The organism is Curtobacterium sp. SP.BCp (genome assembly GCF_051903255.1).
Taxonomy (GTDB): Bacteria; Actinomycetota; Actinomycetes; order Actinomycetales; family Microbacteriaceae; genus Curtobacterium.
In genome coordinates, this window is sequence record NZ_CP194338.1 from 2319888 (window position 1) to 2377558 (window position 57671).

At 70.2% G+C, this 57671-nt stretch carries 46 protein-coding genes, 2 tRNA genes and 3 rRNA genes (2 of these 51 cut by a window edge); 13 read left to right on the forward strand and 38 right to left on the reverse strand.

Going from position 1 to position 57671, the window contains the following annotated elements; genetic code table 11:
• From ACRQ4C_RS11015 to otsA, 22 genes are all read right to left on the reverse strand, one after another.
• Window positions 1-466 carry the start of a glycosyltransferase family 2 protein gene (locus ACRQ4C_RS11015; protein WP_290131410.1) on the reverse strand. The gene continues 497 nt to the left of window position 1, outside the view, so 466 of the gene's 963 nt are visible here — the first part of the coding sequence; it begins with the start codon at window positions 464-466; its stop codon lies beyond the left edge, outside the window.
• Window positions 463-1368 carry a glycosyltransferase family 2 protein gene (locus ACRQ4C_RS11020; protein ID WP_439688675.1) on the reverse strand — a complete coding sequence of 302 codons (906 nt, stop codon included), beginning with the start codon at window positions 1366-1368 and terminating at the stop codon, window positions 463-465. The genes ACRQ4C_RS11015 and ACRQ4C_RS11020 overlap by 4 nt, the downstream gene beginning before the upstream one ends.
• Before the next feature lie 330 nt (window positions 1369-1698).
• The gene (locus ACRQ4C_RS11025) at window positions 1699-4461 is read right to left on the reverse strand and encodes an alpha/beta fold hydrolase (RefSeq protein WP_439688676.1); all 2763 of its coding nucleotides are present in this window, start codon (window positions 4459-4461) and stop codon (window positions 1699-1701) included.
• 914 nt (window positions 4462-5375) lie between these two features.
• Window positions 5376-5450: transfer RNA gene (locus ACRQ4C_RS11030), tRNA-Gln, on the reverse strand.
• A 45-nt stretch (window positions 5451-5495) separates the two neighbouring features.
• Window positions 5496-6479, reverse strand: coding sequence for an NAD(P)/FAD-dependent oxidoreductase (locus tag ACRQ4C_RS11035; protein ID WP_439688677.1), 984 nt, complete (start codon window positions 6477-6479; stop codon window positions 5496-5498).
• 5 nt (window positions 6480-6484) lie between these two features.
• Window positions 6485-7996 carry a glutamate--tRNA ligase gene (gltX, locus tag ACRQ4C_RS11040; RefSeq protein WP_439688678.1) on the reverse strand — a complete coding sequence of 504 codons (1512 nt, stop codon included), beginning with the start codon at window positions 7994-7996 and terminating at the stop codon, window positions 6485-6487.
• Between the two features lie 94 nt (window positions 7997-8090).
• A 5S ribosomal RNA gene (gene rrf, locus ACRQ4C_RS11045) occupies window positions 8091-8207 on the reverse strand.
• A gap of 138 nt (window positions 8208-8345) precedes the next feature.
• A 23S ribosomal RNA gene (locus ACRQ4C_RS11050) occupies window positions 8346-11472 on the reverse strand.
• Between the two features lie 450 nt (window positions 11473-11922).
• A 16S ribosomal RNA gene (locus ACRQ4C_RS11055) occupies window positions 11923-13444 on the reverse strand.
• The 16S, 23S and 5S rRNA genes sit together here, the layout of an rRNA operon.
• Before the next feature lie 520 nt (window positions 13445-13964).
• A complete protein-coding gene (locus ACRQ4C_RS11060) occupies window positions 13965-14735 on the reverse strand; it encodes a fumarylacetoacetate hydrolase family protein (RefSeq protein WP_439688679.1) in 771 nt (256 codons plus the stop codon).
• Window positions 14736-14765: 30 nt separating this feature from the next.
• A complete protein-coding gene (locus ACRQ4C_RS11065) occupies window positions 14766-15875 on the reverse strand; it encodes a branched-chain amino acid aminotransferase (protein ID WP_439688680.1) in 1110 nt (369 codons plus the stop codon).
• Window positions 15876-15888: 13 nt separating this feature from the next.
• Window positions 15889-16956 (reverse strand): 3-isopropylmalate dehydrogenase, encoded by a 1068-nt coding sequence (locus ACRQ4C_RS11070; protein WP_439688681.1) that lies wholly within the window; start codon window positions 16954-16956, stop codon window positions 15889-15891.
• Between the two features lie 13 nt (window positions 16957-16969).
• Window positions 16970-18559 carry a phosphoglycerate dehydrogenase gene (serA, locus tag ACRQ4C_RS11075; protein WP_290131402.1) on the reverse strand — a complete coding sequence of 530 codons (1590 nt, stop codon included), beginning with the start codon at window positions 18557-18559 and terminating at the stop codon, window positions 16970-16972.
• A 161-nt stretch (window positions 18560-18720) separates the two neighbouring features.
• Complete coding sequence (locus ACRQ4C_RS11080) at window positions 18721-19101, reverse strand: hypothetical protein (protein ID WP_290131401.1); 381 nt, start codon at window positions 19099-19101, stop codon at window positions 18721-18723.
• Entirely contained in the window at window positions 19098-19523 is a 426-nt protein-coding gene (locus ACRQ4C_RS11085; protein WP_439688682.1) for a hypothetical protein, read from the reverse strand. Before ACRQ4C_RS11085 ends, ACRQ4C_RS11080 begins: the two co-directional genes overlap by 4 nt.
• A gap of 81 nt (window positions 19524-19604) precedes the next feature.
• A complete protein-coding gene (locus ACRQ4C_RS11090; RefSeq protein ID WP_290131399.1) occupies window positions 19605-20795 on the reverse strand; it encodes a mannitol-1-phosphate 5-dehydrogenase in 1191 nt (396 codons plus the stop codon).
• A 231-nt stretch (window positions 20796-21026) separates the two neighbouring features.
• The gene (gene ilvC, locus ACRQ4C_RS11095) at window positions 21027-22052 is read right to left on the reverse strand and encodes a ketol-acid reductoisomerase (RefSeq protein WP_439688683.1); all 1026 of its coding nucleotides are present in this window, start codon (window positions 22050-22052) and stop codon (window positions 21027-21029) included.
• 46 nt (window positions 22053-22098) lie between these two features.
• On the reverse strand, window positions 22099-22599 hold the full coding sequence (gene ilvN / locus ACRQ4C_RS11100; protein WP_079236388.1) for an acetolactate synthase small subunit: 501 nt from the start codon (window positions 22597-22599) through the stop codon (window positions 22099-22101).
• Window positions 22596-24419, reverse strand: coding sequence for an acetolactate synthase large subunit (locus tag ACRQ4C_RS11105; protein ID WP_290131397.1), 1824 nt, complete (start codon window positions 24417-24419; stop codon window positions 22596-22598). Before ACRQ4C_RS11105 ends, ilvN begins: the two co-directional genes overlap by 4 nt.
• 46 nt (window positions 24420-24465) lie before the next feature.
• A complete protein-coding gene (gene ilvD / locus ACRQ4C_RS11110; RefSeq protein WP_058725538.1) occupies window positions 24466-26160 on the reverse strand; it encodes a dihydroxy-acid dehydratase in 1695 nt (564 codons plus the stop codon).
• A gap of 131 nt (window positions 26161-26291) precedes the next feature.
• On the reverse strand, window positions 26292-27080 hold the full coding sequence (otsB, locus tag ACRQ4C_RS11115) for a trehalose-phosphatase (protein ID WP_439688685.1): 789 nt from the start codon (window positions 27078-27080) through the stop codon (window positions 26292-26294).
• Window positions 27073-28665, reverse strand: coding sequence for an alpha,alpha-trehalose-phosphate synthase (UDP-forming) (gene otsA, locus ACRQ4C_RS11120; RefSeq protein ID WP_400413540.1), 1593 nt, complete (start codon window positions 28663-28665; stop codon window positions 27073-27075). The genes otsB and otsA overlap by 8 nt, the downstream gene beginning before the upstream one ends.
• A 198-nt stretch (window positions 28666-28863) precedes the next feature.
• Here otsA and ACRQ4C_RS11125 point away from each other — a divergent pair, with 198 nt between their 5' ends.
• Both ACRQ4C_RS11125 and ACRQ4C_RS11130 read left to right on the forward strand, forming a co-directional pair.
• Window positions 28864-31437 carry a hypothetical protein gene (locus tag ACRQ4C_RS11125; RefSeq protein ID WP_439688686.1) on the forward strand — a complete coding sequence of 858 codons (2574 nt, stop codon included), beginning with the start codon at window positions 28864-28866 and terminating at the stop codon, window positions 31435-31437.
• A 67-nt stretch (window positions 31438-31504) separates the two neighbouring features.
• Window positions 31505-32476 (forward strand): magnesium transporter CorA family protein, encoded by a 972-nt coding sequence (locus ACRQ4C_RS11130; protein WP_439688688.1) that lies wholly within the window; start codon window positions 31505-31507, stop codon window positions 32474-32476.
• A 13-nt stretch (window positions 32477-32489) separates the two neighbouring features.
• Here ACRQ4C_RS11130 and ACRQ4C_RS11135 read toward each other — a convergent pair whose 3' ends face one another.
• Window positions 32490-33641, reverse strand: a complete 1152-nt coding sequence (locus ACRQ4C_RS11135) for an SLC13 family permease (RefSeq protein WP_439688690.1) — start codon at window positions 33639-33641, stop codon at window positions 32490-32492.
• Between the two features lie 95 nt (window positions 33642-33736).
• On the opposite strand from ACRQ4C_RS11135, the gene ACRQ4C_RS11140 reads away from it, so the two are divergent.
• On the forward strand, window positions 33737-33928 hold the full coding sequence (locus ACRQ4C_RS11140; RefSeq protein ID WP_058725532.1) for a hypothetical protein: 192 nt from the start codon (window positions 33737-33739) through the stop codon (window positions 33926-33928).
• Window positions 33929-34022: 94 nt separating this feature from the next.
• Here the strand turns inward: ACRQ4C_RS11140 and ACRQ4C_RS11145 are convergent, their stop codons facing one another.
• Window positions 34023-35189 carry a mechanosensitive ion channel family protein gene (locus ACRQ4C_RS11145; protein WP_439688691.1) on the reverse strand — a complete coding sequence of 389 codons (1167 nt, stop codon included), beginning with the start codon at window positions 35187-35189 and terminating at the stop codon, window positions 34023-34025.
• 90 nt (window positions 35190-35279) lie between these two features.
• Between ACRQ4C_RS11145 and ACRQ4C_RS11150 the strand changes: the two genes are divergently transcribed.
• Together ACRQ4C_RS11150 and ACRQ4C_RS11155 are read left to right on the forward strand one after the other, a co-directional pair.
• A complete protein-coding gene (locus ACRQ4C_RS11150) occupies window positions 35280-36824 on the forward strand; it encodes an amino acid permease (protein ID WP_290131390.1) in 1545 nt (514 codons plus the stop codon).
• Between the two features lie 56 nt (window positions 36825-36880).
• Window positions 36881-37180 (forward strand): hypothetical protein, encoded by a 300-nt coding sequence (locus ACRQ4C_RS11155; RefSeq protein ID WP_290131389.1) that lies wholly within the window; start codon window positions 36881-36883, stop codon window positions 37178-37180.
• Window positions 37181-37189: 9 nt separating this feature from the next.
• On the opposite strand, the gene ACRQ4C_RS11160 is transcribed toward ACRQ4C_RS11155, so the two are convergent.
• From ACRQ4C_RS11160 to ACRQ4C_RS11180, 5 genes are all read right to left on the reverse strand, one after another.
• Window positions 37190-38023 (reverse strand): VOC family protein, encoded by an 834-nt coding sequence (locus tag ACRQ4C_RS11160; RefSeq protein ID WP_439688692.1) that lies wholly within the window; start codon window positions 38021-38023, stop codon window positions 37190-37192.
• Between the two features lie 162 nt (window positions 38024-38185).
• Complete coding sequence (locus tag ACRQ4C_RS11165; protein WP_290131387.1) at window positions 38186-38398, reverse strand: SCO4848 family membrane protein; 213 nt, start codon at window positions 38396-38398, stop codon at window positions 38186-38188.
• 142 nt (window positions 38399-38540) lie between these two features.
• Window positions 38541-39467, reverse strand: coding sequence for a hypothetical protein (locus tag ACRQ4C_RS11170; protein ID WP_400413515.1), 927 nt, complete (start codon window positions 39465-39467; stop codon window positions 38541-38543).
• A 28-nt stretch (window positions 39468-39495) separates the two neighbouring features.
• Entirely contained in the window at window positions 39496-39957 is a 462-nt protein-coding gene (locus ACRQ4C_RS11175) for an ImmA/IrrE family metallo-endopeptidase (protein WP_290131385.1), read from the reverse strand.
• Window positions 39954-40397 carry a hypothetical protein gene (locus ACRQ4C_RS11180; RefSeq protein WP_290131384.1) on the reverse strand — a complete coding sequence of 148 codons (444 nt, stop codon included), beginning with the start codon at window positions 40395-40397 and terminating at the stop codon, window positions 39954-39956. The genes ACRQ4C_RS11175 and ACRQ4C_RS11180 overlap by 4 nt, the downstream gene beginning before the upstream one ends.
• A 65-nt stretch (window positions 40398-40462) precedes the next feature.
• Here ACRQ4C_RS11180 and ACRQ4C_RS11185 point away from each other — a divergent pair, with 65 nt between their 5' ends.
• On the forward strand, window positions 40463-41113 hold the full coding sequence (locus tag ACRQ4C_RS11185; RefSeq protein WP_290131383.1) for an IMPACT family protein: 651 nt from the start codon (window positions 40463-40465) through the stop codon (window positions 41111-41113).
• A 96-nt stretch (window positions 41114-41209) separates the two neighbouring features.
• On the opposite strand, the gene ACRQ4C_RS11190 is transcribed toward ACRQ4C_RS11185, so the two are convergent.
• Window positions 41210-41285, reverse strand: a tRNA-Lys gene (locus tag ACRQ4C_RS11190).
• A gap of 100 nt (window positions 41286-41385) precedes the next feature.
• Here ACRQ4C_RS11190 and bcp point away from each other — a divergent pair.
• Window positions 41386-41856: a thioredoxin-dependent thiol peroxidase gene (bcp, locus tag ACRQ4C_RS11195; protein WP_439688695.1), complete on the forward strand. Its 471-nt coding sequence runs from the start codon at window positions 41386-41388 to the stop codon at window positions 41854-41856.
• Between the two features lie 98 nt (window positions 41857-41954).
• Here bcp and ACRQ4C_RS11200 read toward each other — a convergent pair whose 3' ends face one another.
• Window positions 41955-42386, reverse strand: coding sequence for a hypothetical protein (locus tag ACRQ4C_RS11200; RefSeq protein WP_400413504.1), 432 nt, complete (start codon window positions 42384-42386; stop codon window positions 41955-41957).
• Window positions 42387-42645: 259 nt separating this feature from the next.
• On the opposite strand from ACRQ4C_RS11200, the gene ACRQ4C_RS11205 reads away from it, so the two are divergent.
• Window positions 42646-42894, forward strand: a complete 249-nt coding sequence (locus ACRQ4C_RS11205; protein ID WP_022904217.1) for a WhiB family transcriptional regulator — start codon at window positions 42646-42648, stop codon at window positions 42892-42894.
• Window positions 42895-43074: 180 nt separating this feature from the next.
• Here the strand turns inward: ACRQ4C_RS11205 and ACRQ4C_RS11210 are convergent, their stop codons facing one another.
• Complete coding sequence (locus ACRQ4C_RS11210; protein WP_400413501.1) at window positions 43075-44580, reverse strand: sensor histidine kinase; 1506 nt, start codon at window positions 44578-44580, stop codon at window positions 43075-43077.
• 240 nt (window positions 44581-44820) lie between these two features.
• Here ACRQ4C_RS11210 and ACRQ4C_RS11215 point away from each other — a divergent pair, with 240 nt between their 5' ends.
• Window positions 44821-45165, forward strand: coding sequence for an Rv3235 family protein (locus ACRQ4C_RS11215; protein ID WP_439688696.1), 345 nt, complete (start codon window positions 44821-44823; stop codon window positions 45163-45165).
• A 185-nt stretch (window positions 45166-45350) separates the two neighbouring features.
• On the opposite strand, the gene secA is transcribed toward ACRQ4C_RS11215, so the two are convergent.
• The 6 genes from secA to mtrA form a co-directional block, all read right to left on the reverse strand.
• Window positions 45351-48128 (reverse strand): preprotein translocase subunit SecA, encoded by a 2778-nt coding sequence (secA, locus tag ACRQ4C_RS11220; protein WP_439688697.1) that lies wholly within the window; start codon window positions 48126-48128, stop codon window positions 45351-45353.
• A 154-nt stretch (window positions 48129-48282) separates the two neighbouring features.
• Window positions 48283-48984, reverse strand: coding sequence for a ribosome hibernation-promoting factor, HPF/YfiA family (hpf, locus tag ACRQ4C_RS11225; RefSeq protein ID WP_290131377.1), 702 nt, complete (start codon window positions 48982-48984; stop codon window positions 48283-48285).
• A 161-nt stretch (window positions 48985-49145) separates the two neighbouring features.
• Window positions 49146-49844, reverse strand: coding sequence for a ComF family protein (locus tag ACRQ4C_RS11230; protein ID WP_439688698.1), 699 nt, complete (start codon window positions 49842-49844; stop codon window positions 49146-49148).
• Window positions 49845-50007: 163 nt separating this feature from the next.
• A complete protein-coding gene (locus ACRQ4C_RS11235) occupies window positions 50008-51801 on the reverse strand; it encodes a GerMN domain-containing protein (protein ID WP_439688699.1) in 1794 nt (597 codons plus the stop codon).
• Complete coding sequence (mtrB, locus tag ACRQ4C_RS11240; RefSeq protein WP_290131374.1) at window positions 51798-53486, reverse strand: MtrAB system histidine kinase MtrB; 1689 nt, start codon at window positions 53484-53486, stop codon at window positions 51798-51800. The genes ACRQ4C_RS11235 and mtrB overlap by 4 nt, the downstream gene beginning before the upstream one ends.
• Window positions 53487-53491: 5 nt before the next feature.
• Window positions 53492-54166: an MtrAB system response regulator MtrA gene (gene mtrA / locus ACRQ4C_RS11245; RefSeq protein ID WP_290131373.1), complete on the reverse strand. Its 675-nt coding sequence runs from the start codon at window positions 54164-54166 to the stop codon at window positions 53492-53494.
• Between the two features lie 306 nt (window positions 54167-54472).
• Here mtrA and ACRQ4C_RS11250 point away from each other — a divergent pair, with 306 nt between their 5' ends.
• The 4 genes in view from ACRQ4C_RS11250 to ACRQ4C_RS11265 are tightly spaced (each overlapping or abutting the next) and all read left to right on the forward strand, a layout consistent with a single transcriptional unit that may run on beyond the window.
• A complete protein-coding gene (locus tag ACRQ4C_RS11250) occupies window positions 54473-55627 on the forward strand; it encodes a glycerophosphoryl diester phosphodiesterase membrane domain-containing protein (protein WP_439688701.1) in 1155 nt (384 codons plus the stop codon).
• Window positions 55624-56265 carry a DUF4129 domain-containing protein gene (locus tag ACRQ4C_RS11255; RefSeq protein ID WP_439688702.1) on the forward strand — a complete coding sequence of 214 codons (642 nt, stop codon included), beginning with the start codon at window positions 55624-55626 and terminating at the stop codon, window positions 56263-56265. Before ACRQ4C_RS11250 ends, ACRQ4C_RS11255 begins: the two co-directional genes overlap by 4 nt.
• Window positions 56262-57527, forward strand: coding sequence for a DUF4350 domain-containing protein (locus ACRQ4C_RS11260; protein ID WP_439688703.1), 1266 nt, complete (start codon window positions 56262-56264; stop codon window positions 57525-57527). Before ACRQ4C_RS11255 ends, ACRQ4C_RS11260 begins: the two co-directional genes overlap by 4 nt.
• A protein-coding gene (locus ACRQ4C_RS11265) for an AAA family ATPase (RefSeq protein ID WP_439688705.1) crosses the window boundary here: on the forward strand, window positions 57524-57671 show its 5' end (the start). It continues 851 nt past the right edge of the window; the window shows 148 of its 999 coding nt (coding positions 1-148); it begins with the start codon at window positions 57524-57526; its stop codon lies beyond the right edge, outside the window. The genes ACRQ4C_RS11260 and ACRQ4C_RS11265 overlap by 4 nt, the downstream gene beginning before the upstream one ends.

Genomic DNA, 57671 nt, shown 5'->3' on the forward strand with positions numbered 1-57671 from the left:
CGATCACGTTGCGGACGTCGCCCGCGGTCTCGGGGAGGCCGGTGTAGCTGCAGCCGACGATCCAGAGGAGCTCGTCGGAGTAGGGCCCGGAGCCGGTCGCGTCGGGCCAGGAGGGGGTCGCCCGTCCACCGACCCCGACGACCTCGGGGTCGTCGAGCGCCGCGAGCAGGTGGCCGAGCCAGTCGGCGTCCGCCGTGGCGTCGTCGTCGAGGAACGCGACGACGTCGGCGTCCGTCAGCGCGACGCCGGTGTTCCGGGCACCGGAGAGCCCGCGGTCCTCGGTGTTCTCGACGACGCTGAGCTCCGGCCAGCGGGCCTTGGCCCGTGCGTACAGTTCGGGCTCGTGGTCGATCACGACGACGACCTCGGGCTGCTCGGGCTGGCGCTTCGCCGACTCGACGCTGTCCAGCAGGTCGCCCCACCGCAGCTGCGTGTAGGCGCAGATGACGACGGCGACGCTGCTCACGCGAGGTCCCCGTCGAGCGCGCGGGCGTCCACCACCGCGGCGTCCGCGGTGCGGGCACGAGCGGTCGGCGCGGTGATCTCGCCCGTGGGGGCGTCGATCGGCGACACGGGCGCCGGCATCGTCAGCGCGGAGGCTGCGGCGAGGCGTGCGCGGCTCTTCGCCTGCGACGCCCGGCGACGCTCGTGCATGATCGACTTGAGGACGCGGATGCCGTCGGTCACGGCGTTGAGGTTGCTCGCACCGTGCACGCGGAGCTTCTCGTGGCTGCCGACCTCGGCGATGCGGAGCTCCGCCGCGGACCAGCGGCAGGTGAGGACCGTCTCGATCTCGAACCCGTCGCCCCACAGCATCGAGCCGTCGGCCGGCTTCGGGAGCGTCGACGACAGTAGCGCGATCGCGGGGAGCGTGTCGGCCCAGAATGCGTTGTAGCCGTAGCAGAGGTCGCTGTACCGGGTGCCGAGGATGGCGTTGCACACGATGTTGAGGCCGCGGTTGCCGAGGTTGCGGACGATCGTGATGTCGTCGCTGCCACCGCCGAGCGCGTAGCGCGTGCCCTTGGCGACGTCGGCGCCGTCCACGAGGGCCTGCACGAAGCGCGGGATCTCGTCCGGGTCGGCGGAGCAGTCGGCGTCGAACATGACGACGACGTCGCCGGTGACGGCCTCGAAGCCGCACGCGAGCGCGTTGCCCTTGCCCTTGCGGGTCTGGTGGACGACGCGGATGTCCGGCATGAGCCGCTGCGCGGTCGCGATGGTGTCGTCGACCGAGTTGCCGTCCACGAGGATGACCTCGTACACCGGGGGCAGCTTGGGCAGGATGATCTCGAGGTTGCGGGCTTCGTTCCGTGCCGGGATGACGACGGAGACCCGGGGGTCTGCGGGTCGGACGGTGTTGGCGGGCATTGGACGTGCTCCTGTCGGGTTCAGGTTGCCGTGTTCGGTGCTTCGGACGTGGCGCGGACGATCACGGTCCGCAGTCCGGCAGGGGCGCGGGTACGACGCCGCCGGGTGGTCCAGGGGGCGGGTCTTCCCCCTGTGCTCCAACCCTCGCGGCGGCGCGGTGACGGGTCAACGCCCTGCGGGTCCGCTTGCGGACCCCCGGGTGCGGATACGGAAACCCGCAACCGGTGTCAGCCGGCGGCGCAGGCAGCGACGACGGACGGCCTGGAGGCGCGTGCCGGGCTCGACACGGGCCTCCAGGCCGTCATCGGGTCGCCGCTGCGGGCCGCAGGGTCACCTGGCGGCGACGGGTGCCGCGTCGAACGCGGCGCGCAGCGCCGCAGCGAGCTCCGCGACGTGCGGTTCGCGGAGGAGCGACGTGTGCTCGCACGCCATCCGTACCGTCCCGGACGCGCCGACGAGGTAGCGGCTCCAGCCGTCGGCGTCCGGGTTGGCGTCCGCGAGCACGTAGGTGGAGCGGCCACCGAACGGAGTCGGGTGGTGCCGCCGGGTGACGATCTCGGCCTGGTCGAAGAAGGCGTCGAAGTCGTCCTGCCCGCCGAAGCGCAGCACGCCGGCGGTGTAGGCCCGGAACCGCTTCGCCGCGAGGGCGCCGAAGGGCACGCCGGCGGGCATGATGCGCCGCGCGACCCGGTCGACGCCGGAGCGGAACGCTCGGACCGTCGGGTTCCGCGATGGTCGGGGTTCCATCCGGCTGAACAGCAGTCGCGCCTGCTCGCTCTTGGTCCGCGGGAGGTACGTGTCGAGCAGTGCGAGGTGCTCGACGTGCTCGCCGTTCTCCTCGAGCAGACGCGCCACCTCGAGGGCGACGAGGCCGCCGAGCGAGTGCCCGACGAGCAGGTACGGTCCGCGGGGCTGCACGACGCGCATCAGCGCGAGGTAGCGCCGCGCGCTCCGTTCGATGCTCCAGTCGGGCACGCCGCGGCGTTCCAGGCCGTGCTGTTGGAAGGCGTACACGTCGTGGTCGTCGAGGTACCGGGACAGTGGCAGGAACGTCAGGGCGAGGGCGCCGCCGCCCGCGAAGCAGAACACCGGCAGCCGGCCGACCGTGCGGGCCGAGGACACCTTGACGACGTCCGGGTGGCTCGGGAGCGCGCTCGTGCCGCCGCGGACGCGTCGCGCGAACTGGCGCAGCGTCGGGTGTTCGAGCAGTTCCGAGGACCGCAGTGCGACACCGAGCCGCTCCTGCACGACGGCGAGCATCTCCTCCGCCGAGAGCGAGTCGCCGCCGAGCGCGGTGAAGTCCTCGTCGAGCGGCACGCCGGACAACCCGAGCACCTCGGACCAGATCTGCCCGACGACGAGCTCCCACTGGTCGTACGCGGCCTCGGTCATCTCGGCCTCGACGGACGGCGCACCGGGCAGCGCCGAGCGGTCGACCTTGCCGCGCTCGTTCCGCGGCAGTTCCGTCATCGGGACGATCGCCGCGGGCACCATGTACTCGGGCAGGCTTCCCCGGAGCACCTTCCGCAGCGCGGCGGGCGCCGGCGTGCGGTGGCCCGGTCGGGGCACCACGTAGGCGACGAGCCGGGTCGCCGCGGGCGGGGTGACGAGCGCCGTCACGACGACGTCCTGCACCTCGGGGACGGCGCGGAGTGCCGCCTCGACCTCGGACGGCTCGACGAGGTACCCGCGGACCTTCACGGCGTCGTCGGCCCGTCCGGCCAGGACGAGTCGACCGGACTCGTCGACCTTCGCGAGGTCGCCGTGCCGCCAGGTCGGGGTGCCGTCGGTGTCGACGCCGAGGTGCGCCGCGGTCTGCTCCGGCGCACCCCAGTACCCGGTCGTGACCCCGTCCGAGACGACGACGAGCTCACCGGTCTCGCCGGGGGCCGCCTCGGAGCCGTCCTCGCGCACGATGCGGATGGTCTTGCTCTCGATGGGCCACCCCGCGGGGACCACGCCGTCCGGGACCGCGTCGTCCGGGAGCACCGGACAGAACGCCACGCTCGCGAGTTCGCTCGCCCCGAACCCGTTCACGAGCACGGTGTGCGTGCCGAGGTGCGGCCGGGTCGCGGCGACGTCGGTGCCGGTGATCGGCTCGCCGACCGTGACCACCAGCCGGAGCCCCGTCAGTCCCGCTCGCGGTCCGCGGTCCGAGCCGGCGACGGCGCCCGTGATCGAACGCAGCAGGTGCGGGGTGCAGAGCACGGTCGTCGCACCGTGCGTCGCGAGGTCGTCGAGCGTGCCCTCCACGCCACGGTCCCGGGGCTCGAGCGCCACCACGGCGCACCCGTTCATCAGCGCGGCCAGGGCGTACATGAGTCCGGCGGTGAAGGACAGCGGCGCGGCGATCGCGAGCCGGTCCCCCGGGCCGAACCCGAGCGAGAGCGCGTCGGCCTCGGCGTCCCGCACCTGCTGACGGTGGGTGACGACGACGCCCTTCGGCAGGCCGGTCGAGCCGGAGGTGAAGACGATCACGAGCGGGTCGGAGCCTCCCGGCCGCTCGACACCGGCGTCGGGAGCGACCTCGACACCGGCGTCGGTGTCGGCGTCGGTGTCGGCTCTGTGGGCAGCGGCGCGCTCCTGCAACGCGTCGAGGTCGTGCACGAGCCCGGAGACCGCTCCGGCCCCGTCGAGCGCTGCGGCGGCCTGCGCTGCGTACGCCGGAGCGGCCACGACGTCCAGGACGTCGGCGAGCCGCACCACGTGCGCGAGCCTGGCCTCCGGGAGGTGGTCGTCGAGCACCACCACGGTCCGTCCGGCCGCCACGAGGGCGAGCACCGCCACGATCGTGTCCGCGGTCTGCCCGGCCATCACGCCGACCGGACGCGAGGCGCCACCGCGCTCCGCACCGACGCCGGCCCCGCCGTGGTCATCCGGACGCAGGGCTCGGCGCAGCTCGGCGCCGAGCCCACGGACCGCACGGTCGACCGCGGCGAACGTCAGGTCCCCCTCGGGCAGGATCAGCGCCGGGGCGTCGCCGTGGCTGGCCACGACGCGGTCCCACCGGTCGAGGATCGAGTGGTCGGCAGCGGCCGGGACCACGGGCACGTGGCCCCACGGCGCACTCCTGGTCGTCACGGTTGCGGGCACGAGGACTCCCCTGTCGTTCTCGGACGTCGCCGCGGACACGCGGCGACCCTGTGACGCTAGGGCCAGGACCGGGTACCGAGGACGGCTCGGCTCCCGCCGTGCGGTTCCCCGCAACCGCCTGGAGGCGCGCTGCGGCCCGGCGAGACCGCGTCACGACCGCGGGTGGTCGCTGTACGCCCACACAGGTCCGCAGATCGTGGACGCGCTCCGCCGCGGTGTGCGTGCGGCGGCCGGAGCCTCGTCACTGCTGCGCGGGCCGCCGTCGTGCTGTTCAGAGCGGATCCCCCGGGGGTCCACCGCCGCGACGGTCTGCGGTTCCCCGCAGGGGGCGCGGTCGTCGTCACCGTCGGCATCCTGCGCGCCGGGAGCCGGGGCGCTGTACCTGGCGGCTCGTGTATGTGGCGGCCCGCCGGTGCCCGCCGGGGCGCCCGGCCGCCGGTGCATCTGGCCGCCGGTGCATCTGGCCGCCAGCGCCCGCCGAAGCGCCAGTGCCCGCCAGGACGCCGTGCCGCCGGTGCCCGCCGCGCCCGCCAGGACGCCTGGCCGCCAGCGCCCGCCAGGACGCCTGGACGCCGGTGCCCGCCGGGCGCCTGGCCGCCAGTGCCCGCCAGGACGCCCGGCCGCCGGAAGCCGGAAGCCGGGAGGCCGTGCGTGGCGGCTTGTGACTGAGGCCCGGCGCCAGCCGCCAGTGGTCGCCGAGGCGACAGTGGCCGCCGCGGCGCCGGTGGCCGCTCCGGCGCGTGGGCGCGGTGGTCCCAGCTGTCGGTCCCCGCCAGGAGATTCGTCGCCGACTGGACGACCGGGCGTGTCGTCGGCTCCGACCGAACCACATCGCGCCACGCAGGGCCTGTCGTGTGAACCGCTCGCGGAACGCAACAGGCCCCCGACTTCCGTCGGGGGCCTGTTCACGATGGTGGCTGGGGTACCTGGACTCGAACCAAGAACGACGGTACCAGAAACCGCTGTGTTGCCAATTACACCATACCCCAAGAGGCCTCACGGCCCCGTGTCCCGGTCGCCCGGGGCACGATCAACTACTGTACAGCATCCCGGACGTCCGTGAGACCACCGACGAGGTCCCGGTGCACCGCCGAGGCCGTCCGGGCCCCGTGACCGGCCGCCACGATGAGCTGCTCCGGCCCCGGCGGCGTCACGTCGCCCACGGCGTAGATGCCCGGCACAGCCGTCCGTCCGACGCCGTCGACGACGAGGAGCCCGTCGGCGTCCCGCTCGACCTGGGCGTGCAGCCACCCGGTGTCGACGTGCCACGTCGGCCGCACGAAGCCACCCGTCCGCGGCTCGACGTGCCCGTCCACCAGCCGGACGCCGGTCATGCCGGTCCGATCACCCTCGAGGTCCGCAACCTCCCGCTCGTCGACCCGCACCCCTGCCGCCGCGAGCCGGTCTCGGCCGGCGTCGTCGAGCGTCGGGGCGCCGTTCGTGTACACGATGAGGTCGTCGGACCACGCCGCGAGGAACAGCGCCCGGTCGACCACGTCGGGCGTCTCGCACACGAACGCGAGCGGTTCGCCCGCCTTCTCGTACCCGTCGCATTCGACGCAGCTGTGCACGGAGGTGCCGTAGAACGCTCGGAGCATCGGCAGCGCGGGGAACTCCTCCCGGAGCCCCGTCGCGACCACGACCGCACGGGCGGAGGCGGTCACCTCGGTCCCCCGCCACGCCCCGTGCACACGCCACCGAGCACCGTCCGGGGCGACCTCGTCGACGACCGCCTGCACGACGGTCGCCTCCGGGTAGCCTTCCACCTCCGCACGCCCGAGCTTCCGGAGCTCGAGCGGCGACACCCCGTCGCGCGTGAGGAACCCGTGCGACTGCAGCGTGGCGGCGTTCCGCGGCCGGTTCGCGTCGACCAACAGCACGGTCCGCCGCGCTCGCACCAGGTTGAGTGCGGCGCTGAGGCCCGCCGGACCCGCGCCGATGACGGCGACGTCGACGATCAGCCCTGCGTCGTCCGCCGACGCGGTGTCCGCCGGAACGCCGGCATCGCTGCGCGCCACGATCGTCAGCGGGCTGCGAGCGCGCGGAGCCGGGTCAGCGTGGAGTCCTTGCCGAGGATCTCCATCGACTCGAACAGCGGCGGCGAGATCCGACGACCCGACACCGCGACCCGCAGGGGGCCGAACGCCAGCCGGGGCTTCAGCCCGAGCCCGTCGATGAGTGCCGCACGCAGCGCCGCCTCGATCGCGGTGGACTCCCACGACTCGAGCGACTCGAGCGCCTCGATGCTCGTCGTCAGCACCGTCCCGGCGTCGTCCTTCAGCGTCGCCGCGGCGTCGTCCTTCAGCGTCGCCGCGGCGTCGTCCTCGACCACGAGGTCCTCGTCGGCGGTGAACAGGAACCCCAGCATCGCCGGTGCTTCGCTCAGCACCTGCATGCGCTCCTGCACGAGCGGCGCCGCTGCGGTCAGCACCGCTGCCTGCTCGGCCGTGGGCGGCGACGCCACGAAGTCCGTCAGGTACGGCAGCAGGCGGTCCCGGAAGTCGTCCGGCGCGAGCAGGCGGATGTGGTCGCCGTTGATCGCCTCGGCCTTCTTCTGGTCGAAGCGGGCCGGGTTCGGGTTGACGTCGGCGACGTCGAACGTCGCGACCATCTCGTCGACCGAGAAGACGTCGCGGTCCGGACCGATCGACCACCCGAGCAGCGCGAGGTAGTTCACGAGGCCCTCGGGCACCATGCCGTTCGCACGGTGGTGGAACAGGTTCGACTCCGGGTCACGCTTCGAGAGCTTCTTGTTCCCCTCGCCCATCACGTACGGCAGGTGACCGAACACCGGGATGGACTCGGCCAGCCCGATCTCGTACAGCGCCTCGTACAGGGCGATCTGCCGCGGCGTCGACGACAGGAGGTCCTCACCGCGGAGCACGTGCGTGATCCCCATCAGGGCGTCGTCCACGGGGTTCGTGAAGGTGTAGAGCGGCTTGCCGTTCGGACGCACCACCACGAAGTCCGGGAACGTCCCCTGCTTGAACGTGATCTCCCCGCGCACGAGGTCGTCGAACGAAAGATCACGATCAGGCACCCGGAGACGGAGCGCCGGCTGCCGCCCCTCGTCCCGGAACGCCTGGCGCTGCTCGTCGGTGAGGCCACGCTCGTGGTTGTCGTAGCCCTGCTTCGGGTCACGACCGGCCGCCTTGTTCCGCGCTTCCATCTCTTCCGGCGTGACGAACGACTCGTAGATGTGCCCGGACGCCGTGAGCTTCGCGATGACGTCGTCGTAGACGTCCGAGCGCTGTGACTGCCGGTAGGGCCCGTGCGGACCGCCGACGTCGACGCCCTCGTCCCAGTCGAGCCGCAGCCAGCGCAGGGCCTCGAGGATCTGCTCGTAGGACTCCTCGCTGTCCCGCGCGGCGTCGGTGTCCTCGATGCGGAACACGAGCTTGCCGCCCGTGTGGCGTGCATACGCCCAGTTGAAGAGCGCCGTCCGGATCAGACCCACGTGGGGCGTCCCCGTCGGGCTGGGGCAGAAACGGACACGGACGTCGGAGCCGGTGGCTGTGGTGAACGGTGCAGTCATGACCACACCAGCCTACCGGCGGCGAAGGAGCCCGTGAACGCAGAAAACCCCTGACCACGTGGTGGTCAGGGGTTCCCTGGTGTTGCAACGTTGAGTCCGGCGGCGTCCTACTCTCCCACAAGGTCCCCCTTGCAGTACCATCGGCGCTGAGAGGCTTAGCTTCCGGGTTCGGAATGTGACCGGGCGTTTCCCTCTCGCTATGACCACCGGAACACTTTCGACCCAATCACTGGGAAATCTCGAAAGCTGTTCCGCGCATGCGCGGTGTTCAGTTTCGTGTTCCCGATCGTCTGTCGGGAACCACAAAGTGGACGCGAGCCCCACACCCGAAAGTGTGGGAAATAGTTGTGTTGTCAAGTCTTCGGCTTATTAGTACCGGTCAGCTCCACGGGTCGTTAGTCCCCGCTTCCACATCCGGCCTATCAACCCAGTAGTCTGCTGGGAGCCTCTCACACTCAAGGTGCATGGAAATCTCATCTCGAAGACGGCTTCCCGCTTAGATGCTTTCAGCGGTTATCCGGTCCGAACGTAGCTAATCAGCGGTGCCCTTGGCAGAACAACTGACACACCAGAGGTTCGTCCATCCCGGTCCTCTCGTACTAGGGATAGATCTTCTCAAATTTCCAACGCGCGCAGCGGATAGGGACCGAACTGTCTCACGACGTTCTAAACCCAGCTCGCGTACCGCTTTAATGGGCGAACAGCCCAACCCTTGGGACCTACTCCAGCCCCAGGATGCGACGAGCCGACATCGAGGTGCCAAACCATGCCGTCGATATGGACTCTTGGGCAAGATCAGCCTGTTATCCCCGAGGTACCTTTTATCCGTTGAGCGACAGCGCTTCCACAAGCCACTGCCGGATCACTAGTCCCGACTTTCGTCCCTGCTCGACCTGTCAGTCTCACAGTCAAGCTCCCTTGTGCACTTACACTCGCCACCTGATTGCCAACCAGGTTGAGGGAACCTTTGGGCGCCTCCGTTACTCTTTGGGAGGCAACCGCCCCAGTTAAACTACCCACCAGGCACTGTCCATGAACCCGATCAGGGTCCTACGTTAGACATCCAGAGTGACCAGAGTGGTATTTCAACAATGACTCCACGAACACTAGCGTGCCCGCTTCACAGTCTCCCACCTATCCTACACAAGCCACACCGAACACCAATACCAAGCTGTAGTAAAGGTCACGGGGTCTTTCCGTCCTGCTGCGCGTAACGAGCATCTTTACTCGTAGTGCAATTTCGCCGAGTTCGCGGTTGAGACAGCTGGGAAGTCGTTACGCCATTCGTGCAGGTCGGAACTTACCCGACAAGGAATTTCGCTACCTTAGGATGGTTATAGTTACCACCGCCGTTTACTGGGGCTTAAATTCAGAGCTTCGCCCAAAGGCTAACCCTTCCTCTTAACCTTCCAGCACCGGGCAGGCGTCAGTCCGTATACATCGTCTTGCGACTTCGCACGGACCTGTGTTTTTAGTAAACAGTCGCTTCCCACTGGTCTCTGCGGCCTTCACCGCTCACGGAGCAAGTCCGGTCACGGTTCCGGCCCCCCTTCTCCCGAAGTTACGGGGGCATTTTGCCGAGTTCCTTAACCACGATTCTCTCGATCTCCTTGGTATTCTCTACCTGACCACCTGAGTCGGTTTCGGGTACGGGCGGCTGCAACCTCGCGTCGATGCTTTTCTCGGCAGCATAGGATCACTGATTTCCCCGAACGGGTACGCGTCGGATCTCAGGCGTACAGACGACGGATTTGCCTATCGTCAGCCCTACATCCTTACACCAGGTTCACCTTACGGATACCATCGCCTGGCTCAGCTACCTTCCTGCGTCACACCTGTTCATACGCTAGCCGCACCAGCATGGGGTCGAGCGTTAGACCGGCCCGCATCACCCCGAAGGGATCCGCTGGTCCGGGTTAGGACTCTTAGCACCACTGGATTAGCTTGGGCGGTTGTTCGCCGGTACGGGAATATCAACCCGTTGTCCATCGACTACGCCTGTCGGCCTCGCCTTAGGTCCCGACTTACCCAGGGCGGATTAACCTGGCCCTGGAACCCTTGGTCTTTCGGAGGACGGGTTTCTCACCCGTCTTTCGCTACTCATGCCTGCATTCTCACTCGTGTAGCGTCCACGGCTGGATTACTCCGCCGCTTCACTCGCCACACGACGCTCTCCTACCACTCCGCACGACTGAACCACGAAGGCTTATCGAGTGTGCGAAATCTACAACTTCGGCGGTGTGCTTGAGCCCCGTTACATTGTCGGCGCGGAATCACTTGACCAGTGAGCTATTACGCACTCTTTCAAGGGTGGCTGCTTCTAAGCCAACCTCCTGGTTGTCTATGCAACTCCACATCCTTTCCCACTTAGCACACGCTTAGGGGCCTTAGTTGGTAGTCTGGGTTGTTTCCCTCTCGACGATGAAGCTTATCCCCCACCGTCTCACTGCTGCGCTCTCACTCACCGGCATTCGGAGTTTGGCTGACGTCAGTAACCTGTTGAGGCCCATCGGCCATCCAGTAGCTCTACCTCCGGCGAGAAACACGCAACGCTGCACCTAAATGCATTTCGGAGAGAACCAGCTATCACGAAGTTTGATTGGCCTTTCACCCCTATCCACAGCTCATCCCCTCCATTTTCAACTGAAGTGGGTTCGGTCCTCCACGACGTCTTACCGTCGCTTCAACCTGGCCATGGATAGATCACTTCGCTTCGGGTCTAGGACATGCGACTGAACCGCCCTATTCAGACTCGCTTTCGCTACGGCTACCCCACACGGGTTAACCTCGCCACATATCGCTAACTCGCAGGCTCATTCTTCAAAAGGCACGCCGTCACCCCTACAAGGAGGCTCCGACGGTTTGTAAGCAAACGGTTTCAGGTACTATTTCACTCCCCTCCCGGGGTACTTTTCACCTTTCCCTCACGGTACTTGTCCGCTATCGGTCATCTGGGAGTATTTAGGCTTATCAGGTGGTCCTGACAGATTCACACGGGATTTCTCGGGCCCCGTGCTACTTGGGATACACATCCGGCCATAACACCATTTCGTCTACGGGGCTGGCACCCACTACGGCCCGGCTTTCAAACCGGTTCGACTATGATGCGCTGTAACCGTCCCAGTCCGGCAGAACTGAGCGACGTGTCCCACAACCCCGACCATGCAACGCCCGCCGGCTATCACACATGATCGGTTTAGCCTCATCCGCTTTCGCTCGCCACTACTCACGGAATCACATGTTGTTTTCTCTTCCTGTGGGTACTGAGATGTTTCACTTCCCCACGTTCCCTCTACCCGCCCTATATATTCAGGCGGGAGTCACCAGGTCGACAAGTCGCCTGGCGGGGTTTCCCCATTCGGAAATCCTCGGCTCACAGCTCGATTATCAGCTCCCCGAGGCTTATCGCAGATTTCTACGTCCTTCTTCGGCTCCAGATGCCAAGGCATCCACCGTTTGCTCTTAGAAACTTGACCACAAAGATTAAAATTGCGATCGACTCGAACAACAACCAACACAAGCCGGTCATCGTCACGAGCGATCTAAGATGCTCGCGTCCACTGTGTAGTTCTCAACATACGATCGGCACCACACTCCCCCAACACTCTCGCGTCAGCTTCATGTGGCCCATCGAAGAACCAGCAACACCCACGACCCGAAGGCCCCGACTGTCACGGCTCAACCCCCGACCAAGCGGCCGGGAAGCCTGGTCCCTCAGGACCCAACAACGTGCACCAGCCACCCCGCCTGCCCACCAACCCGTTCCTGACCAGCCCCGAAGGACCAGCCGTACTGAGATCGGCAGACGCGCCGACGACTGCACTGTCAATGTTCCACCCATGAGCTACCGGCAACCACATTCGGGTTGCATCGGCGCCTGGATCCCTGCGAGCCACGAGGACTGCACGAGACCAGATGCTCCTTAGAAAGGAGGTGATCCAGCCGCACCTTCCGGTACGGCTACCTTGTTACGACTTAGTCCTAATCACCGATCCCACCTTCGACGGCTCCTTCCACAAGGGTTAGGCCACCGGCTTCGGGTGTTACCGACTTTCATGACTTGACGGGCGGTGTGTACAAGGCCCGGGAACGTATTCACCGCAGCGTTGCTGATCTGCGATTACTAGCGACTCCGACTTCATGAGGTCGAGTTGCAGACCTCAATCCGAACTGAGACCGGCTTTTTGGGATTCGCTCCACCTTACGGTATCGCAGCCCTTTGTACCGGCCATTGTAGCATGCGTGAAGCCCAAGACATAAGGGGCATGATGATTTGACGTCATCCCCACCTTCCTCCGAGTTGACCCCGGCAGTCTCCTATGAGTCCCCGCCATAACGCGCTGGCAACATAGAACGAGGGTTGCGCTCGTTGCGGGACTTAACCCAACATCTCACGACACGAGCTGACGACAACCATGCACCACCTGTACACCGACCACAAGGGGGCGACCATCTCTGGCCGTTTCCGGTGTATGTCAAGCCTTGGTAAGGTTCTTCGCGTTGCATCGAATTAATCCGCATGCTCCGCCGCTTGTGCGGGCCCCCGTCAATTCCTTTGAGTTTTAGCCTTGCGGCCGTACTCCCCAGGCGGGGCGCTTAATGCGTTAGCTACGACACAGAAACCGTGGAAAGGTCCCTACATCTAGCGCCCAACGTTTACGGCGTGGACTACCAGGGTATCTAATCCTGTTCGCTCCCCACGCTTTCGCTCCTCAGCGTCAGTTACGGCCCAGAGATCTGCCTTCGCCATCGGTGTTCCTCCTGATATCTGCGCATTCCACCGCTACACCAGGAATTCCAATCTCCCCTACCGCACTCTAGTCTGCCCGTACCCACTGCAAGCCCGAGGTTGAGCCTCGGGATTTCACAGCAGACGCGACAAACCGCCTACGAGCTCTTTACGCCCAATAATTCCGGACAACGCTTGCACCCTACGTATTACCGCGGCTGCTGGCACGTAGTTAGCCGGTGCTTTTTCTGCAGGTACCGTCACTTTCGCTTCTTCCCTACTAAAAGAGGTTTACAACCCGAAGGCCGTCATCCCTCACGCGGCGTTGCTGCATCAGGCTTTCGCCCATTGTGCAATATTCCCCACTGCTGCCTCCCGTAGGAGTCTGGGCCGTGTCTCAGTCCCAGTGTGGCCGGTCACCCTCTCAGGCCGGCTACCCGTCGTCGCCTTGGTGAGCCATTACCTCACCAACAAGCTGATAGGCCGCGAGTCCATCCCCAACCAAAAAATCTTTCCACCACCAGGCCATGCGACCAGTAGTCATATCCAGTATTAGACGTCGTTTCCAACGCTTATCCCAGAGTCAGGGGCAGGTTACTCACGTGTTACTCACCCGTTCGCCACTAATCCACCCAGCAAGCTGGGCTTCATCGTTCGACTTGCATGTGTTAAGCACGCCGCCAGCGTTCGTCCTGAGCCAGGATCAAACTCTCCGTAAAAAAATTACCAACCACACCCGAAAGCATGGCCGAGTTGATACTGACAAAAAGAACTGTCAACTGACAATTCTGTCTATCCAAAAGGAATTGTCTCCGAACCGAGCAAGCTCGGCCACGGGGTCAATAAATTGGCATTGACAATGTGCACGCTGTTGAGTTCTCAAGGACCAGACGCACTCCCCACTCCACCCCGAACACGAGGATTCGCCAGAGAGGCAGTTCCTTCCACACCGACGAGCTCACCTTGCGGTGTGGCTTCATCGGGATGGTGTTGCTGCGAGCGGGACCCCGTCCGGACTGCATCTCCAGGTCTTCGACCCGGTGACCGTCTCGGCCGTTCCGTTCTCCGCCTCAGCGGCAACGAGTGATTACTCTACACACGCCCCGGGAGCCCCGCCAACCGCGGCCCATCCCGGGCGTGTCGCACTGCCGTCCGCTCGGACCTGCTGCGGCCACATCGGCGCAGAGACGGCGAACGGCCCGCTCCCTGTGCAGGGAACGGGCCGTCGGGTGGAGCTGGTCAGTGCTTCGCGATGACCGGGTTCGTGAGGGAACCCAGACCGGAGATCGTCACCTCGACGACCTCGCCGTCGCGGATCTCCCCGACGCCGGCGGGCGTGCCGGTGAGGATGACGTCACCAGGGAGGAGCGTCCAGATCGACGAGACGAACTCGATGAGCGTCGGGATGTCGTGGATCATCTCGCTCGTCGAGGCCGCCTGGCGCAGCTCGCCGTCCACACGGGTCTCGAGGCGGATGTCCGACGGGTCGATCTCCGTCTCGATCGCGGGCCCGAGCGGGCAGAACGTGTCGAAGCCCTTCGCCCGGGTCCACTGCCCGTCCCGGGCCTGGAGGTCTCGGGCGGTCACGTCGTTCGCGATCGTGTAGCCGAGGATGACGCTGGCGAAGTCCTCACGACGGACGTTCTTCGCGAGCGAACCGATCACGATCGCGAGCTCGCCCTCGTGGTCGACGCGGCCGACACCGGCGGGCAGGCGGATCGGGTCGTCGGGGCCGATCACGGTCGTGTTCGGCTTGAGGAACACCACGGGGTCGTCCCCCGAGCGCTCGTCCATCTCCGACGCGTGCTCGGCGTAGTTGAGCCCGACGCCGATCACCTTCGACCGAGGGATCACCGGGGCGAGCAGCTTCGCCTCCTTCAGGGGCACCCGCTCCCCCGTGGTCTCGAACCCCTGGTACATCGGGTCCCCCGCGAGCACGACGAGGTCGCGCTCGTCGAGGATGCCGTAGCGGGGGTCCTCACCCTTGCTGCTGAACCGTGCGATCTTCACCGTTCGACCCTACCGACGCCCGCGCCGCGATCAGGACGCGTCGGTCAGCTTGGTCATCCACCCGTGGGGGTCGGGACGACGGCCGTACTGGATGTCGGTGAGTTCCTGGCGGAGCGACATCGTCAGTTCGCCGGCGCCCTCGGTCGGCGAACCGATCGTGAAGCCGTCGCCGCGGAGTTCGGCGATCGGGGTCACCACGGCGGCGGTCCCGCACGCGAAGGCCTCGGTGATCGAGCCGTCGGCCACCCCGTCGCGCCACTCGTCGAGGGTCACGCGGCGACGCTCGACGCGGAGCCCGCGGTCCTCGGCGAGCTGCAGGATCGAGTCTCGCGTGATGCCCTCGAGGATCGAGTCGGAGTCCGGCGTCACGAGGGTGCCGTCCGACCGCACGAGGACGACGTTCATGCCGCCGAGTTCCTCGAGGTACTTGCCCTCCTGCGAGTCGAGGAACATGACCTGCTGGCAGCCGTGCTCGTAGGCCTCCTGCTGGGGCAGCAGTGACGATGCGTAGTTGCCGCCGGTCTTCGCGGCGCCGGTCCCGCCCTTGCCTGCACGGGCGTAGGTGGTCGACAGCCAGATCGACACGGGCTTCGGCCCCGAGGTGAAGTAGGCGCCGGCCGGGCTCGCGATGCAGTGGTAGTCCACCGCTTGCGCGGCCCGCACGCCGAGGAACGACTCGGTCGCGATCATGAACGGCCGCAGGTACAGGCTCGTCTCCGGTGCTGACGGCACCCAGTCGACGTCGGTCTGCACGAGCTGCCGGATCGACTCGACGAACACGTCGACCGGGAGCTCCGGCAGCGCCAGACGCACGGCCGAGCTCTGGAACCGACGGGCGTTCGCGTCCGGCCGGAAGCTCCACACCGACCCGTCCGCGTGCCGGTAGGCCTTGAGCCCCTCGAAGATCTCCTGCGCGTAGTGCAGGACGCTCGCGCTCGGGTCGAGGGTGAGCGGACCGTACGGGTGGATCGACGCGTCGTGCCAGCCGTCCTCGAGCGTCCAGCTGACGGTGGCCATGTGGTCGGTGAAGTGCTTGCCGAAGCCCGGGTCCGCGAGGATCGCCTCACGCTCGGCGGCGGCGCGTCGCTCGGGCGACGGGGTGGTGGAGAACTCGAGCCCGAAGGCGGTGTCGGTCGACATGGGGTGACTCCTGTCAGGCGGTGGTGGTGCGTGCCGTGACCGCGGCGGCGACGGCGTCGCCGACCTCGGCGGTGCGACGCTGCGTGGTGCCCCGGTCCGCGAGGTCCGCCTCGACCGCCCGGGTGACCGCCGACGCGAGGTCGCTGCGACCGAGGTGGTCGAGCAGCAGGGCGACGGAGAGGATGGCGGCCGTGGGATCGGCCTTCTGCTGACCCGCGATGTCCGGCGCGGAACCGTGGACCGGCTCGAACATGCTGGGGAAGGTGCCGTCCGGGTTGATGTTGCCCGAGGCCGCCAGACCGATGCCGCCGCTGATCGCGCCGGCCAGGTCGGTGATGATGTCGCCGAAGAGGTTGTCGGTGACGATGACGTCGAACCTAGCAGGGTCCTGCACCATGTGGATGGTGACGGCGTCGACGTGCTGGTAGTCGACCGCGACGTCCGGGTACTCCGCGCCGACCGCCGCGACGGTGCGCTGCCAGAGCGCACCCGCGTTGACGAGCACGTTGCTCTTGTGCACGAGCGTGAGGTGCTTCCGCGGCCGCCGGTCGGCGAGGTCGAACGCGTACCGGACGACCCGCTCGACGCCGTGCGCGGTGTTCAGCGACACCTCGGTGGCGATCTCGTGGGGCGTCCCGACGCGGATCGCACCGCCGTTGCCCACGTACGGCCCCTCGGTCCCCTCGCGCACCACCACGAAGTCGACGTCCCCGGGCGACGACAACGGGGTCGCCACGGTCGGGTACACGACGGTGGGCCGGAGGTTCACGTAGTGGTCGAACGCGAAGCGGAGCTTCAGCAGCAGACCGCGCTCGATGATGCCGCCGGCGAGCCGCGGGTCGCGCGGGTCGCCGCCGACCGCACCGAGCAGGATCGCGTCGTGCGTCGCGATCGCCGCGAGGTCGTCGTCGGTGAGGATGTCGCCGGTCGCGAGGAACCGGTCGGCGCCGAGCGAGAACGCGGTCTCCTCGACCACGAGGTCGTCCGGCAGGACGGCGTGCAGGACCTTCAACGCCTCGTCGACGACCTCGGGTCCGATGCCGTCCCCGCGGACGACGGCGAGCTTCACGGTCTGCGTCATCTGCCGGACTCCCCTACAGCGTGATGTCGATCTCGCGGAGCGAGGTCGCGTCGATGGTGGAGCGGACGTGCTCGAGGATCTCGGCGGGGACCGGCGAGTCGACCGTCAGCACGCTGAGTGCCTGGCCGCCGGCTGCCTCGCGCGAGATCTGCATCGCGGCGATGTTGATGCCGGCTTCGCCGAACTCCTTGCCGTACACCGCGACGATGCCGGGACGGTCGACGTACTCCATGACGACGTGGTGCCGGTCGAGCGGCACCTCGACGTCGTGCCCGTTGATCTCGACGAGCTTCTCGACCTGCTTCGGGCCGGTGAGCGTGCCCGAGACGCTGATCGCCGGCCCGTCGGACTGGGCACCGCGGATCGTGAGCACGTTGCGGTACTCGGGGCTGTCGGCGTCGGTGATGAGCCGGACCGAGACGCCGCGCTGCTCCGCGATGAGCGGGGCGTTGACGTACGACACCTGGTCGCTGACCACGTCGGTGAACACGCCCTTGAGCGCCGCGAGCTTGAGCACGCTGACGTCGTACCCGGCGAGCTCGCCGTGGACCTCGACGTCGATGCTCGTCACCGGGGAGGTCGCGAGCGCGGTGAAGACCTGGCCGAGCTTCTCGACGAGCGGGATGCCCGGGCGGACGTACGGGTCGATGACGCCTCCGGCGACGTTGACCGCGTCCGGCACGAGCTCCCCGCCGAGCGCGAGACGGACCGACTTCGCGACCGAGACGCCCGCCTTCTCCTGGGCCTCGTCGGTCGAGGCGCCGAGGTGCGGCGTCACGACCACGTTCGGGAGCGACGTCAGTGCGTCGTCCTGCGGCGGCTCGGACACGAAGACGTCGAGACCGGCGCCCGCGATCGTGCCGGCGGTGAGGGCACGTCGCAGCGCGTCCTCGTCGATGAGCCCGCCGCGGGCGACGTTCACGACGAAGGCGGTCGGCTTCATGAGCGCGAACTGCTCGTCGGAGATCATGCCGAGGGTCTCGGGGGTCTTCGGCATGTGGATCGTGGTGAAGTCCGCGCGACGGAGCAGGTCCTCGAGGGAGACGAGCTCGACCCCGAGCTGCTGCGCGCGGGCGGTGGTCACGTACGGGTCGTACGCGATCACCGAGACGCCGAACGCCTGCAGGCGCTGCGTGATGAGCGCACCGATGCGGCCGAGGCCGATGATGCCCACCGTCTTCTCGTACAGCTCGACGCCCGTGTAGGCCGAGCGCTTCCAGGCGCCGCCCGCGAGTGACGCGTGCGCGGCCGGGATGTGCCGAGCGAGCGACAGGATGTGCCCGACGGTGAGCTCCGCGGCGGAGATGATGTTCGACGTCGGCGCGTTGACGACCATCACGCCGGCGGTCGTCGCCGCCTTGATGTCGACGTTGTCGAGACCGACACCCGCGCGGGCGACGACCTGCAGGTTCGGGGCCGCGGCGATCGCCTCGGCGTCGACCTTGGTGGCGGACCGCACCAGGATCGCGTTCGCGTCGGCGAGGGCGGACAGGAGCGCTGGGCGGTCGGTGCCGTCCACGTTCCGGACGTCGAAGTCGGGCCCGAGGGCGTCGACGGTGGCGGGCGAGAGTTCTTCGGCGATCAGGACGACCGGCTTCGGCACGACTGCTGTTTCCTCACACGAGACGGGCGGTATCCCACCATGCTATCGACGCGAGCGGATGGTTACGACCGCGGGTCCGCCCTGGTGGCGACCGGACGACGGACGGGAGGCACGGCGCGCGTCGCGAGCCGTGCCTCCCGTCCGGTGGTGGGCGGGGTCCGTCAGGACCCGATGACCGTCGTCGACGTGACGTACTGCAGGAGGGTGAACCAGAGCGCGCTCACCGCGCAGAGCGCGGTCAGGAACACGACCACCGTGCGGAGCGGCTGCATGCGACGGGACACGACGAGCGCGACGACGAAGCCGACCGGGGCGATCGCGACGTCGAGCACGAGCGCCGCCCACGGCACCGAGCTCTGGAGCGCGGTCGCACCGTTCTTCGCGAGGAACTCGTTGTTCTGCAGGATCGGCGTCGAGACTCCGACGAAGTTGCCCACCGCCTGCCACGTCACGTACGCGAGCAGGAGCGCGGCGACGACCCAGATCGCGATGCGCCAGGGCGCCAGCACGGGTGTGGGAGCGGGCGCGGTGTCGGCGGTCACCCGAAGCTCCTCGTGAGGATGAACGGCCACGGGATGAGGACGACCGCCCCGATCAGGAGCCACACGAACTTCGTGCGGTTCCTGGCGGACTGGCCGAGCCACAGCGTCGCGACGAACCAGAGGGCCGGGGCGACGATCGCGAGGGCACGCATGACCTCGGACGCCGGGTCGGCGACCGCGAGCACGCTGGCGCTGATCAGCCACGCGACCGTGTAGAGCAGGTAGAGGCCGCCCAGGACGCCGAAGCCGATGAGGGGGCCGGAGCCCATCGGGCCCTCGTCGTCGCGGGAGCGGCGCTCCTTGACGGCCACCGGGTTGCGGGCGGCGTCGACGTGCGTCGCGTCGTCCGCGTCGCCCCAGCGCAGCGCGTCGTCGTCCTCGTGGTCGACGGAGCCGTCCGGAGGTGATGCTGCCGTGGTCATGCCACCGATTCTACGAGGGGTCGAGGGCCGAGCTCGCCCACGCCCGGTCGTCCGGCACCGGCACGGGCAGGGCGCCCGGCGTCAGACGTCGGCCGACTCGGTCTCGAGCACGGCCGCGACGACGTCGCGCACCGCGGGGAAGAGCGGGTGGCTCTCCATCAGACCGGTGAGGATCTCCGTCAGCGCGTGCGCGGTCGCGCCCGAGCGCAGCAGCGCGTGGAGCTCGATCGACTCCGGGTCGTCCTGGTCGTCGAACGCCAGCGCCGCGCGGATCGCTCCGAGCAGGTGGTCGACGGGGAGGCCGCGCTCGGCGAGCTGGGCCGCGGGACCGACGAAGCGTTCCCGCCGCCCGAGCTTGCGGAGCGGGTTCCGTCCGACGCGGACCGTGGTGTCGGGGAGGTGCGGGTTCGCGATGCGCGACAGGTTCGCGGCGACGTAGCGGGCGTGCTCCGCGGGGTCGAACCCGTGCTTCGCGATGAGCAGTGCGGTGGTCTCGGCGAGCACGCCGTCGACCTCGGCGCGGACCTCACGGTCCTCGAGGGCTTCGCGGATGAGGCGGATGCCGCGGGTGTAGCCGTGGTAGGCGGCCGTCGCGTGCGCGGTGTTCACCGTGTAGAGCTTGCGCTCGACGAACGGCTGGAGGTCCTCGACCCAGGTCACGCCGTCGATCACCGGCGGTTCGGTGTCCGAGGCGTCGAACGGGGTCCGCTCGATGACCCACTCGTAGAAGGGCTCGAGCACGACGTCGAGACCGCCGGACTGGCCGAGGACGCCGGACTGGTCGGGGACGATGCGGTCGATCGCGCAGTTCGCGAACACGGCTGCGACGTCGCGGTCCTCGAGCACGGGGGCCCGTCGGATGCTGGCGTGCAGGGAGTCCGTCGCGTTGAAGGCGTTCTCACACGCGACGATCGTGACGTCGCCGCGGTCGGTGCCGCGGGCGGCGAGGCCCTCGGCGATGACGGGGGCGACGAGCGGCAGGGTGCGGGCGCCGACCGCGGTGGTGACGACGTCGGCCTCGGCGATCGCCTGCACGACGCGTTCGCGGTCGGACTTGCTGTTGAGAGCGCGGAACCCGTAGACGAGGTGCTCGACCGGCATCTCGCCGACCTCGTGCACCACGAAGCGGCCGGCTTCGTTGAGGGCGGACACGACGCGCTCGTCGACGTCGACGAAGGTGAGCTCGTAGCCGCTCGCCACGAGGAACTGGCCCACGAAGCCGCGCCCGATCTTGCCGGCGCCGATGTGGACCGCTCGTCTCGTCACCGCCATCGGACGATCATCCCATGCCGATCGGTACGGTCCTGACCAGCGTCGGTCGCGGTCGACGACGACCGTCGGCGAACGACCGACGGCCGGGCCGTGTCGAGCACGGCGGCCCCGCGGACGCGCCGATCTCCGGCGCCGGGGGTGGTGAAGAGCTGCTGCATAACGTTCGGGTCACATCGAGAGGCGGCGGTGCACGGTGCACCGCCGCCTCGTCGTCGAGTGGTGTTGCGAAGACTACCGCGCGGCCGAGCCGTCCACGTAGTCGGCGTCGTTCGACTTCCACGCGAAGAGCGCACGGAGCTCACGACCCGTGGCCTCGATCGGGTGGCCCTCACCCTTGGCGCGCAGGGCCTTGAACTCGGGTGCGCCGGCGTCCTGGTCCTCGATGAAGCGCTTGGCGAAGGTGCCGTCCTGGATGTCCTTGAGGACGGCCTTCATGTTCTCCTTGACCTCGGGCGAGATCACGCGCGGGCCGGAGACGTAGTCGCCGAACTCGGCGGTGTCCGAGATGGACCAGCGCTGCTTCGTGAGGCCGCCCTCCCAGATGAGGTCGACGATGAGCTTCAGCTCGTGCAGGACCTCGAAGTAGGCGATCTGCGGCTGGTAGCCCGCCTCGGTCAGGGTCTCGAAGCCGTACTGGATGAGCTGCGAGGTGCCACCGCAGAGGACCGCCTGCTCGCCGAAGAGGTCGGTCTCGGTCTCCTCGGTGAAGGTCGTCTTGATGCCGCCGGAGCGCAAGCCACCGATTGCCTTCGAGTAGCTCCACGCGAGGTCCCAGGCGGAACCGGACGCGTCGACCTCGACGGCGACGATCACCGGCACGCCACGGCCGGCCTCGTACTCGCGGCGGACCGTGTGCCCGGGGCCCTTCGGCGCGACGAGTGACACGTCGACGCCCTCCGGCGCCTCGATGTAGCCGTAGCGGATGTTGAAGCCGTGGCCGAAGACGAGCGTGGCGCCGTCCTTGAGGTTGGGCTTGATGTCCTCGGCGTAGACGATGCGCTGCACCTGGTCGGGCGCGAGGATGACGACGACGTCGGCCCAGGCGGTCGCGTCGGCCGGGGTGAGGACCTCGAAGCCGGCCTCTTCGGCCTTCTGGCGGCTCCTCGAGCCCTCCTTGAGGCCGATCTTCACCTCGACGCCGCTGTCGCGGAGGTTGAGGGCGTGGGCGTGGCCCTGCGAGCCGTAGCCGATGACGGCGACCTTCTTGCCCTGGATGAGCGTCAGGTCGGCGTCGGCGTCGTACACGATGTCAGTCACGAGGGTGTGTCTCCTTGGTTCTGGTGGTCTGTGGGGGCCGACGGGGTCAGCGCACCCGGTCGGTGATGCTCTTCGGTCCGCGGCCCATGCCGAGCAGGCCGGCGCGGGCGAGCTCCTTGATGCCGTACGGCTCGAGCACGCGGAGGATGGCCTGGATCTTGCCGGGGTCGCCCGTGACCTCGACGACGAGCGAGTCGGTCGCCACGTCGACGACCTGCGCACGGAAGAGGTTCACGGCCTCGAGCACGGCCGACCGGGTCTGGTTGTCGACACGGACCTTCACGAGCATGTGCTCGCGCTGGACCGACTGCGAGAAGTCGAGCTCGACGATCTTGATGACGTTGACGAGCTTGTTCAGCTGCTTCGTCACCTGCTCGAGCGGCAGGTCCTCGACGTCCACGACGACGGTGATGCGGGACAGCCCCTCGACCTCGGTGTTCCCCACCGCGAGCGACTCGATGTTGAAGCCGCGGCGGGCGAACAGGCCGGCGACGCGCGTCAGCAGACCCGGCTTGTCCTCGACGAGCAGGGAGAGGACGTGGCTCATGCGGGGTCTCCGGTCATGTCGGCGTCCTCGACGTCCCAGCTGGGCGCGTGGTCGCGGGCGTACTCGATCGAGGAGTTGCCGACGCCCTGCGGGACCATCGGCCAGACCATCGAGTCGCGGCTCACGACGAAGTCGATCACCACGGGGCGGTCGTTCGTCTCCAGCGCGAGCTTGATGGCGTCGTCGACCTGGTCGGCGCGCTCGACACGGATGCCGAGGGCACCGTAGGCGTCGGCGAGCTTCACGAAGTCAGGGACCCGTCGGCTCTGGTGCCCGGTCTCGAGGTCGGTGAAGGAGTGTCGGCCGTCGTAGAACAGCGTCTGCCACTGCCGCACCATGCCGAGGGACGAGTTGTTGATCACCGCGACCTTGATCGGGATGTCGTTGATGACACAGGTGGCGAGCTCCTGGTTCGTCATCTGGAAGCACCCGTCGCCGTCGATCGCCCAGACCACACGGTCCGGCTCGGCGACCTTCGCGCCCATGGCCGCGGGGACGGAGTAGCCCATCGTGCCGGCGCCGCCCGAGTTCAGCCACGCGTGCGGACGCTCGTACTGGATGAACTGTGCGGACCACATCTGGTGCTGGCCGACGCCCGAGGCGTAGATCGCCTCGGGACCGGTCAGTTCGCCGATGCGACGGATGATCGCCTGCGGTGCCAGGAGGCCGTCGGTCGGCTCCGCGTACCCGAGCGGGAAGTCCTTCCGGAGCTGCTCGAGCTTCGTCCACCAGGCGGACGTGTCCGCACGGTCGGCGACGGGGATGCCGCCCCACGCGTCGAGGAGGTCGGCCAGCACCTCCTTCGCGTCACCGACGATCGGGACGTCGGCGAAGCGGATCTTCGAGATCTCGGCGGGGTCGATGTCGACGTGCACGACCTTGGCGTGCGGCGCGAACTCGTCGGCCTTGCCCGTCACGCGGTCGTCGAACCGGGCGCCGAGGGCGATGATGAGGTCGCTGTCCTGCAGGCCGAGCACCGCCGGGACGGTGCCGTGCATGCCGGGCATGCCGAGGTGCTGCGGGTGCGAGTCCGGGAACGCGCCGCGGGCCATGAGCGTCGTGACGACCGGCGCACCGGTGGCCTCGGCGAACGCCTTGAGCTCGGCGGTGGCGCCGGAGCGGACGACCCCGCCACCGACGTACAGCACCGGACGCTCGGACTCGGCGAGCAGCTGCGCGGCGGCCGCGATCTGCTTGCCGTGCGCCTTCGTCACGGGGCGGTAGCCGGGCAGGTCGATCCTCGGCGGCCACACGTAGGGCGCCGACTTCTGCTGGGCGTCCTTCGTGATGTCGACGAGCACCGGGCCCGGGCGACCGGTCGTGGCGATCTGGTACGCCGCCGCGAGGGTCGCCGGGATGTCGGCGGGGTCGGTGACGAGGAACGAGTGCTTCGTGATCGGCATCGTGATGCCGACGATGTCGGCTTCCTGGAAGGCGTCGGTGCCCATCAGGGTCGAGAACACCTGCCCGGTGATCGCGATGAAGGGCACCGAGTCCATGTAGGCGTCGGCGATGGCGGTGACGAGGTTCGTCGCGCCGGGGCCGGACGTCGCGATGGCGACGCCGACCCTGCCCGACGCCGAGGCGTAGCCCTCGGCGGCGTGGCCGGCGCCCTGCTCGTGCCGGACGAGGACGTGGCGGATCGTCGTGGACGCCATGAGCTCGTCGTAGAAGGGGATGATGGCGCCACCGGGCAGGCCGAAGACGTCGGTGATCCCGAGGTGCTCGAGCGTCCGGAGGACGGCTCCCGAGCCGGTCAGGACCTCCGGCGTCCGGCGTGCACCGGCGGCCGCGGACAGCGGAGTGGCTTCCGTGGGCATGAGGTGTTCCTTGCCTGGAGGGATGGCGGTGGTGCGGGTGTCGACGCTAGCCCGTGACCGCGCCCTTGGCGGCGGACTGGACGAGCTTCGCGAACTTCGCGAGGACTCCGCGGGTGTAACGCGGGGGCAGCGGGGCCCAGCCTTCTCGGCGGGCCTCCAGCTCGGCGTCGTCGACCAGTAGGTCGAGCGAGCGAGCCGCGATGTCGACACGGATGCGGTCGCCATCGCGCACGAATGCGACTGGACCTGCGTCCACCGCTTCCGGTGCGATGTGGCCGATGCACAGGCCGGTTGTGCCGCCTGAGAATCGTCCGTCCGTCAACAGTAGTACATCCTTGCCGAGGCCAGCGCCCTTGATGGCGGCGGTGATCGCCAGCATCTCGCGCATGCCCGGGCCGCCCTTGGGTCCCTCGTAGCGGATGACGACGACGTCGCCCTTCTGGATGCGCCCCTCGGTCAGGGCGTCCATCGCGGCACGCTCGCGGTCGAACACGCGGGCAGGACCCTCGAACACGGCGGCGTCGAACCCGGCGGTCTTCACGACGGCACCCTCGGGGGCGAACGAGCCCTGGAGGATCGTCAAGCCGCCGGTGGCGTGGATCGGCTGGTCGAGCGGGCGGAAGACCTTGCCGTCGACCGCCGGCGGGTCGATCTCGGCGAGGTTCTCGGCCATGGTCTTGCCCGTGACGGTCATGACGTCACCGTGCAGCAGCCCGGCATCGAGGAGCGCCTTCATGACGACGGGGATGCCGCCGTTCTTGTCGACGTCGTTCATGACGTACTGGCCGAACGGCTTCATGTCCGCGATGTGCGGGACCTTCGAACCGATGCGGTTGAAGTCGTCGAGGGTCAGCTCGACCTCGGCCTCGTGCGCGATGGCGAGGAGGTGCAGCACGACGTTGGTCGAGCCCCCGAGTGCCATCGCGACGGCGATCGCGTTCTCGAACGCTTCCTTCGTGAGGATCTGGCGCGCCGTGATGCCCTTGCGGAGCATGTTCACGACGGCCTCACCCGAGCGGTGCGCGTAGTAGTCGCGGCGACGGTCGGCCGACGGCGGGGCGGCGGACCCCGGGAGCGACATGCCGAGGGCCTCGGCCACCGATGCCATCGTGTTGGCGGTGTACATGCCGCCGCAGGCGCCCTCGCCCGGGACGATCGCGCACTCGATCTCCTTGAGCTCAGCCTCGGTGATCTTGCCGGCCTTGCACGCACCGACGCCCTCGAAGGAGTCGATGATCGTGACCTCCTTGAAGGAGCCGTCGGCCTGCTTCACGTAGCCCGGCATGACCGAGCCCGCGTAGAGGAAGACGCTCGCGAGGTCGAGGCGCGCGGCGGCCATGAGCATGCCGGGGAGCGACTTGTCGCAGCCGGCGAGCAGCACGGTGCCGTCGAGGCGCTCCGCCATCACGACGGTCTCGACGCTGTCCGCGATGACCTCGCGCGAGACGAGGGAGAAGTGCATGCCCTCGTGGCCCATCGAGATGCCGTCGGAGACGGAGACGGTGCCGAACTGCAGCGGGTACCCGCCCCCGGAGTGGACGCCTTCCTTGGCGCCCTGGGCGAGGCGGTCGAGGGACAGGTTGCAGGGGGTGATCTCGTTCCAGGAGGACGCGATCCCGATCTGCGGCTTCTCCCAGTCCTCGTCGCCCATGCCGACGGCCCGGAGCATCCCACGCGAGGTGGTGGCTTCGATCCCGTCGGTGACGACCCGGCTGCGCGGCTTCACGTCGATGTCAGGCATGGGGTGAGTCTAGGCGCAGTTGGGATACCAACCGAGCAACAACATGCGTCCGCATCGTGTCCGCTGCGCCGGCCGGGAGGCACGGTGCGGGTCCGTCGTGCCGGTCGCGTCGGCCACGCCCGTCCCGACGATCAGGCCGGTCGGGTCGCCCGAGCCCTCGCCAGCTGCTTCAGGACGTCGGTCAGTGCGGCCGGGTCGGTGACCCGGTAGCGGGCGAGCGTGTCGCCCTCCCCCACCTTCACACCGACGTCGCCGTCGCGGAGCACCCGGAAGCCGTCCTCGTCGGTGACGTCGTCGCCCGCGAAGAACACGGCGTCCGCACCGCGCAGCTCACGAAGCCGGTCGATCGCATCGCCCTTGGTGACGTGGCGGACGGCGAACTCGAGGATGTCCTTGCCGCCGCGCTCGAGCACGGCGTCGTCGACCTCGTGGGCGACCCGGCTGGCCTCGGCGTCGGCAGCCGCCGCGGTCTCGGCGTCGACACCACGGGTGTGGACGCCGACCCCGGCGGGCTTGTGCTCGATCCGCACGCCCGGGTAGCGCGTCGCCACCTCGTCGATCGCCGCGCCGAGCCGTTGCACGCGCGCGGACTCGTCGTCGGTGAGGGCGTCCTCGTCGTGGCCGTCGACGCGCCACTCGACGCCGTGCGACCCCACGAGCGCCATGCCCTCGGGGGCGTGCGTGACGCGGGCGAGGCCGTCGAGCGAGCGACCGGACACCAGGACCACCTCGGTGTCGCGGGCCCGCTGGAGGGTCAGGACGGCCGCCCAGGAGCCGGGGAGCGCGCCGACCTGCGCCGGGTCGTCCGCGAACGGAGCGAGGGTGCCGTCGAAGTCGAGGGCGACGATGAGTCGCGGCGCAGCCGCGAGCGTCTCGATGGCCGATGACAGGGCGGACGGATCGGTGACGGTGTCAGGCACCACGGGCCTCCCGGGTGTCCTCGGCCGCACGCGCGGTCTGGGCGTCCTGGTCGAAGATCGACGTCGTGTCCTGGAGCTCGTCGACGTGCTCGTCACCGGGGTCGGCGGCGGCCGGGTCGAGCTTCGCGCGACTCGGCGCGTGGCGGTCGAGCGCCTCGAGGAAGGAGCGCGACCAGCGCGCCACGTCGTTCTCGCGGACGCGCTTGCGGAGCGCGCGCATGCGCGTCGAGCGCTCGCGACGCGGCATCTCGATGGCGCGCTGGATCGAGTCCTTGAGCGCACCGATGTCGTGCGGGTTCACGATCACGGCCTGCTTCAGCTCGTCGGCGGCGCCGGTGAACTCGGAGAGGATGAGGACCCCGTCGTTGTCGAAGCGCGTGGCGATGTACTCCTTCGCGACGAGGTTCATGCCGTCACGGAGTGCGGTGACGAGCATGACGTCGGCGGCGAGGTAGAGCGCCACCATCTCCTCACGCGGGTACCCGTGGTGCAGGTACGCGATCGGCTGGTGCCCGATGACGCCGAGGTCGCCGTTGATGCGACCGACGGTCAGCTCGATCTCGTCGCGCAGTGCGGCGTACGTGTCGACACGCTCGCGGCTCGGGCTCGCGACCTGGACGAGGGTGGCGTCCTCCACCGCGACGCGGCCGTCCTCGACGAGTTCGCCGAACGCCTTGATGCGGTGCCGGATGCCCTTGGTGTAGTCGAGCCGGTCGACCCCGAGCAGCACGGTCTTCGGGTTGCCGAGACTCGCGCGGATCTCGCGGGCGCGCTCCTGCACCTCGGGCCGGTGCGCGATCTCCTCGAACCCGGCGGCGTCGATCGAGATCGGGAAGTGCCGCGCCTCGACGTGGCGGACGGTGATCCCCTTGCGGCTCCGCGGCGCGGCCGGGTCGTCGACCGGGACGTCGATGGTCGAGCCCTTCGTCGTGTAGCCCTTGATGTGCCGGACCGCGCGGAGGAAGTCGCTCGCGTCGTCGTGCCGCTGGAAGCCGATGACGTCCGCGCCGAGCAGGCCGTCGAGGATCTGCGCGCGCCACGGCAGCTGGGCGTAGATGCCCACCGGCGGGAACGGGATGTGGTTGAAGAAGCCGATCGTCAGGTCGGGCCGGAGCTCGCGGAGGAGCGCCGGGACGAGCTGCAGCTGGTAGTCCTGCACCCACACCACGCCGTCCTGCTCGACGATCTCGGCGATCTGGTCGGCGAAGCGCTGGTTCACCCGCTTGTACGCGTTCCACCAGTCGCGGTGGTAGCTCGGGTGCTCGATGACGTCGTGGTAGAGCGGCCAGAGGGTGTCGTTGCTGAAGCCCTCGTAGTACTCCTCGACGTCGTCGGTGCTGAGGGGCACGGGGACGATGTGGATGCCGTCGTTGTCGAACGGGTCGACCTCGACATCGGGCTGTCCGACCCAGCCGACCCAGGCGCCGTCGTTCGCGCGCATGACCGGCTCCAGCGCGGTCACGAGGCCGCCGGGCGAGTGCCGCCAGCCCTCGTTGCCGTCCTCGTCGACGACGCGGTCCACCGGGAGGCGGTTCGACGCGACGACGAAGGCGTAGCGGGAGGGATCGGTGTCGTCAGCAGCCATGGGTTGGTGGTGTCTCCGTTCGACCGGGTCGGTGCACACGGGTCGTGGTGCACGTGGACGATGCCGAAGTTACCAGCGGGACGCCAGCAGATTCACGGGACCTCGGCAGGATGGATATGATGCTCCCTCGTGTCGGGGGGACACGAGGTGCCCACAGGGGTGGCGCCGGCCTCCCGGTCGGAAAGGACACCACCTCTCGTGAGCGAGCACCCACCCGTTCCCCCGCAGCCGCCGCAGCAGCCCGCTGCCGCACCGGCGCCGACCCCGGCGCCGTCCGACGGCTTCGACCGCCTCCTCCGCACGGTGCCCGGACGGGACTGGCTCGCCGCCGTGCTCGGCGCGGTCGGGGGCTGGGTCGCCGCCTACGTGGTCGCCGTGGTCTCGCTCCTGCTCACCGTCGCGGTCGCCGCAGCGGGCGGGTCCGGCGGCGGGTCGTCCGACCTCGGTCCGTCGAGCGGCATCGGCGGCGGCTCGGGCTCGGGCGTCCCCGACGTGCAGTCACTCCTGTCCGGCGTCAGCGTCATCCTCGGCGCCCCTGCGCAGCTCGTCGTGCTCGCCGATCTCGGTCGACTCCACGGCTCCGGGTCGATCGGCCTGCTCGGCTCCGGCTCCGGCTCGATCGGCGTGGTCCCGGCGGTCGTGCTCGCCGCGCAGGTCGTGCTCGCCGTCGTGCTGACGCGGCGCATCCGCTCGCGCGTGGTCGCCCTGCCGCAGCTGCTGCTCACGAGCGTCGTCAGCGGCCTGGTGCTCGTCGCGCTGACGACCCTGACCGGGCTCGTCCTGGCGATCCGGTTCCCGGAGGTGGACGGCGCGACCATCGAGCCCGTGCACGGTGTCGGGCTCGGCAGCGTGCTCGGTTCCTTCCTCATCGGTGCCCTCTGCGCCCTGCTCGCCCGTCCGGCGCTGCTCGTCCGCGGCAACGTCGTCGTCGGCCGCGTCCTCGGCACGGTGCGGGTCGCCACCTCGCAGCTCGTCGTCCTCGTCGTCGTCGTGTCCGTCGTCGTCGTGGTCGTGGCGTTCGTCGCCCAGCCGTCGTGGGGCGCCGCGCTCCCGCTGCTCGTCGGCAACGCCGGCGTCGCCCTGACCGCGCTCGGGTTCCTCGGTGGGATCGGCAGCGGCGGCCTCGGCCCCGTGAACAGCACGGCGACCGTGTTCGGCGGTGCCGGCGGGTGGACCTGGCTCGTCGTGCTGCTCGTGCTCGTCACCGCGTTCGCCGCCGGCCTGGCCCTCGCCGTCCGTCGGAACGACCGGGCCCGCAGCACGCTCGACTGGGTCGTGACGCCGGTCGTCTGGGCCCTCGGCGGCCTGGTGCTCCTCGTCCTCGGCACGCTCGTCGTGTCCTACCGCGTCAGCGGCACGAGCACCGTCGGCGGCTCCGGCTCGGTCGGCATCGCACCGTGGACGCCCGTCGTGTTCCTGCTCTGGGGTGCGGCGATCGAGGTCGTCGCCCGGTACGTCGCGCCGGTGCTGCTCCCCCGCCTCGGCGCAGGGGCGCTCCTGCGCACGGCGAAGCTCGTCGGGACCGACCCGCAGCCCGCACCGGCGTGGGCCGTGCCCGCGACCGGCACGGCCGGCACTCCCGGCGCGGCCGTCGCCGGTGCGCCGGTCGTCGGTCAGCCGGCCGCCACGCCGACCGCGCCCGCCACGGACCAGCACGGCACCGGGGCACCCGCCGAGCACACGGCCGTCGACGGCGCGTGGGCCCAGGCGCCCGGCGTCGGCGCCCCCGGCGTCGGTGCTCCCGGCGTCGGTGCGCCCGGCGCCGTCGGCCCGCAACCGTTCATCGGCGGCCAGGCACCCACCCCGACCCCGCTGTCGCCGAAGGCCCGCAAGGTGCTCGTCCGCTCGCTCGTCGCCGCCGGCGTCGTCGTGGTGGTAGTCGTCGCCGGTGCCGTCACCACGGGGGTCCTCCGGTCGAACGTGTGGGGTCCGGCCCCGACCGCCCGGAGCTACGTCGAGGCCATCGCCCGCGGTGACGCCCAGACCGCGTCCCGGATGACCGAAGCACCGTCGAACGCCTCCATGCTCGACGCCGCCGTCCTGGAGAGCGCCGAGGACCGTCCGACGAACGTCCGCATCGGCCGGGTGTCGACCTCGGGTGACACCGCGTACGCGACCGTCCGCTACCAGCAGGGCGGCTCGGACCGCTCCGGTGACATCACGCTGGAGCGCACCGGCACCTCGTTCCTCGTGAAGGACGAGTGGCGTGTCACGAAGCCGCTCGCCGACCGTGTGTCGATCTCGGCGAGCGACGTGCTCGAGGGTGCGGACGTGACCGTCGGCGGGAAGAAGGTCGGCGCGATCGAGAACGGCGCGTTCGAGTCGCTCGCCTACCCCGGCAGCTACGAGGTCGAGGTCGGCGGGACGAAGTACTTCACCGGTGGCACGAAGACCGTGAAGGTCGGCGCGTCCGCTGCTCCGTACGTGTCCTTCCAGCCCACGGCGACGAAGGCGCTCGAGCGTGACGCCGAACAGTACGTCTCGGACCTCATCGACACCTGCGCCGAGAAGACCGACATCGGTTACGGCGACGGTTGCCCCTGGTACGGCCCGTACGACGCCGACGGCTCGGTGCAGTACACGGTGAAGTCGAAGCCCGAGCTGACGGTCGAGTCCTCCGGCAGCGGCTACGTCGAGGTGAAGAGCACGAAGGACGGCCAGATCGCCTACTCGTACAAGGACTTCTTCGGCGACGCCAAGAAGGGCGACGACAGCTTCGACGTCGACACCTACCTGAAGGTCGAGGACGGCAAGCTCGTCTCCGCGTACTGAGCACACGCACACCACGACGGCGGCCGGTCCGGGAGTCTCGGGCCGGCCGTCGCCGTACGCTGGGCTGATGGTCATGACGAGGGCGTGGCGGAACGGCACCGCAGCGGAACGCGACTTCCCGGTGGAGCGGGTCTCCGACCTCGTCGCCGAACCCGGCACGTTCGTGTGGGTGGACCACACCGACCCCCGGCCGGAGGACCTCGCCGACCTCGAGGAGGAGCTCGGCGTCCACGCCCTCGCCGTCGAGGACGCCCTCGAGGGCGGGCAGCGGCCGAAGCTCGACCGGTACCGCGAGAGCCTGTTCCTCGTGGTCTACGACGTCAGCGGCCGCACCGACGCCGGCGAACTCGTCAGCCACGAGGTGAAGGCCTTCGTGACGAAGCGGGCACTCATCACCATCCACGGCACCGACGTCGACCTCCGCGACGTCGAGCACCGCCTCGACGCCAACGCCGACATCGCCGACCACGGCGTGCCCTGGCTCATGTGGGCACTGCTCGACACCGTGGTCGACCACGCCTCGGACGTCGTCGAGGACCTCGACCAGGCGGTCAGCGCGCTCGAGGACGACCTGTTCGAGCACGGCAGCAGCCGCGAACGCCAGATCCAGCGGCGGTCGTTCGTGCTCCGGAAGCAGCTCGGGGTGCTCCGCCGGCTCGTCGTGCCGACACGCGACAGCGTCACGTCGATCCTGCACGGCGACGCGGAGCTCGTGGTCGACGGCATCCGGCCGTACTTCCGGGACGTCCAGGACCACCTCGTGACGATCGCGGACTCGGTCGAGCAGCTGCGCGAAGCGGTCGGCAGCGTGCTCGACACGAACCTCGGCATCGCGTCGAACCACCAGAACGTCGTCATGAAGAAGGTCACCGGCTGGGCTGCGATCATCGCGATCCCGACGGCGATCACCGGGGCGTTCGGCATGAACGTGCAGTTCCCCGGCATGAGCCACTGGAGCGGCCTGTTCTACGCGCTCGGACTCGTGGTCGTGTCGTCGCTCGTGCTCTACCGCGTCTTCAAGAGCAAGGACTGGCTGTAGGTCGGCGCGCCCGTCAGAGACGCAGCGCGAGCACCCCGGCCACGACGGTCAGCGGGGCGACGACACACCCGAGCGCCATGTACCGCCCCCACGACAGGTGGACCCCCTCCGACGCGAGCCGCGCGTGCCACAGCAGCGTCGCGAGGGACGCCCACGGGGTGATCAGGCAGCCGGCGTTCACCCCGATGAGGAGTGCCGCGTACCGCAGTGCCTCGTGCCCGGCCGCCGGCTCGAGCACGAGGTAGGCGGGCAGGTTGTCGATGGCGTTCGCCGCCACCGCACCCGCGCCGCCCAGCGCCAGGAGGGAGCCGGTGCCGGTACCGCCGGGCAGCGCGTCGACGATCGGGTCGGTGAGCCCCGTGGTGTGCAGCGTCTCGACGACGACGAAGAGCCCGGCGGCGAAGAGGAGCGTGGACCACGGCACGCGCGAGACGCGCAGCTCCGAGGGCGCCCGGAAGGCGGCCACGACGACCAGCAGCACGGCGGCGACGACCGCCGCGATCCAGACCGTCACGCCCGCCGTCAGCGCGACGACCAGCGCGACGAGCACCGCCGACGCCGACCAGAAGAACACCGGGTCGGACGCCCGACGGACCGGCACGGGCGTGTAGCGGCCGAACAGCTTCCCGCGGAAGACCACGAGGAGCACCGCACACGGGATGACGACGCCGGCGAGCGCCGCCCACACCATCAGGCCCGCGAACGGGATCGGTCCGTCGAGCCCGATGCGGTCGACGGCGAGCAGGTTCGTCAGGTTCGACACGGGCAGGAGGAGCGACGCCGTGTTCGCCAGCCACACGGTGGTGAGGGCGAACGGCATGGGCGGGAGCCCCACGCGCCGGGCGAGCGTGATGACGATCGGCGTGAGGAGTACCGCCGTCGTGTCGATCGACAGGAACACGGTGCAGACCACGGCGAGCACGACGACCGCGGCCCAGAGGCCGATCGTGCGCCCGCCGCCGACGCGGGCGGCGAGGTCGGCGAGCCGGTCGAACACGCCGGCGTCGGCGGCGAGCTCGGCCACGATCGTGAGACCGAGCACGAAGCCGAGCACCGGCACGACGCGGTCGGCCAGCTCGGCGAGGTCGGACAGGGGCAGGAGCCCGAGGGCGACGCACACGGCACCGACCACGAGCAGGACTCCGCCGATGACGGCCTGACGCACACTCACTCCTCACGAGCACGCCGGCCCAGGGGTGACCGGCGGCGCTCCAATGTAGCGGCCGGTAGCGTTGACGGGACGACCAGGAGGAGGAACCCGTGCGGAAGTTCATGTTCAGCGGTGCTGTGTGGAGCTCGATCATCAGCGGCTACAGCGTGGTGCAGACCACCCGCCAGGGTCCGCGCGACTGGCGCCTCGCGCTCACCTGGGTGGCGTGGCTCGCGACGACGATCGTCGCGATCGGCACGGTGGTCGAGGACGACCGCGCCGTGAAGGCGCGTCAGCCGTAGGGCGGGAGCCGGCGCGGGTCGCGAGGCGACCACACGACGGACGGGAGGCACGTGGCGGGTCCGCCACGTGCCTCCCGTCCGTTCGTCGACCCGGCTACGGCAGGTCCGCCGGCCGGACGTCGGAGGTGCTGATCGGCCCGGTGAACATCGCGGCTCGCTCGTCGTGCTCACCGCCGAAGAGCGCCGACGACGCGGCGGTCGACGCGCCGCGTCGTCGCGGCGCGGCGACGTCCTCCACCATGAGCACCCGCTGCACGGGCTGCGCGTCCGGGTGCGTTCGCTGGATCCAGGCGACCAGTTCCTCGCGGACGTAGCAGCGCAGGTCGAACAGCGACGGGGCGTCGTGCGCGGTGACGAGCACGCGGACGTGCACGAACCCCTGCACGGCGTCGGTGACCTGGAGCACCTGGACCCGGCGGTCCCAGAGCTCGGTCCGCTCGAGGATCCGTTCGAGCTCGACGCGCATGTCTCCGGGGCGCACGCGCCAGTCGAGGTCGAACTCGACGGCACCGAGCAGTTCGCTGTTCGTCCGCGTCCAGTTCTCGAACGGGGTGCTCGTGAAGTACGTCGACGGGAGCACGAACCGGCGGTCGTCCCACAGGTGCACGACGACGTAGGTCAGGGTGATCTCCTCGATCCTCCCCCACTGCTGCTCGACCACCACGACGTCGTCGACCCGGATGGACCCGGAGAACGCGAGCTGCATGCCCGCGAACACGTTGCCGAGCGTCGACTGCGCCGCGAGGCCGGCGATCACGGAGATCAGCCCGGCGGAGGCGAGCACGCTCGCGCCGGCGGCCTCGACCCCGGGGAAGGTCAGCAGGATCGCGCCGACCGCGATGATGACGAGCACCGCGACGGTCAGGCGGCGCAGGACGAGCACCTGGGTCTTGACCCGGCGGGCGACGCGGTTGTCGGGCACGTCCGTCCGGTAGCGGTGCAGGCCGAGGGACTCGAGGAAGATCGCGACCTCGCAGGCGAGCCAGCAGCCGGTGCCGATCACGGCGATGAGGAACACGTGCGAGACCTCGTCGCGCCACGGGTACGCACGGGTGTCCGGGACGCTCGTGGCGAATGCCGTCCAGAGCAGGGCGATGAGCAGCACGGTGCGGAAGGGGTGCTTCGTCCGACGGGAGAGCACGGACGCCCAGCGTTCACGACGGGCGAGGGAGCGGAAGACGAGGTGGGTGACGAGCGCGGCGACGGCCGTGACGAGCAGGGCGAACCCGACCGCGACGAGGAGTCGGAGGAGGATGTCCATCCCTCCATGCAACCAAGACGACGGTCCCCCGGGTCCAGCGGGGCGGGTTGTGTGCCACCCCGGGTCGCTCGCACCTGTAGCGTGTCGCGCATGACAGCGCAGAACGACACGGGAGCCCGTCGCGCCCCCGCGCAGGACTTCTCGCACGAGCAGGAGGGCTACCAGCACGGTCTGAAGCCCCGGCAGTTGCAGATGATCGCGATCGGCGGGGCCATCGGCACCGGCCTCTTCCTCGGTGCCGGTGGACGGCTCAACTCCGCGGGTCCCGCGCTCGCCATCACCTACCTGGTGGCCGGGATCTTCGCGTTCTTCATCCTCCGTGCCCTCGGCGAGCTCGTGCTGCACCGCCCCTCCTCGGGGTCGTTCATCTCGTACGCGCGCGAGTTCTACGGCGAGAAGTTCGCGTACGCCGCCGGGTGGATGTACTTCCTGAACTGGGCGATGACCTCGATCGTGGACACCACCGCGGTCGCGCTCTACATGCAGTACTGGAAGCCGTTCACCTCGGCGCCGCAGTGGCTGATGGCGCTCATCGCCCTCGTCGTCGTCCTCGCGGCCAACCTCGTCGCGGTCAAGGTCTTCGGCGAGCTCGAGTTCTGGTTCGCACTCATCAAGGTTGCCGCCCTCGTCGCGTTCCTCGTGGTCGCGCTGGTGTGGCTCATCTTCGCGTTCCCCGTCGAGACCGGCGGGCAGGCGGTGCAGACCGGCTTCTCGATCCTGCAGAACAACGACGGCGTGTTCCCTAACGGCCTGTTGCCCGCGGTCCTCGTGATCCAGGGCGTCGTGTTCGCGTACGCGGCGATCGAGCTCGTCGGCACGGCTTCGGGCGAGACGCAGGACACCGAGAAGGTCATCCCGCGCGCGATCAACTCCGTCGTCTTCCGCATCGCGGTGTTCTACGTCGGTTCGGTCGTGCTGCTCTCGCTCCTGCTGCCGTACACCTCCTACAAGGAGGGCGAGAGCCCGTTCGTGACGTTCTTCTCGTCGATCGGCAACCCGCAGGTCGGGCAGGTCGTCGGGTCGATCATGAACTTCGTCGTGCTCACGGCGGCGCTGTCGTCGCTGAACGCCGGCCTCTACTCGACCGGCCGCGCGCTGCACTCGATGGGCATGAACGGCTCCGCGCCGAAGTGGACCACGAAGATGTCGCGCGGCGGCGTCCCGTACGCGGGCATCCTGCTCACCGCGGGCTTCACCGTCGTCGGCGTCGTGCTCAACTACTTCGTGCCGTCCCAGGCGTTCGAGATCGCCCTCAACGTGGCGAGCCTCGGCATCATCACGGCGTGGGGCACGATCATCCTCTGCCAGATGAAGCTCCGGAGCTGGGCGAAGCAGGGCCTCGCGAAGGAGCCCACGTTCCGCCTGCCCGGCGCACCGGTGACCGCGTGGCTCACGCTGGCGTTCCTCGCGTCGGTCATCGTGCTCATGGCGATCGACTACCCGGTCGGCACCTACACGATCGCGTCCCTCGTGATCATCATCCCGCTCCTGATCGTCGGCTGGTTCCTGCAGCGCGACCGGATCCTCCGCATCGCGGCCCTCCGCGAGGGCGTCACCGGGCCGTACCCGGTCACCGGACGCGACCCCGCGAACCAGGTGCGCCGTGACGGGACGGGTGACCAGTCCGGGAAGTGACGCGCGTCCACCGGATCGTCCGTGACGGGTCCGGCGTCCGCCGGTAGCATCGGCGGGTGCCGGACCCGTCGCTCATCCCCTCACTCGACCTGCAGCTGACCTGGCGCGGCACGTTCGGTCGCGTGCGCGTCTTCGACGACCGGGTCACCGCCGAGACGAGCTACGAGCGGTCCGGCCGCACCGAAGTGCCGATGGGATCGGTGCGTGGCTGGCGGATCGGCCCGTGCGACGACGACGCGGTGTGCGTCGAGTTCGTCACCGACGACGACACCTACCGCGTGCTGCTCGACACCACGGACGAGCGGGTGGCCGACCACGCCCTCCGCCGGGTGCTCGGGGCGCCCCTGGCGGACTGAGCTCCGCGGTCAGCCGCGCGGCACGAACTGCGTCATGCGGAACGGCGCGCCCTGGGCGTCCTCGACCTCGGCCGCCCGCGTCCAGTAGCCCTCCCACGTCCCGGTGATGCGCCCACCGAGCTCCTCGACCCTGGTCGCCGCGGCGTCGCGGTCGGCACAACTGAACGCCACGTGCCAGTCGTCGTGGCCGGCGTCGAGGCGGTCGAGCGCGCCGATGACGTCGGCGAAGCCCTCCGGAGCCCCGACCTGCCGTTCCCGGATCGACGGGTCGGACGTCGCCGCGAGGTGGTCGCCGTACCCGGGCAGCCGGAGCATCGCTCCCGGTCCCTCCTGCATGTCGGACACGAGCCAGCCGAACAGGTCGGCGTAGAACGCGATTGCCGCGTCCGGTTCGGTGGAGCGGAGGTCGCTGAACACCCAACCGCCCGGTGCGTTGATGTGCTGCGACCCGAGGCGGGCACGGGCCTGCCAGAGCCCGAACGCCGCCCCGCGCGGATCGACGCAGTCGACGCTGCGACCCGCGGCACCGCCGGCACCGGCGTCCTCGGGCGCGGCGGCGGTCCCGCCGAGCGCCACGACCCGCGCTGCCACCGCATCGGCGTCGTCGACCGCGACGTACGTCTGCCACCGCGCCGGGTCGCCGCTCGACGCCACCGCGCCGACCTCGCGTCCGTCGACGCTCGCGATCCGGTACGACCCCGGGACGCCGGGCGGCAGGCGTTCCTCGAACGACCAGCCGAAGAGGCCGCCGTAGAACGCCTCGGCGGCGTCCGGGTCGGGCGTGCGCAGGTCGATCCAGCTCGGCACGCCCTGGGGGTAGGTGCGGGGTGTCGCGTCCGTCACGGGGTCCTCCTGTCGCCGGTGGCACCCGGTCTACCCCGGACCACCGACGTCCGTCACGCGGACCGGACGGTGCTGCCGCACCACATGGCGGACGGGAGGCCCGGGGCGGCGCCGCCACGGGCCTCCCGTCCGCCGCGTGCGCACGACGCGGGGTGTGCCGGGTCAGACCAGCAGGAGGATGCCCGCCACCACCGACGCGGCCGCGATCGCCAGCGCGATCACGACGAGGACGAGGTGCACGCGCCAGAACGTCGTCGGCCGGCCCGCGGCGTCGCGCGCTCGCGGGTCCTTCGCGACGCGCTGGAAGAAGCGCGGCCAGGCGACGACGTTGAAGACGGCGCCGATGAACAGGACGAGGGCGGCGAAGACGAGCACGTACCGATCGTAACGACCGTCGCTGTCGCACCGGCTGGTGCTGTGCCGCCCGGTGGGGCTCGGCCGCCCCCAACGCGGTCGAGACCCACCGGTCTGTAGCAATTGCTACAGACCCTACACGGCGCGTCGGCGACCGTCGACCTCAGGCGGGGTCGAGCGCTCCCTCGGCGGCGGCGAGGACCGCGCGCTCCTCCGGCGTCAGCACCGTCCGGCTGGCCCGCGCCCCGTCGTTGATCTCGACGATCGTGCGGCTCAGGCGTGTCTCCGGGTCGGAGGTCGCGGGGTACGCGTTGTCCGTCCCGATCCGGTCGTGGAGCGGTTGCAGGCTCCGGATCGCCCGCTCCACCGTGCCCGTCCGACGAGCACGCCACACCTGGTGGCCGATGACGAGGAGGAGCATCCCCGACGCGACGCACAGCACGGCGCCCGGCGTCGTGACGTCGTACGGCACCGCCAGCGACCGGGTCACGGCGAGGTCCCCGACGAGGTGCGCGACGTCCATCACGACGACCACGACCATGCGGACGACGCCGAGCACGCCGCCGAGCACGAGCACCCAGAGGCCGATCCGGTCGACCAGCCCGCGGGCCTCACGCAGGCGGAGGAGGCAGATGAGCCCGGTCGCGCCGAGTGCCACGCCGAGGTACACCGTCTGCGACACCGAGTAGACCACGGCGGCCGGGTGCGCCCCGGCGTCGAGCATGAACGTCGTCGTGGTCGGCGGCTTCTCGAGCACGGTGAAGGCCGTCACGACGACGACGAGCACCACCGCGAACACCACGACGATCGCGGTCCGCAGCCAGCGCCGACCGAACCCGACGGCCTTCGCGACGCCCCACAGCAGCGTGCTCGTCCCCGCGACCATGAGACAGTCGCTCACCACCGTGACGAGGTTGAAACCGCCGAACAGCGGATCGACCCACCGGTAGAGCGGGTCCACGTTCGTCACGATCGTCGCCGCGAAGAGCAGGAAGGTCACGGCGAGGGTGCGGTCCTGTCCCCGCTGGAGGACGAAGAGCACGACCGTGCCGACGACGAGCAGGAGCGCCTGGGCGACGGCCAGGATCACCGCGGCACCACCGGGTGGCGGTCGGCACTCACCCGAAGACCCCGCGGAAGTCGCTCGGACGGGTCCGGGCAGCACGGATGACCTGCGCCAGCCGGTCGGCGAACAACTCGGCCTCCCGTTCGAACGCGTTGTCGAACAGCCCGCGGGCCATCGCCCGCTCGACCTTGTACTCGGGCAGGTCCGGGATCACGTCACGGATGTACGCCGACTGCGCCTGGGCCTCCTGGTGCCGGTGCAGCACGTGCCCGAGCTCGTGCCCGATGACGAACGACCGGAAGGTCTGAGACGGCGTCGGCGAGATCATCACGAGGTGCCGGTGCTCGAGCGTGGCGACGAAGCCGCACACGGGTTCCTCCGCGAGGAACGCCTCTTCACGGACCACGATGGGCTTCCCGACGATCGCGGCCGCCGCGGCGACGGCGTCGTCGACGTCCGACCAGCCCTCGGCGTCCGCCCGTGCCCAGAACGCCTCGACGAAGTCGGCGCTCACGCGACGCTCCCCCGCTGCGACTCCTCCTCGAGCACCTCGGCGATCCGCCGCAGCGCCTCGGCCGAGAGCTCCCCCGGGAAGGTCCGGGCCGCGAAGCCGCTCACCCGCGCCGACCGCAGGGAGCGCACGAGGGCGAGCTGCGCGCTGATCCGCTCCGGGACCGCGCTGTCCTCGAGCAGGAACCGCTCGTCGACCTCGAAGAACCCGGCGAGCAGACGGAGCAGACCGGAGTCGCGGTTGCGCCGGCCGTCGCCGGAGAGCATGTACGTCCACTTCGCCCGGGAGAGCGATCCACCGTGGGCGGCGACGTACTCCTCGACCGCGGCGAACGGCACAGGGGCGCCGCGCTGCGACTCCTCGAAGTCGAGCAGCAGGTTGAGCCGCCGGGCGAGCTCCGCGGCGTCCAGCGCGCCACCCCGGTCGTCGACGATGTCGTCCATGTCGATCGGACTCCTCCCCAGTCGCCAGCAGTGCAGGTCATGGTAGCGCCGGTAGCCTCGATCCGGTGAGCGCGTCCCTCCCCTCCACCATCGCCGCCCCGGTCGAGCACGAGGTCGTCGTCACGAAGTCGCGCTTCATCACCACCGTCGCACCGGTGGTGGACGTCGCCGACGCCGAGCGCGTGGTCACGGAGGTCCGGAAGCGGCACTGGGACGCGCGGCACCACTGCACGGCGATGGTGACCGGCGTCCTGGGCGACCAGGCGCGCTCCTCCGACGACGGCGAACCGAGCGGTACCGCCGGGGTCCCGATGCTCGAGGTCCTGCGTCGCCGTGGTCTCACCGACCTGGTCGCGGTGGTCACGCGGTACTTCGGCGGCGTGAAGCTCGGGGCCGGCGGCCTCGTCCGGGCGTACTCGACCTCGGTGTCGGAGACCCTCGACCGCGCGGTGGTCGTGCCCCGACGGTCGTTGACCCGCGCGACGGTCGCGGTGCCGCACGCCGAGGCCGGGCGGATCGACAACGTCCTCCGCGACTGGGTCCGCCACCACGACGCGGTGCTCGGCGAGCCGGTGTACGGAGCAGCCGCGGCGTTCGAGCTGTGGGTGCCGGCAGCCGAACGGTCGCGCCTCCGAGCGGACCTCGCGGCGGTGACGGCGGGAGCCGTCGACCCGGTGTTCGGCGAGGAGCGGATCGTCGACGTCCGGCCCGACTGATTTCGGGGCCGGAGTGCTGCTCGGGCGTGTCGTCGCTCGCAGTCGTCCGAGCCCGGGAACGACGAAGGCCCCGGTCCGTTCGGACCGGGGCCGTGCTGGTGCACCCCCTGGGACTTGAACCCAGAACCCACTGATTAAGAGTCAGTTGCTCTGCCAATTGAGCTAGAGGTGCGTTCGCTGCGTTCCGTTTCACCGTGCTGCAACGGGAAACAACAATAGCATGGCTTCGGGGTGCTCATGACCACCGGGCACCACGATCGAACAGGAGCACCATGACCGACCGTCTCGCCGCCGGCGACACCGCCCCCGACTTCACCCTCCCGGACCAGGACGGCACGGAGCACGCACTGTCCGCGCTGCGGGGGAAGAAGGTCATCGTGTACTTCTACCCGGCGGCCTCCACCCCGGGGTGCACCACCGAGGCGTGCGACTTCCGCGACAACATGTCGTCGCTGCAGGCGGCGGGCTACGAGGTCCTCGGCGTCTCGAAGGACGAGCTGCCCGCACTCGCGAAGTTCCGCCACGAGCAGGCGCTCACGTTCCCGCTGCTGAGCGACCCCGACCTCGCCGTGCACAAGGCGTACGGCGCGTGGGGCGAGAAGAACAACTACGGGAAGATCGTCACCGGCACCATCCGCTCGACGATCGTCGTCGACGAGGACGGCACCGTGCAGCTGCCGCTCTACAACGTGAAGGCCACCGGCCACGTCGCCAGCCTGCGGAAGAAGCTCGGCCTGGTCTGATCGGCGGAGCGCACGCACTGGAGGCCCGGTGCCGGTCCACGAGACCGGCACCGGGCCTCCAGGCGGTTGCGTCAGCCCGCGTCGCCGTCCTGGCGGACTCAGTCCCCGTCGCCGTCCTGGCGGACGAGGGCGGCCGTGACCGGCCGCGAGAGCACGAGCGTGATGGCGAGCAGCGCGGGGATGAGCAGCAGCCAGCCGAACCAGGCGACGCGGAAGACTCCCTGGAACGCACCGATCGCGAGCGCGCCCTGCATCACCTGCCAGACGATGATCCCGGAGCGCACCCACGGACGGCGGTTCCGCAACCCGACGAAGAGCGCGCCGAGCCAGAGCGCCGCGATCGCGGTCAGGATCGTCAAGGCGATCCCGGAGGCGAGACTCGTCGCCGGCGAGGTGACCAGTTCGACGAGGAGCCAGACCGTGACGCCGGCCAGCGCGAGGAACTCGAGGCCGAGCACGACCTGCAGCACCGTGAACGCGGGCGAGCGCTGTCCGGGGTCCGCGGACTCGGCGGGTGTGGTGTCGTGCACAGCGATCCTCCAGCGTCGGAACCCTTGATTTGCCCCTACCAGTATGGAACGATATTCGAGGTCGTTCGGACGGCACGATGTGGTGTGCGTCTCCCGTGGTTCGACGCTCCTCCCCCGAGCGTTCCGCGGGCGTCAGACTCGCTTCCAGCGGATCCCTCCCCCACAGGGTGTCCCCTCATGCTCAGCATGCCCAGCGTTCCGATCCCCCGAACCACGTCCACGGCTGCCGTTCGAGCATCGACATCAAGGAGCACCACACATGGACTGGCGTGACCAGGCTGCCTGCCTCACCGCGGACCCCGAGCTCTTCTTCCCGGTCGGGAACACCGGCCCCGCAGTTGACCAGATCGAGAAGGCGAAGTCCGTCTGCGCCCGGTGCACCGTCACCGAGATGTGCCTGCAGTACGCCCTCGAGAACAACCAGGACTCCGGTGTCTGGGGCGGCCTCAGCGAGGACGAGCGTCGTGCGCTGAAGCGCCGCGCCGCCCGCGCTCGTCGCGCTTCCTGACCTGCGGTCCCCGAAGCCCGTCGCCCCCCGCTGGGGCGGCGGGCTTCGTCGTGTGCGGGGGGGGGGCGTCGTTGTGAGCCAGCGGAACCAGGTTCCGGACACTGCATCGCGCTTTTCCGCGGTGTTGTGTCCGAAACCTGGTTCCGGCCGCCCGGGGCACCGGCGCGGCCGCCGCGGGCGTTACGCCGCGGGCGCTGCCGTCAGCCAGCGGAACGGGATCGAGATGCCGACCTCGGTCCCGCTGCCCGTGAGCGTGTGCCAGTCGATCGTCCCGCCGAGCTCGCCCTGGATGAGCGTGCGGACGATCTGCGTGCCGAGACCGGACCCGACCTTGCCCTCCGGCAGCCCTCGACCGTTGTCGCGCACCTGGATCTCGAGGTGGTCGTCGTACCGGTCGGCGACGATCTCGACCTCGCCGTCGCGGCCGTCCAGCCCGTGCTCGACCGCGTTCGTCACGAGTTCGGTGAGGCCGAGCGCGAGCGGGGTCGCCGCTTCCGAGGGCAGGACGCCGAACTCGCCGGTCTTCTTCGGGCGGACGGTGGTGTTGTGGGACGCCGCGACCTCGGTCACGAGCTTGAGCACCGAGTCGAACACCTGGTCGAAGTCGACGTTCTGGCTCAGCCCGGTCGAGAGGGTGTCGTGCACGACCGCGATCGCCGCGACCCGGCGCATGGCGTTCTGCAGCGACGTGCGGGCCTCCTCCGAGTGGGTGCGTCGCGCCTGGATGCGGAGGAGGGACGCCACCGTCTGGAGGTTGTTCTTCACGCGGTGGTGGATCTCGCGGATCGTCGCGTCCTTCGTGATGAGCTCGCGCTCCTGGTGGCGCAGCTCGGACACGTCGCGGCAGAGCACGATCGCGCCGATGCGCTCACCGTGGTCGCGGAGCGGGATCGAGCGCAGCGACACCGTGACGCCCTTCGCCTCGACGTCGGCACGCCAGGGCGCACGCCCGGTGACCACGAGCGGGAGTGACTCGTCGACGTCGAGCTTCGACCCGATGAGCTCGGTCGTCACCTCGGCCAGGGACTTGCGTTCGAGTTCGCCCTCGAAGCCCATGCGGTTGAAGGCGCTCAGGCCGTTCGGGCTCGCGAAGGTCACGACGCCGTTCGTGTCGAGGCGCAGGAGTCCGTCGCTCGCACGCGGTGCCCCTCGACGCGGACCGGCCGGAGCACCGAGGTCCGGGAAGTCCCCCGTGGCGATCATGCCGAAGAGGTCGTTGGCACCGGCCGTGAAGTTCAGCTCCTGCCGGCTCGGCGTCCGCATCTCGTCCTGGTTCGAGTGCCGCGTGACGACGGCGATCGGACGGTCGGTGGTCTCCGCGCTGTTCGCCGAGAGCCGTCGGAGCACCGGGATCGCCCGCACGCGGGTCGGGGTGTCCTCGTACCAGTCGGGCTCGGCGGAGTCGACGACCCGGCTGCCGACGAAGCACTCCGTCACCTGCTCGCGCCACTCCTCGCGGATCTCCTGGCCGACGATGTCCCGGTAGAACAGCGTCGCGGCGGAACTCGGACGGGCGTGCGCGACGGCCACGAACGAGCCGTCCTCTGCCGTGGGGACCCAGAGCACCATGTCGGCGAACGAGAGGTCGGCGAGCAGCTGCCAGTCCCCGACGAGCAGGTGGAGCCACTCCACGTCGGCTTCGGAAGAACGGCCTTGCGCGAGGACGAGGTCACTGAGGGTCGACACGTGCCAAGTCTAGGTGTCGCCCTGTGTGGACAACGCCGCGTTGTCCACAGGTGACAGACCTGCGGTATTTCGAATGTTGCACTCACCATACGCTCGGCCTCGACGGAAAGGGCCGGGGTGGCGCAACGAGCAGTACGACCAGACGATGATCATCCGGAGGAGGACACCGTCCCGCCGCCGCCGCCGCTGCGCACGGTGCCGCACAGCGTCGATCCGGCGCTCCCCGGTCCAGCGGGGCCCGTGGCGCTCCCCGATCCCGGGCAGACCGCGCGGGCACTCGCGCTCTGCGTGGTGGAGATCCTCAGTGGTGCCCGGGAGGTCGACAGCATCGCCCGCTGGGTCACCGAGGACGTGCACCGGCACCTCCAGCAGCGGTCCGCCCTCGCGGCGCGGAGTCGCTCGGCGCGCCGCAGTCCCCTCCAGCGCCCGTCGCTCCGAGCGGAACGCGTCGTGTGCTGCTCGCCCGCGGACGGCGTCGTCGAGGCCACGGTGGTCGTGCACGGGCGGAGTCACGCGCGAGCGGTCGCGATCCGGCTCGAGGCGCGGAACGCGCGCTGGCGCGCGACCGCGGTCGGCGTGCTCTGATCACGCAGCCGGCTGCCGCCGCACGAGTCTCGTGGTGAGCGACGTTCCTCGCGCTGGGGAGCACGAGGTCGGTCGCTGAGGGCGAGTCTCGTGCTCTGGGCGTGCGCGCAGAAGACGCGTGCGCGCAGACGGACGGGAGGCGCGGTGCCAGCTGGCACCGCGCCTCCCGTCCGTCTGCTGCTGCGTCAGCTGCGCTTCGCCGCGCGACGCTCGGCGCGGTTGTTCGCCGCCGCCTGGCCGGAGGCCGTCGCGGCGTTGCCGAACGCGGAACCCTGCTCCGGACCCTGCTGCTCCTCGGCCTCGGCCTGCGCACGCTGCGCCCGTGCCGTCGCGGCCTGCTCCAGGCGGCCCTGCTCGTCGCGGACCTCGACCTCGCCGTCGATGGACGGTGCCGAGTACTCCAGGCCGCTCGTCCCTTCCTCGCCGAGTCCCTTGGCCTCGATGACGGCGTTCTCGCCGTCCGACTGCACCTGCACCTCGAGGTTGAAGAGGTAGCCGACGGACTCCTCGCGGATCTGGCCCATCATGCTCTGGAACAGGGCGTAGCCCTCGCGCTGGTACTCGACCAGCGGGTCACGCTGCGCCATCGCGCGGAGGCCGATGCCGTCCTTGAGGTAGTCCATCTCGTAGAGGTGGTCCCGCCAGCGGCGGTCGATGACGGAGAGCACCACGCGACGCTCGAGCTCGCGCATGGCCTCGTCGCCGAGGAGCTCCTCGCGCTTCTGGTACGCCAGCTGCGCGTCCGACAGGATCTCGCGGCCGAGGAACTCGCGCGTGGCCTTGCCCTTCGAGCCGGCCTCGGTGATGACCTCGTCGATGGAGATCGAGATCGGGAAGAGCGTCCCGAGCTCGGTCCACATGGCGTCGAGGTCCCAGTCGTCCGGCGAACCCTCACCGGTGTGGGTGTCGATCACGTCGTCGACGACGCTCTTGAGGAACGTCTGCGCTCGGTCGTGGATGTCGTCGCCCTCGAGGATGTGCCGGCGGTCGCTGTAGATCGCCTCACGCTGCCGGTTCAGGACGTCGTCGTACTTGAGGACGTTCTTTCGGATCTCGGCGTTGCGGCTCTCGACCTGCGCCTGCGCCGAGCGGATCGCACGGCCGACGAGCTTGTTCTCGATCGCGAGGTCGTCCGGGACGTTCGAGCGGCCCATGAGGCTCTCGGCGGCGCCGGAGTTGAACAGGCGCATCAGGTCGTCGGTGAGCGACAGGTAGAAGCGGCTCTCACCGGGGTCGCCCTGACGGCCGGAACGACCGCGCAGCTGGTTGTCGATGCGGCGGGACTCGTGGCGCTCGGTGCCGAGGACGTACAGACCGCCGGCGTCGCGGACCTTGTCGGCCTCGTCCTTGATCTCGGCCTTGACGCGGTCGAACACGTCGTCCCACGCGGCCTCGTACTCCTCCGGCGTCTCCGTCGGGGACAGGCCCTTCGCGTGCATCTCCTGCACGGCGAGGAACTCGGAGTTTCCGCCGAGCATGATGTCGGTACCGCGGCCGGCCATGTTGGTGGCGACCGTCACCGCGCCGAGTCGACCGGCCTGCGCGACGATCGCGGCCTCTCGTGCGTGGTTCTTCGCGTTGAGGACCTCGTGCTTGACGCCCTTCTTCGCGAGGAGCTTCGACAGGTACTCGGACTTCTCGACGCTCGTGGTGCCGACCAGGACCGGCTGGCCCTTCTCGTGGCGCTCGGCGATGTCCTCGGCGACCTGCTCGAACTTCGCCTTCTCGTTCTTGTAGACGAGGTCGGTCTGGTCGAGGCGCTGCATCGGCTTGTTCGTCGGGATCGGGACCACGCCGAGCTTGTACGTCGACATGAACTCGGCCGCTTCGGTCTCCGCGGTACCGGTCATGCCGGAGAGCTTCTGGTACAGGCGGAAGTAGTTCTGCAGCGTGACGGTCGCGAGGGTCTGGTTCTCGGCCTTGACCTCGACACCCTCCTTCGCCTCGATCGCCTGGTGGATGCCCTCGTTGTAGCGACGGCCCATCAGGATGCGGCCGGTGTGCTCGTCGACGATCAGGACCTCGCCGTTCATGACGACGTAGTCCTTGTCGCGCTTGAACAGCGAGACGGCCTTGATCGAGTTGTTGAGGAACGAGATGAGCGGGGTGTTCGCCGACTCGTAGAGGTTGTCGATGCCGAGGTAGTCCTCGACCTTCTCGATGCCGGGCTCGAGCACGCCGACCGTGCGCTTCTTCTCGTCGACCTCGTAGTCCTCGCCCGGGGTGAGGCGCTTGGCGATCGAGGCGAACTCGGTGAACCAGCGGTTCGCCTCGCCCGAGGAGGGGCCGGAGATGATGAGCGGCGTCCGGGCCTCGTCGATGAGGATCGAGTCGACCTCGTCGACGATCGCGAAGAAGTGGCCGCGCTGCACCATGTCGGACGCCTGCCACGCCATGTTGTCGCGCAGGTAGTCGAAGCCGAACTCGTTGTTCGTGCCGTAGGTGATGTCGGCCGCGTACTGCTCGCGTCGCTCGGCCGGGGACTGGTTCGCGATGATGCAGCCCGTGGTCATGCCGAGGGCGCGGAACACGCGGCCCATGAGCTCCGACTGGTACGACGCGAGGAAGTCGTTGACGGTGATGACGTGCACGCCGCGGGACGGGATCGCGTTGAGGTACGCGGCCGTCGTGGCGACGAGCGTCTTGCCCTCACCGGTCTTCATCTCGGCGATGTTGCCGAGGTGGAGCGCCGCACCGCCCATGAGCTGCACGTCGAAGTGCCGCATGCCGAGGGTGCGCTTCGAGGCCTCGCGCACGGCGGCGAACGCCTCGGGCAGGAGGTCGTCGAGGGTCTCGCCGTTCGCGTAGCGCTCCCGGAGCTCCTTCGTCTCGTCCTGGAGTTCCTCGTCGGTGAGGGACGCGAAGTCGTCTTCCAGGTCGTTGATCGCCGAGGCGTAGGCCTTCAGGCGGCGGAGGGTTCGTCCTTCACCGATGCGGAGGACCTTCTCCAGCACGTTTGCCACGTGAGCTCCTTACGAGGTCGTCTCGCGCCGTCTGCGCGATGCGATCAGCCAGTCATGCTAGCAACCCCGCGACGACCGACGCTGGGAGACGCACGGCGGTGCGCGGCCCGCGAACGGGCCGCGCACCGGGTCGTCGCGGGGTGGTGCGGTGCCGTCAGGCGAGCGCCGCAGCCGGCTCGCTCACCGCGTCCGTCCGGGCCGACGAGGGGTCGTCGATGCCGATCACGCCGTAGTCCCAACCCTTGCGGCGGTAGACGACGCTCGGGCGTCCGGTGGCCGCGTCGACGAACAGGTAGAAGTCGTGACCGACGAGTTCCATGTGGTAGAGCGCGTCGTCGACGGTCATCGGCGCGGCCTCGAAGACCTTCTCGCGGATGACGACCGGGCAGTACGCCTCGTCCTCGGGTTCGTCGTGCGCGTCGGCGTCCACCGTCGGCACCGCGCCGGTCGCGACCGACTGCAGGAGCTTCCCGTCCGCCGGGGTCACGCCGAGGTTCTCGAACGCCGAACCCGAGGCCTCGCCCACCGAGGTCGGACGGTGGCGGCCGCGGTGCACCTTGCGGCGATCACGTGCTCGTCGGAGTCGTTCGGTCAACCGGGCGAAGGCCAGGTCGAAGGCCGCGTACTTGTCCGACGCCGCCGACTCGGCCCGGACGAGCGGCCCGGGGCCGATCAGCATGAGCTCGACACGGTCCTCGCCCCCGGCGCCGCCGCTCTTCTCGTTGTGACGGCTGATCCGCACCTCGAAGGCGAGGGCCCGGTCGGCGAGCACGTCGATCTTCTCGGACTTCTGTTCGACGTAGGTCCGGAATCGGTCGGTGACCCCGACGTTCCGGCCCGTGATCGTCACGTCCATGTGGCGGCTCCCATCCACGCTCGGCGCGTCGCCTCCGTCCGGCGATCTCTGACGCCTTGCCGCGAGGCTAGACCCGTGCGCGGACGGTTGTCACGACGTCCACGGGATCCCGGCGGGACGCCCACCGGACACCCAGGCGTCACCGTCCGTGCACGTCGGGGTCAGTCCTCGACGCTCGCGACGGCCACGCACCGCACGACCGTCCCGCCCGCCGCCCGGACCGCTCGGACCGCCTCGGCGAGGGTCACGCCCGTCGTCACGACGTCGTCGACCAGCACCACGGTCCGGCCCGCGACCCCGACGGCCCGCAGCGCACCCACCGTCGCCGCCACGCGCTCGGTGGCCGTGCGCTCCTTCTGCCCGTTCCCGCTCCGAGCACCGGCCCCGGCCCGGCGACCACCCCCGCCGGACCGACCGTCGCAGCGCACCAGGGCGGACCCGACCGGCGCCCGTCCCCGTCGGAGGAGCAGCACCACGGGGTCGAAGCCGCGTCGCCGGGCACCACGGGCGGACGGCGGCACCCGGAGCACGACCGTGCCGTCCGGTGCCTCGGCGAGCGCCCGCCGCACCAGCGCGCCGAACCGCCGGGCGAGCGGGCCGGCGAGGTCGACGCGGGAGCGGAGCTTCAGCTCGAGCACGAGGGTGCGGACGAGCCCCTCGTACTCGAACGCCGCGTCCGTCCGGACACCGGCGATCAGTCGGACCCGCGGTGGTCGAGCCGCGACGTGCGTCCGGCAGGTGTCGCAGAGGGCGCGGTCGGGCACCCCGCAGCCGACGCAGTCGACCGGGAGGACGAGCCCGACCACCGCGCGCAGCGCGGCGGCCCGGTCACAGGGAGGGGACGGGCGCGGCGTGGTCACCCGCGCGATGCTGCACCGGCCACGGGCCGGACGGGCGGCGGTCCGCCGGACGGTGGACGGGCCTCCAGGCCGGGTCGCCGGTGCAGGAGAGCCGGTGCAAGCAGCCGATGCGGGCACCCAGTGCAGGCAGCCGGTGCTGTGGCGCCGTCAGCGCTGGGTGCCGTCAGCGCTGGGTGCCGAGCACGCTCGCCGTGACGCCGGTCGGCTCCCACCCACCGCCCGTCGACTGCAGGACCTGCCCGTTCGACATGCGCAGCAGCAGCGACCCGCCACTGCCGCCGACGATCGTCGTCGCCCGACCGTCGGGCTGCGGGAGCGTCGTGGCGCGGCCACCGATCGTGGTGCGCACGATCTCCGGGCCGCTCTCGGTCTGCCCGACCGAGGCCACGTCGACGTCGCTGACCCAGGTCGCGGAGACGGCGTCCTCGGACGCGGCCTGCACCCGCACCGGCGGGCCGAGCGCCGTCGGCACCCGGTCGCGGTCGCGCTCGATCGCCATCACGTAGAGCGCCGGTCCGTCCGCGGTCTGCAGGAGCGCGAGCGCGCGGGTGGAGTCCCGGGAGACCTGGAAGGAGACGAGCTTGCCCGACGGCAGCGTCGTCGACACGTCGTGGGGTTCGCCGGTCAGCGAGTACGACCGCACCTTCGACGGCTGGTCCTCGCTCGCGACCCAGACGGAGCCCCCGCCGACGTCGTCGACGGACGGCGCAACGAGGTCGGTGCGGGTGTCCACGCGGAGACGCTGCTGCCCCGAGCGGACGACGAACACGCCCTCGTCGCTCCGGACCGCCGCGAACGTCCCCGAGGCGCTCAGGGCGACCGCGTCCGGGTCGAGCGCGACGATCTGCTGGCTCATCCCACCGCCGAGCGCGGACACGGAGCCGGTACCGGCCGCGTACCCGACCTTGCCGCGGGCCTCGACGAGGGGGCGTGGGTCGACGTCCGGGTTCTGCTGCGCGTCCGACGACCCGCTCGACGGGACGGACAGGCTCGCGCCCTCGACCGTCAACGTCACCGACGACACGGACGCGACCGTGGCGAGCGACTTCGCGAGCTGTTCGCGCATCCGGACCCGGTCGGCCGTGCTGGCTCGGAGAGCGGCGCTCGAGAGGTCGACCTGCGCGGTGCCGTTCTCGATCGTCACGGCGTTGAGCGACAGTTGGGTGCCCTTCGGGAACGCGGAGACCACCGCGCCGTCGAGCCAGTCCGCCGGGCCGGCGAGGAGCGCGCTGACGACCCGGGTGGCCACCGAGGACTGGGCGAGGAACCAGCGGACGTCGGGGACGAGGGAATCGCCGGTCGGGTCGAAGAAGTAGAGCGCGTGCTGCTGGAAGACCGACTGGAAGCGCACCGGCGACAGGATGATGCCGTCGGGGGCGTACGCGATGCGCCAGTCGTCGCCCTCCCGGACGAACTGGAACGTCAGCGTCGAGGTGGTCGGCCGGACGGCCTGCGTGTACTCGCCGTCCGCGTCGACCGAGGCGCTCGCGGTCAGCGTGTACGTCAGCTCGTTCGCACCGACTCGCTCGACCTGCCCGCTGCCGTCGCTGATCGTGACGCCCTGCCGCGGGTTCCACTTCTGCGAGAAGCCGGAGGACAGGAACTCGCGCGCGGTCGCGTAGTTGTTCTGTGCGCCGGTCGCCGCCGCGATGAAGCCACGGAGCACGGCGGTCTGGTCCTCGCCGCCGGAGGGGCCGTCGGGACGCAGCTCGACACCGGAGACGGACTCGTCCTTGATGGACTGTCCGGAGCGGACGTCGCCGGACACCGGGATGGCGGCGCACGCGGCGAGCGCGACGAGCGTCAGGGCGGCGAGCGCGACCGCGAGGCTGCGGCGGAGGCCGCGGCGCGGGGCGCGGGCGGCGGTGCCGGTGGTCGGGCGGGCGGCGGCGCCCGCGGTCGCGCGGGCGCCGCCCTGGTCCGCGGCGGTGCGGCCGGCTGCGGTGCGGCGGGTCATGCGTCCTCCTCGCGGACGGCGCGGGGACCGTCGTAGGGGTCGTCGAGGTCGGGCAGCGGGATCGCGGACGTCGCCGTCGACACGTGGCCCGTGCGCGGCAGGGTGAGCACGAACGCCGACCCGTCGCCGACCCGGGACCACACGTCGATCCGACCGCCGTGGAGGTTCGCGTCCCCGAGGCTGATCGCGAGCCCGAGCCCGGTTCCCCCGATGGTGCGCTTGCGGCTCGGGTCCGCACGCCAGAACCGGTCGAACACCCGGGCGGCGTCCTCCGGGGGCATGCCGACGCCGTGGTCGCGCACCGCGATCGCGACCGTGCGCGCGTCGCTGTCGACGACGACCTGCACCGGCCGTTCCTCACCGTGCTCGATGGCGTTGCCGACGAGGTTCCGCATGATCCGCCGGATGCGCTTGGCGTCGAGCTGCATCGTCGTGTGGCCGCCCGGCGTGTGCAGCTGGAGGTCGACCCCGGCGCGTTCGGCGAGCGGACGGAACTCCTCGACGATGTCTGCGGCGAGCGCCGCGGGGACGACCGGCTCGGTGTCGAGCTGCGCCGCCTGCGCGTCGTAGCGGGAGATCTCGAGGAGGTCGGCGAGGAGGAGCTCGAAGCGTTCGACCTGGGCGTGCAGGAGCTCCGCCGACCGCGCCACCGCCGGCTCGAACGCGTGCCGGGAGTCGTAGAGCACGTCACCCGCGAGACGGATCGTGGTGAGGGGCGTGCGGAGTTCGTGCGAGACGTCGGAGACGAAGCGCTGCTGCACCCGGGACAGTTCGGCGAGCTGCGTGATCTGCCGGCTCACCGCGTCGGCCATGCCGTTGAAGCTCCGCGCGAGGGTGGCGATGTCGTCCTCGCCGTGCACCGGGATGCGCTCGTCGAGGCGGCCGGCGGCGATCTTGCGGCTCGTCTCGGCGGCCCCGCGGATCGGCACGACGACGAGCCGCACCACGAGGCTGGTGACGAGGGCGATGAGGACGATGAGCGCCACGCCGCCGATCGACAGCGTCTGCGACACGAAGTCGAGGGTCTGCTGCGCGTCCGAGAGGTCGTAGACGAGGTACAGCTCGTACTGGCCGGCGCTCGGGATCTGGAGCGTCGAGCCGACCGCGAGCCCGGGCTGCCGGCGTCCCTCGTCGTCGAGCTGCACGGGCTGGAGGCTGAGCCGTCCGGTGTTCTTGGCGACCTCCTTCCGCAGCGCGTCGGTGATGACGGCGTCGGGGAAGTCGCGCGTGACGATGGTCTGCAGGGTCTGCGGCGTCGTCTGACCAGGGGTCCGCTCGATCGCGACGTCGGTGCCGCCGGGGCTCGTCGTGTTCGAGAGGATCGCCTGCTGCGCCTCGTTCTGCAGCGTCTCGAGCTCGGACTGGTTGTTGTCCTCGCTGGCGGTCGCGGCGTCGAAGATGTTCTGCGCCACGAGGGTCGCGCGGGCCGACTCGGACTCGATCTGGTCGCGGCGCTGCGCGTAGACGTTGTTCGAGATGCTCACCATGACGGCGGTGCCGATGACGGCGACCGCGAGACCGGTGGTGACGACGGTGATCGCCACCGACCGGAACATGAGCGACCGGCGCCACAGGTAGGCGATGCCGCGCCAGCCGCGGCGCGCCCACCGGCGCAGCCGACGGCCGACCCGGCCGAGGGTGCCGCTCGGTGCCGCGCGGGGTCGCGACGGGGGTCGTCGCGGCACGGTGCTCAGGCTCCTCCGGCCCGGTACCCGACGCCGCGGACGGTCGTGACGATCTTCGGGTTGTCCGGGTCGTGCTCGATCTTCGCGCGGAGGCGCTGGACGTGCACGTTCACCAGGCGGGTGTCCGCCTTGTAGTGGTAGCCCCACACCTGCTCGAGGAGCATCTCGCGGGTGAAGACCTGGTTCGGCTTCTCGGCGAGGGCGCGGAGGAGGTCGAACTCGAGCGGGGTGAGGGCGATCGCGGTGTCGCCGCGGCGGACCTCGTGCCCGGGGACGTCGACGGTGAGGTCCCCGACGTGCAGCACGGTCGAGTCGGAGGCCGTGGGTCGGAGCCGGGTGCGGATGCGCGCGACGAGCTCCTTCGGGTTGAACGGCTTGACCACGTAGTCGTCCGCGCCGTTCTCCAGCCCGACGACGACGTCGGCGGTGTCGCTCTTCGCGGTGAGCATGATGATCGGTGTCCCGCTCTCGGCGCGGATGCGCTTGCAGACCTCGATGCCGTCGATGCCGGGGAGCATCACGTCGAGGAGCACGAGGTCCGGATCCGAGTTCCGGAACGCGTCGACGGCGTCGTTGCCGTCGGCGCTGAACTCGGGTTCGAAGCCCTCGGAGCGGAGGACGATGCCGATCATCTCGGCGAGGGCCTGGTCGTCGTCGACGACGAGGATGCGCGGTGTCATGTGATGGGGGCTTCCGTCCCTGTGGAGCGTGGGTGTCGGTCCGACACCGTTCCCCACGATAGCCGAGGCCCCCGCCGTCGACGCTTTTCCGCCAGGATGGAGACCACCGCGTGTCCGCGTGCGGTGCGACGGAGGGGGTGGGGCATGTCCGGCTGGCAGGTACCGGGGTCCGACGGTGCGCAGGAGCGCCCGACTGGAGGCCCGCAGCAGCCCGTCCCGCAGCCGCCGTCCGCCCCGTGGCCGGGTGCAGGGCCCGGTGCGGGTCCCCGTCCGGGCGCCGGGGCGCCGACCGCGTCCCGTCCGGTGGTGCCGCTGCAACCGCTCGGCCTCGGCGACGTGCTCGGGGGTGCCTTCACCGTGTTCCGACGCAACGCCCGGGTGCTGCTGCTCTGGAGCTTCCTCGTCACGGGTGTGATCGGCGTGCTCGCGAAGGTGGCGTCGACGCTCTCCCAGGGCAGCCTGCAGGCGCGGGTGTTCAGCACGCTCGACTCGGGCACGTCCTCGGCCGACGCGGCGTCGGTCGCCGCCGGCACCGCCACGGCGTTCCTGCTGCTCTCGGTCGGGCTGCCGTTCGTCGCGGCACTGTTCCGTGGGTTCCTCCTCGCGCCCGTCGCGGTGGACACCGGGCAGCGGGTGCTCGGACGCCGGGCGACGTTCCGTGGCGTCTGGGCCCTCCTCGCGGGTCGCCGCTGGTCGGTCGTGGCGTGGGTGCTCCTGCAGGCGGCGGCCGGCGTGCTGCTCGGCGGGGTGTTCCTCGCGGTGTTCATCGGCTTCGTCGTCGCGCTCGTGAGCAGCCGGGCCGAGTTCGGCTGGTTCCTGCTCGCGGTGCTCGTGGTGGGACTCGGCGGCGCGGTGGTGGCGACGTGGCTGACGACGAAGTTCGCGTTCACCATCCCGACCATCGCGCTCGAGGGCCGCGGGGTGTTCTCCGCGGCCGGGCAGTCGTGGCGGCTGACCCGAGGGGCGTTCTGGCGGACCTTCGGCATCATGCTGCTCGTGAACGCCGCGTTCGCGTTCGCGGTGTCGATCGCGTCGTTCCCGCTCTCGATCGCCACGGTGCTCGTCGGTGGCGTGTTCGACCCGCTCGGGCAGACCTCCGGGTCCGACGGCGGCGTGTGGTCGGTGGTCGTGGTGGTCGTCGGCGCCCTGCTCGTCACGGCGGTGCAGTGCACGACCGACGTCATCTCGGGCTCGGTGCTGACGTTCCTGGCGATCGACCGTCGGATCCGGACCGAGGGGCTCGACCAGCGCATCGCGTCGCACCTCGACACCGGAGTGCCGACCGACCCCTTCGCCCCGGCCGATCCCCTGCCGCCGGCGCCCCCTGGTGCGTGGGGGCCGCCCGGGGCGTGGGGACCGCAGCCGCAGTGGGGGCCGCCGCCACAGTGGGGTCCACAGCCCCAGTGGGGTCCGCAGCCGCCGCAGCAGTGGGCACCGCCGCAGTGGGGCGGACCGCGGTGAGCGCGGTCGACCCCGACGAGGCGCGCCGACTGCTCGAGCAGGAGCTCCAGCACCAGCGGTACGACGCGGCACGGCCGACGTGGTGGGACCGGGCGTCGAAGGCGTTCCTCGACTGGCTCGGATCGCTCCGCGCCGACGGACTCGACTCCCCCGCGTTCGGGCACACGCTGCTCGTCGTCGCGGTGGTCGTCCTCGTCGCCGTGGCGGTCGTGGTCGTCCTCGCTCGTGGCCTCCCCCACCGCCGGGCCCGCACGTCCGGATCGCCCGGCGGCGGCGTCTTCGAGGACGGTGACACCCGGACCAGCGCCGACCTCGTGCGCTCCGCGGAGGCCGCTGCTGCTCGGGGCGACTGGACCACGGCGGTGCTCGACGGCTTCCGGGCGCTCGCGCGCGGCCTCGGCGAGCGTGACCTCGTGCCGGACGTACCCGGTTCCACGGCGCGGGCGATCGCGGCGCGCGCGGCCCGGTCGTTCCCCGACCTGGACGACGCCCTCGACGGTGCCGCCCGGGTCTTCGACGACGTCCGCTACCTCGGTCGCACGGCCGACCGGGACACCGCGGCCGTCGTCCTCGACACCGCCCGGACCGTGGCCCGTACCCGCCCGGTCCGCCCGGACGCCCCGGCGGTGCCCGCGTGAGCGCCACCCTGACGACACCGCCGCACGCCCCGGACCGGCACGTGGACCCGGACCCGGCCTCGTCCACGCCGTCGGGCCGACGTCGACGGTGGGGCGCCTGGGTCGTCGTCGCCCTCGTCGCCGTGCTCCTCGCCGGACTCACGGCCGCGGTGGGCGGGCAACGGGGGCCCGCCACGCGGGAGCTCGACCCCCGCAGCCCGTCGGCGAGCGGCGCCGAGGCACTCGTGCGGGTGCTCGAGCAGCGCGGCACAGCCGTCGACGTCGTGCGGTCCGCCGACCGGGTCGGCACCGGCACCGTGTTCGTCGACGACGCCGACCGAGCCTTGTCAGCGGCCGTCGCGCGCCGGATCGCCCGTTCCGCCGCACACGTCGTCCTGGTGGGCGGGTCCGGCGCCGTCCTCGAGGCGTTCGGCCTCGACGTCGAGCCGGTCGCCACCGTCGGCGACGGGTCAGCGGTCGGCACGACGACCTGCGCGGTCCCGGAGGTCGCCGCCGCCCGCTCCGTCACCGCCGACGGCACGTCCTACCGGGTGTCGGGCGGCGACGTCGAACGCTGCGTCCCGACCGGCTCCGGCGACGCCCAAGGGTGGGGCATCGTCCGGGCCACGACCGACGGCGGCGACGTGACCCTGCTCGGCACCACGAACGCGCTCCGGAACGACACGATCACGACCGCGGGCAACGCCGGGCTCGCACTGGGGCTGCTCGGTGGGAGCGACCGGCTCACCTGGTACGTCCCGACGCCGGGGAGCGCCGACGCCGCGCCCACCCTCGGAGACCTCGCGCCCCCGTGGGTCCCGAGCGCGATCGCGCTCCTCGCGCTCGTCGCCGTCGCCGCCGCGGTCTGGCGCGGACGACGACTCGGTCCGCTCGTCGTCGAACCGCTGCCCGTCGTGGTCCGCGCCGCCGAGACGACCGAGGGCCGGGCCCGCCTCTACGCACGGACGCGCGACCGGACGCACACGCTCGACACGCTGCGCGTCGCGGCACTCCGACGCATCGGCACCCGCCTCGGGCTCCCCCGCTCCGCCCACGTCGACGAGGTCGTCCGGGCAGCGGCACGGGCGACCGGCCGACGCCACACCGACGTCGGCGCCGTGCTCGTCGGCGGTCCGGCGACGACCGACGCCGCCCTGACCGCCGGCGTCGCCGCGCTCGACGACCTCGAGCACGCCGTGACCGCCGCCACCACGGGCGCGACCGCCGCCCCCGCCGAACCGACCGAACCGACCGACCGAGACCGACCTGGAGCACGAGCGTGACCGACCTGCCCCCGAACCACCAGCAGCAGCCCGCCGTCGCGGTGGCCGACCCGCTCCGCGACGCCTTCGACCGCGTCCGCGCCGAGGTCGCGAAGGCCGTCGTCGGCCAGGAAGGCGCGGTGTCCGGCATGATCGTCGGGCTGC

Coding starts and splice junctions, on each gene's coding strand:
- ACRQ4C_RS11205 (WP_022904217.1), top strand. CDS start 42,646: ATGGACTGGCGTGACCAGGCTGCCTGCCTCACCGCGGACCCCGAGCTC.
- ACRQ4C_RS11150 (WP_290131390.1), top strand. CDS start 35,280: ATGACAGCGCAGAACGACACGGGAGCCCGTCGCGCCCCCGCGCAGGAC.
- ACRQ4C_RS11145 (WP_439688691.1), bottom strand. CDS start 35,189: ATGGACATCCTCCTCCGACTCCTCGTCGCGGTCGGGTTCGCCCTGCTC.
- otsA (WP_400413540.1), bottom strand. CDS start 28,665: ATGGCTGCTGACGACACCGATCCCTCCCGCTACGCCTTCGTCGTCGCG.
- ilvD (WP_058725538.1), bottom strand. CDS start 26,160: ATGCCTGACATCGACGTGAAGCCGCGCAGCCGGGTCGTCACCGACGGG.
- ACRQ4C_RS11085 (WP_439688682.1), bottom strand. CDS start 19,523: ATGACCACGGCAGCATCACCTCCGGACGGCTCCGTCGACCACGAGGAC.
- ACRQ4C_RS11065 (WP_439688680.1), bottom strand. CDS start 15,875: ATGTCGACCGACACCGCCTTCGGGCTCGAGTTCTCCACCACCCCGTCG.
- bcp (WP_439688695.1), top strand. CDS start 41,386: ATGACCGACCGTCTCGCCGCCGGCGACACCGCCCCCGACTTCACCCTC.
- mtrA (WP_290131373.1), bottom strand. CDS start 54,166: ATGACACCGCGCATCCTCGTCGTCGACGACGACCAGGCCCTCGCCGAG.
- ACRQ4C_RS11020 (WP_439688675.1), bottom strand. CDS start 1,368: ATGCCCGCCAACACCGTCCGACCCGCAGACCCCCGGGTCTCCGTCGTC.
- gltX (WP_439688678.1), bottom strand. CDS start 7,996: ATGACTGCACCGTTCACCACAGCCACCGGCTCCGACGTCCGTGTCCGT.
- ACRQ4C_RS11070 (WP_439688681.1), bottom strand. CDS start 16,956: ATGACGCAGACCGTGAAGCTCGCCGTCGTCCGCGGGGACGGCATCGGA.
- ACRQ4C_RS11180 (WP_290131384.1), bottom strand. CDS start 40,397: ATGGACGACATCGTCGACGACCGGGGTGGCGCGCTGGACGCCGCGGAG.
- ACRQ4C_RS11130 (WP_439688688.1), top strand. CDS start 31,505: ATGGTCATGACGAGGGCGTGGCGGAACGGCACCGCAGCGGAACGCGAC.
- ACRQ4C_RS11105 (WP_290131397.1), bottom strand. CDS start 24,419: ATGCCCACGGAAGCCACTCCGCTGTCCGCGGCCGCCGGTGCACGCCGG.
- ACRQ4C_RS11090 (WP_290131399.1), bottom strand. CDS start 20,795: ATGGCGGTGACGAGACGAGCGGTCCACATCGGCGCCGGCAAGATCGGG.
- hpf (WP_290131377.1), bottom strand. CDS start 48,984: ATGGACGTGACGATCACGGGCCGGAACGTCGGGGTCACCGACCGATTC.
- ACRQ4C_RS11235 (WP_439688699.1), bottom strand. CDS start 51,801: ATGACCCGCCGCACCGCAGCCGGCCGCACCGCCGCGGACCAGGGCGGC.
- ilvN (WP_079236388.1), bottom strand. CDS start 22,599: ATGAGCCACGTCCTCTCCCTGCTCGTCGAGGACAAGCCGGGTCTGCTG.